45 protein-coding genes, 5 tRNA genes, 3 rRNA genes and 2 riboswitches (2 of these 55 running past the window's edge) are annotated in these 57,671 nt (G+C 51.3%); of the genes, 36 read left to right on the top strand and 17 right to left on the bottom strand.

Going from position 1 to position 57,671, the window contains the following annotated elements; translation table 11 throughout:
- Together cytR and priA are read right to left on the bottom strand one after the other, a co-directional pair.
- A protein-coding gene (gene cytR / locus A8F97_RS17520; RefSeq protein ID WP_012822011.1) for a DNA-binding transcriptional regulator CytR crosses the window boundary here: on the bottom strand, positions 1–130 show its 5' end (the start). 914 nt of this gene lie to the left of the window's left edge; 130 of the gene's 1,044 nt are visible here — the first part of the coding sequence; its start codon is at positions 128–130; its stop codon lies beyond the left edge, outside the window.
- Positions 131–400: 270 nt separating this feature from the next.
- Positions 401–2,599, bottom strand: a complete 2,199-nt coding sequence (gene priA / locus A8F97_RS17515; RefSeq protein ID WP_012822012.1) for a primosomal protein N' — start codon at positions 2,597–2,599, stop codon at positions 401–403.
- Positions 2,600–2,890: 291 nt separating this feature from the next.
- On the opposite strand from priA, the gene rpmE reads away from it, so the two are divergent.
- Positions 2,891–3,106: a 50S ribosomal protein L31 gene (rpmE, locus tag A8F97_RS17510; RefSeq protein WP_005973342.1), complete on the top strand. Its 216-nt coding sequence runs from the start codon at positions 2,891–2,893 to the stop codon at positions 3,104–3,106.
- A gap of 71 nt (positions 3,107–3,177) precedes the next feature.
- Here rpmE and A8F97_RS17505 read toward each other — a convergent pair whose 3' ends face one another.
- From A8F97_RS17505 to metJ, 4 genes are all read right to left on the bottom strand, one after another.
- Positions 3,178–4,191, bottom strand: a complete 1,014-nt coding sequence (locus tag A8F97_RS17505; RefSeq protein WP_033072335.1) for a FecCD family ABC transporter permease — start codon at positions 4,189–4,191, stop codon at positions 3,178–3,180.
- Positions 4,188–5,150, bottom strand: coding sequence for an ABC transporter substrate-binding protein (locus tag A8F97_RS17500; protein ID WP_033072334.1), 963 nt, complete (start codon positions 5,148–5,150; stop codon positions 4,188–4,190). The genes A8F97_RS17505 and A8F97_RS17500 overlap by 4 nt, the downstream gene beginning before the upstream one ends.
- Before the next feature lie 9 nt (positions 5,151–5,159).
- Positions 5,160–5,957: an ABC transporter ATP-binding protein gene (locus tag A8F97_RS17495; RefSeq protein ID WP_012822015.1), complete on the bottom strand. Its 798-nt coding sequence runs from the start codon at positions 5,955–5,957 to the stop codon at positions 5,160–5,162.
- Between the two features lie 216 nt (positions 5,958–6,173).
- Entirely contained in the window at positions 6,174–6,491 is a 318-nt protein-coding gene (gene metJ, locus A8F97_RS17490) for a met regulon transcriptional regulator MetJ (protein ID WP_005973355.1), read from the bottom strand.
- 186 nt (positions 6,492–6,677) lie between these two features.
- Between metJ and metB the strand changes: the two genes are divergently transcribed.
- The 4 genes from metB to oxyR all read left to right on the top strand — a co-directional run bounded on the left by metB (position 6,678) and on the right by oxyR (position 12,917).
- Positions 6,678–7,838, top strand: coding sequence for a cystathionine gamma-synthase (gene metB / locus A8F97_RS17485; RefSeq protein ID WP_014698476.1), 1,161 nt, complete (start codon positions 6,678–6,680; stop codon positions 7,836–7,838).
- 2 nt (positions 7,839–7,840) lie between these two features.
- Positions 7,841–10,276 (top strand): bifunctional aspartate kinase/homoserine dehydrogenase II, encoded by a 2,436-nt coding sequence (locus tag A8F97_RS17480; protein ID WP_014698477.1) that lies wholly within the window; start codon positions 7,841–7,843, stop codon positions 10,274–10,276.
- Positions 10,277–10,623: 347 nt separating this feature from the next.
- Complete coding sequence (gene metF, locus A8F97_RS17475) at positions 10,624–11,520, top strand: methylenetetrahydrofolate reductase (protein WP_012822018.1); 897 nt, start codon at positions 10,624–10,626, stop codon at positions 11,518–11,520.
- Between the two features lie 488 nt (positions 11,521–12,008).
- Positions 12,009–12,917 (top strand): DNA-binding transcriptional regulator OxyR, encoded by a 909-nt coding sequence (oxyR, locus tag A8F97_RS17470; protein WP_005973368.1) that lies wholly within the window; start codon positions 12,009–12,011, stop codon positions 12,915–12,917.
- On the opposite strand, the gene sthA is transcribed toward oxyR, so the two are convergent.
- Positions 12,909–14,315, bottom strand: a complete 1,407-nt coding sequence (gene sthA / locus A8F97_RS17465; RefSeq protein WP_033072333.1) for a Si-specific NAD(P)(+) transhydrogenase — start codon at positions 14,313–14,315, stop codon at positions 12,909–12,911. The genes oxyR and sthA overlap by 9 nt on opposite strands.
- A gap of 211 nt (positions 14,316–14,526) precedes the next feature.
- On the opposite strand from sthA, the gene fabR reads away from it, so the two are divergent.
- Together fabR and A8F97_RS17455 are read left to right on the top strand one after the other, a co-directional pair.
- A complete protein-coding gene (fabR, locus tag A8F97_RS17460) occupies positions 14,527–15,156 on the top strand; it encodes an HTH-type transcriptional repressor FabR (RefSeq protein ID WP_033072332.1) in 630 nt (209 codons plus the stop codon).
- Positions 15,157–15,179: 23 nt separating this feature from the next.
- Positions 15,180–15,566 (top strand): YijD family membrane protein, encoded by a 387-nt coding sequence (locus A8F97_RS17455; RefSeq protein WP_014698479.1) that lies wholly within the window; start codon positions 15,180–15,182, stop codon positions 15,564–15,566.
- A gap of 41 nt (positions 15,567–15,607) precedes the next feature.
- Here the strand turns inward: A8F97_RS17455 and trmA are convergent, their stop codons facing one another.
- Positions 15,608–16,711: a tRNA (uridine(54)-C5)-methyltransferase TrmA gene (gene trmA, locus A8F97_RS17450; protein ID WP_033072331.1), complete on the bottom strand. Its 1,104-nt coding sequence runs from the start codon at positions 16,709–16,711 to the stop codon at positions 15,608–15,610.
- 131 nt (positions 16,712–16,842) lie between these two features.
- Positions 16,843–17,073, top strand: a riboswitch (cobalamin riboswitch).
- Positions 17,074–17,139: 66 nt separating this feature from the next.
- On the opposite strand from trmA, the gene btuB reads away from it, so the two are divergent.
- The 8 genes from btuB (at position 17,140) to birA (ending at position 27,762) form a co-directional block, all read left to right on the top strand.
- The gene (gene btuB, locus A8F97_RS17445) at positions 17,140–18,996 is read left to right on the top strand and encodes a TonB-dependent vitamin B12 receptor BtuB (RefSeq protein WP_033072330.1); all 1,857 of its coding nucleotides are present in this window, start codon (positions 17,140–17,142) and stop codon (positions 18,994–18,996) included.
- Positions 18,941–19,798 carry a glutamate racemase gene (murI, locus tag A8F97_RS17440; protein ID WP_033072329.1) on the top strand — a complete coding sequence of 286 codons (858 nt, stop codon included), beginning with the start codon at positions 18,941–18,943 and terminating at the stop codon, positions 19,796–19,798. Before btuB ends, murI begins: the two co-directional genes overlap by 56 nt.
- A 378-nt stretch (positions 19,799–20,176) precedes the next feature.
- Positions 20,177–21,719 (top strand): 16S ribosomal RNA (locus A8F97_RS17435).
- Between the two features lie 140 nt (positions 21,720–21,859).
- A tRNA-Glu gene (locus tag A8F97_RS17430) sits at positions 21,860–21,935 on the top strand.
- Positions 21,936–22,169: 234 nt separating this feature from the next.
- Positions 22,170–25,077 (top strand): 23S ribosomal RNA (locus A8F97_RS17425).
- 140 nt (positions 25,078–25,217) lie between these two features.
- Positions 25,218–25,333: ribosomal RNA gene (gene rrf / locus A8F97_RS17420) — 5S ribosomal RNA — on the top strand.
- The 16S, 23S and 5S rRNA genes sit together here with 1 tRNA gene alongside, the layout of an rRNA operon.
- Positions 25,334–25,768: 435 nt before the next feature.
- Entirely contained in the window at positions 25,769–26,806 is a 1,038-nt protein-coding gene (murB, locus tag A8F97_RS17415; RefSeq protein WP_033072328.1) for a UDP-N-acetylmuramate dehydrogenase, read from the top strand.
- Positions 26,803–27,762 (top strand): bifunctional biotin--[acetyl-CoA-carboxylase] ligase/biotin operon repressor BirA, encoded by a 960-nt coding sequence (gene birA / locus A8F97_RS17410; protein WP_012822026.1) that lies wholly within the window; start codon positions 26,803–26,805, stop codon positions 27,760–27,762. Before murB ends, birA begins: the two co-directional genes overlap by 4 nt.
- Before the next feature lie 28 nt (positions 27,763–27,790).
- Here birA and coaA read toward each other — a convergent pair whose 3' ends face one another.
- A complete protein-coding gene (coaA, locus tag A8F97_RS17405; protein ID WP_012822027.1) occupies positions 27,791–28,741 on the bottom strand; it encodes a type I pantothenate kinase in 951 nt (316 codons plus the stop codon).
- Positions 28,742–29,390: 649 nt separating this feature from the next.
- Here coaA and A8F97_RS17395 point away from each other — a divergent pair.
- The 14 genes from A8F97_RS17395 to shiA all read left to right on the top strand — a co-directional run bounded on the left by A8F97_RS17395 (position 29,391) and on the right by shiA (position 45,120).
- Positions 29,391–29,466, top strand: a tRNA-Thr gene (locus tag A8F97_RS17395).
- 15 nt (positions 29,467–29,481) lie between these two features.
- Positions 29,482–29,566 (top strand) — tRNA-Tyr (locus A8F97_RS17390).
- A gap of 129 nt (positions 29,567–29,695) precedes the next feature.
- Positions 29,696–29,770: transfer RNA gene (locus A8F97_RS17385), tRNA-Gly, on the top strand.
- Between the two features lie 6 nt (positions 29,771–29,776).
- Positions 29,777–29,852, top strand: a tRNA-Thr gene (locus A8F97_RS17380).
- A gap of 107 nt (positions 29,853–29,959) precedes the next feature.
- Positions 29,960–31,144 carry an elongation factor Tu gene (gene tuf / locus A8F97_RS17375; RefSeq protein ID WP_005969581.1) on the top strand — a complete coding sequence of 395 codons (1,185 nt, stop codon included), beginning with the start codon at positions 29,960–29,962 and terminating at the stop codon, positions 31,142–31,144.
- A 237-nt stretch (positions 31,145–31,381) separates the two neighbouring features.
- On the top strand, positions 31,382–31,765 hold the full coding sequence (secE, locus tag A8F97_RS17370) for a preprotein translocase subunit SecE (protein ID WP_012822028.1): 384 nt from the start codon (positions 31,382–31,384) through the stop codon (positions 31,763–31,765).
- A gap of 1 nt (position 31,766) precedes the next feature.
- Entirely contained in the window at positions 31,767–32,312 is a 546-nt protein-coding gene (gene nusG, locus A8F97_RS17365) for a transcription termination/antitermination protein NusG (RefSeq protein WP_005970339.1), read from the top strand.
- A 162-nt stretch (positions 32,313–32,474) separates the two neighbouring features.
- The gene (gene rplK / locus A8F97_RS17360; RefSeq protein ID WP_005970337.1) at positions 32,475–32,903 is read left to right on the top strand and encodes a 50S ribosomal protein L11; all 429 of its coding nucleotides are present in this window, start codon (positions 32,475–32,477) and stop codon (positions 32,901–32,903) included.
- Between the two features lie 3 nt (positions 32,904–32,906).
- Positions 32,907–33,611 (top strand): 50S ribosomal protein L1, encoded by a 705-nt coding sequence (rplA, locus tag A8F97_RS17355; protein ID WP_012822029.1) that lies wholly within the window; start codon positions 32,907–32,909, stop codon positions 33,609–33,611.
- 317 nt (positions 33,612–33,928) lie between these two features.
- Positions 33,929–34,426 (top strand): 50S ribosomal protein L10, encoded by a 498-nt coding sequence (rplJ, locus tag A8F97_RS17350; RefSeq protein WP_005970333.1) that lies wholly within the window; start codon positions 33,929–33,931, stop codon positions 34,424–34,426.
- A 66-nt stretch (positions 34,427–34,492) separates the two neighbouring features.
- The gene (gene rplL / locus A8F97_RS17345; protein WP_014698481.1) at positions 34,493–34,858 is read left to right on the top strand and encodes a 50S ribosomal protein L7/L12; all 366 of its coding nucleotides are present in this window, start codon (positions 34,493–34,495) and stop codon (positions 34,856–34,858) included.
- Positions 34,859–35,185: 327 nt separating this feature from the next.
- Positions 35,186–39,214, top strand: a complete 4,029-nt coding sequence (gene rpoB / locus A8F97_RS17340) for a DNA-directed RNA polymerase subunit beta (RefSeq protein WP_012822030.1) — start codon at positions 35,186–35,188, stop codon at positions 39,212–39,214.
- A 106-nt stretch (positions 39,215–39,320) separates the two neighbouring features.
- Positions 39,321–43,544, top strand: a complete 4,224-nt coding sequence (rpoC, locus tag A8F97_RS17335) for a DNA-directed RNA polymerase subunit beta' (protein ID WP_012822031.1) — start codon at positions 39,321–39,323, stop codon at positions 43,542–43,544.
- Positions 43,545–43,722: 178 nt separating this feature from the next.
- Positions 43,723–45,120, top strand: coding sequence for a shikimate transporter (gene shiA / locus A8F97_RS17330; protein ID WP_025920386.1), 1,398 nt, complete (start codon positions 43,723–43,725; stop codon positions 45,118–45,120).
- 68 nt (positions 45,121–45,188) lie between these two features.
- Here the strand turns inward: shiA and A8F97_RS17325 are convergent, their stop codons facing one another.
- Positions 45,189–45,380 (bottom strand): DUF1127 domain-containing protein, encoded by a 192-nt coding sequence (locus A8F97_RS17325; protein WP_012822033.1) that lies wholly within the window; start codon positions 45,378–45,380, stop codon positions 45,189–45,191.
- A 173-nt stretch (positions 45,381–45,553) separates the two neighbouring features.
- On the opposite strand from A8F97_RS17325, the gene A8F97_RS17320 reads away from it, so the two are divergent.
- Positions 45,554–46,990, top strand: a complete 1,437-nt coding sequence (locus tag A8F97_RS17320; protein WP_012822034.1) for an aminotransferase-like domain-containing protein — start codon at positions 45,554–45,556, stop codon at positions 46,988–46,990.
- A gap of 383 nt (positions 46,991–47,373) precedes the next feature.
- On the opposite strand, the gene thiH is transcribed toward A8F97_RS17320, so the two are convergent.
- From thiH to A8F97_RS17285, 7 genes are all read right to left on the bottom strand, one after another.
- Positions 47,374–48,495: a 2-iminoacetate synthase ThiH gene (gene thiH / locus A8F97_RS17315; protein WP_025920387.1), complete on the bottom strand. Its 1,122-nt coding sequence runs from the start codon at positions 48,493–48,495 to the stop codon at positions 47,374–47,376.
- On the bottom strand, positions 48,495–49,277 hold the full coding sequence (locus A8F97_RS17310; protein WP_012822036.1) for a thiazole synthase: 783 nt from the start codon (positions 49,275–49,277) through the stop codon (positions 48,495–48,497). Before A8F97_RS17310 ends, thiH begins: the two co-directional genes overlap by 1 nt.
- A 1-nt stretch (position 49,278) precedes the next feature.
- Positions 49,279–49,479 (bottom strand): sulfur carrier protein ThiS, encoded by a 201-nt coding sequence (gene thiS / locus A8F97_RS17305; protein ID WP_014698484.1) that lies wholly within the window; start codon positions 49,477–49,479, stop codon positions 49,279–49,281.
- Positions 49,476–50,255, bottom strand: coding sequence for a HesA/MoeB/ThiF family protein (locus A8F97_RS17300; RefSeq protein WP_033072327.1), 780 nt, complete (start codon positions 50,253–50,255; stop codon positions 49,476–49,478). Before A8F97_RS17300 ends, thiS begins: the two co-directional genes overlap by 4 nt.
- Position 50,256: 1 nt before the next feature.
- Positions 50,257–50,898: a thiamine phosphate synthase gene (thiE, locus tag A8F97_RS17295; protein ID WP_033072326.1), complete on the bottom strand. Its 642-nt coding sequence runs from the start codon at positions 50,896–50,898 to the stop codon at positions 50,257–50,259.
- Entirely contained in the window at positions 50,895–52,835 is a 1,941-nt protein-coding gene (gene thiC, locus A8F97_RS17290) for a phosphomethylpyrimidine synthase ThiC (protein WP_033072325.1), read from the bottom strand. The genes thiE and thiC overlap by 4 nt, the downstream gene beginning before the upstream one ends.
- Positions 52,836–52,948: 113 nt before the next feature.
- Positions 52,949–53,086: riboswitch (TPP riboswitch) on the bottom strand.
- Positions 53,087–53,208: 122 nt separating this feature from the next.
- Positions 53,209–53,670 carry an Rsd/AlgQ family anti-sigma factor gene (locus tag A8F97_RS17285; protein ID WP_012822041.1) on the bottom strand — a complete coding sequence of 154 codons (462 nt, stop codon included), beginning with the start codon at positions 53,668–53,670 and terminating at the stop codon, positions 53,209–53,211.
- Positions 53,671–53,778: 108 nt separating this feature from the next.
- Between A8F97_RS17285 and nudC the strand changes: the two genes are divergently transcribed.
- The 6 genes from nudC to A8F97_RS17255 all read left to right on the top strand — a co-directional run.
- Complete coding sequence (gene nudC / locus A8F97_RS17280; protein WP_014698488.1) at positions 53,779–54,561, top strand: NAD(+) diphosphatase; 783 nt, start codon at positions 53,779–53,781, stop codon at positions 54,559–54,561.
- 116 nt (positions 54,562–54,677) lie between these two features.
- Entirely contained in the window at positions 54,678–55,742 is a 1,065-nt protein-coding gene (hemE, locus tag A8F97_RS17275; protein ID WP_012822043.1) for a uroporphyrinogen decarboxylase, read from the top strand.
- 15 nt (positions 55,743–55,757) lie between these two features.
- Entirely contained in the window at positions 55,758–56,447 is a 690-nt protein-coding gene (nfi, locus tag A8F97_RS17270; protein ID WP_012822044.1) for a deoxyribonuclease V, read from the top strand.
- Between the two features lie 77 nt (positions 56,448–56,524).
- Complete coding sequence (locus A8F97_RS17265; RefSeq protein ID WP_005970303.1) at positions 56,525–57,115, top strand: YjaG family protein; 591 nt, start codon at positions 56,525–56,527, stop codon at positions 57,113–57,115.
- 204 nt (positions 57,116–57,319) lie between these two features.
- On the top strand, positions 57,320–57,592 hold the full coding sequence (gene hupA, locus A8F97_RS17260) for a nucleoid-associated protein HU-alpha (RefSeq protein ID WP_005970302.1): 273 nt from the start codon (positions 57,320–57,322) through the stop codon (positions 57,590–57,592).
- Between the two features lie 4 nt (positions 57,593–57,596).
- Positions 57,597–57,671: the beginning of a DUF1481 domain-containing protein gene (locus A8F97_RS17255; protein WP_014698489.1), read on the top strand. 609 nt of this gene lie beyond the right edge of the window; the window shows 75 of its 684 coding nt (coding positions 1–75); its start codon is at positions 57,597–57,599; its stop codon lies off the right edge, out of view.

Genomic DNA, 57,671 nt, shown 5'->3' with positions numbered 1-57,671 from the left:
CCTTCCTGCGGGTGGTCGCAGAGACTTTATCTGGGTTCATTAACGTTCGGGATACGGTGGCGGTGGAAACGCCGGCCTCATCCGCCACGTCTTTCATCGTCGCCGTGGTAACGACTTTCTTCTGCTTCAACGCTTTTCTCCTTGCGTCAGCGTTAACTGGCGCTGACTGCCAGCAGAACATTCCTGTCTGCTGACGCTCTATGATTACGGGTAACGCTGTTCGGCACGTATGCTAAGGGAATGGTGCTGCGCCTCAGCATACCGCCTGCGCAGACAGTGATAACAGATTGAACGCAGGTTTTGTTGCTTAATTTGCACAGAAAGTGTGATGAATATCGTGTTCTCGACGCTGCTCGCAAAAATGCGGGGCGAGAAACCCGGCATTGTTTAATAGGAAACGCTAACCGTCCGTGGGGTCAACATCCAGCACCCATTTCACCTTACGTGCCTGCGGTAGTGTGCCGATTAGCGCCAACGATGTTCTGACCAGTTTCTGTAGCAATGCTCTGGAAGGGTGCTGTAGCAGGAGCTGCCAGCGGAAGCGCCCTGCACGTTTTGGCTGTAAAGCAGGCACCGGGCCCAGCAGCCAGAGTGATTCATCCCGTAGGGGACTGGCTTCCAGTAAATTGCGCAATTGCTGGAGGAATAAGGCGGCCTGCTGATTATCGTGATCGTCAGCACGGAAGAGGATATGGCTGGTAAACGGCGGCAGAAAAACACTTTTTCGTTCGGTAAGTGCCTGACTGGCAAAGGCGTCGTAGCCCTGATGCAGCAGCGTTTGCAATAGTGGATGGTCTGGGTGGTGAGTTTGCAGCGCCACCTCGCCAGCCTTGCCTGCACGCCCTGCGCGACCCGCCACCTGAGTGTAGAGCTGGGCGAAACGTTCGGCTGCGCGGAAGTCGGCGGAGAACAGTGACCCGTCGACGTCCAGTAAGGCCACCAGCGTTACGTCAGGGAAATGATGCCCTTTCGCCAACATTTGTGTACCGATAAGAAGACGCGCACCTCCCTGCCTGACCTGTGAGAGCTGCTGCTCAAGCGCGCCTTTACGGCTGGTGGTATCACGGTCGATGCGGGTGATCGGAACATCTGGAAAGATCGGGGCAAGGCTTTGCTCCAACTGCTCGGTGCCCAGACCGACGGGCACCATATTGGTCGAGCCGCAGCCGGGGCACTGTTGTGGTACCGGACGCTGGCTGTCGCAGTGGTGGCAGCGCAACATCTTTTGGTGCTGGTGGTAGGTATAATAGTGATCGCAGCGCTGACATTCGGCAATCCAGCCGCACTCATGGCACATGACTACGGGGGCGAATCCGCGCCGATTGAGGAACAAAATAACCTGATTATCGTTCGTTAGATGGTGACGGATACGGGTAATCAGCGGCTGGGATAATCCTGCTGTCAGCGGCAGGCTTTTCAGATCGATAACGTGCTGTTTGGCCAGTGCGGCGTTGCCCGCTCTTTTGGTCAGGTTTAATCGACGGTACTTGCCGTTTTGGACGTTATGGAGTGTTTCCAGGGCGGGCGTCGCCGTTCCCATCACGATCGGAATATCTTCCTCTCTGGCGCGGAAGACGGCCAAATCACGGGCGTGATAGCGCCAACCTTCTTGCTGTTTATAGGAGCTGTCGTGTTCTTCATCGATCACAATCAGCCCCAAACGTGCAAAGGGGGTAAATAGTGCCGAGCGCGTCCCGATGACGATCGCCGCTTCGCCACTGCGGGCGCGCAGCCAAACAGCAAGGCGTTCACTGTCGTTGAGTGCCGAGTGCAGCACATCCACCGGGGCGTTAAAACGTTCGCGGAAGCGGGCGATGGTCTGTGGTGTCAGGCCAATTTCCGGCACTAAGACCAACGCCTGTTTACCCTGTGCAAGCACGTTTTCCAACACGCTGAGATAGACTTCGGTTTTACCTGAGCCAGTGATGCCTGCGAGCAACCAGGCGGCAAAGTGGTTATCTTCGCTGCGGATAGCGCCGACGGCGGTGGCCTGTTCCGTATTCAGGCGCAGGCGCTCGGTGGCCATGCTAAAGCTTTGACGCCAGTCGTGAGGGGTTTGCTCTGCGGCTGTTAACTCGCACAACCCTTTGCTACGCAGCGCCTGTAACGCTGTCTCTGTCAACCCGATTTCGCTCACCTGATGGCGATAAACTGGCGACTGAAGTAAAGCCGCCAGCGCCTGCTGCTGCTTAGCGGCGCGTTTGAGCGTGCTGAGCGGTGTCGCCCGGCCTTGTTCGGTGGCAAACCATTGCCAGAGCGGTGCGCGGTGTGCGGGTTTCCCCTGACGTAGCAAGATCGGCAACGCATGGAACAGCACTTCGCCAATCGGGTAGTGATAGTACTCGACGGCCCACAGCAAAATACGCCACAGGCTGGGGGGAAACAGCGGCTGTTCGTCCAGCACGTCATGCACGGGTTTCAATTGTTCAAGTGGAAGTGCACTGGTGTCGCTTAGTGCGGTAATGATACCGATAGCTTTACGGTTGCCAAAAGAGACGCTGACGCGAGTGCCGACTTGTGGAGTCATTCCTCCTGTGGGTAGCAAATAATCGAATGTACGTGCCAGCGGCACGGGCAAAGCGACCTGAGCGACAGACATAACTTCTCCGTGGTAGTCGACGTGATTTGCGTGGCGATCAATGACATAACTGAGCGGTCTATATCTTGTGCGACGCGGGGTGAAAATAATGCAAGGCGCTAGTGTACATGCTGCGAGGGATAATGTGTGGATACGATTGCATCGGGGTAGCGGATTCTGTATGATCCGCCGCCACTGTGTTGTTCGCGCAAATGACTGTGCCGTTCGCATAATGAACTTACTTACTCAACTTTCGTGTGGTGTCTGGCGGAACAGGGCTGGATAGCGACACGGCCTTAACAGAGGTTTCCCATGAAAAAAGGTATTCACCCGAATTATTCTGAAGTTACTGTAACTTGCTCTTGCGGTAACGTGATCAAAACCCAGTCTACCGTGGGTCGTGACCTGAACCTGGACGTCTGTGGCGAATGCCACCCGTTCTACACCGGTAAGCAACGTGATGTTGCAAGCGGTGGCCGTGTTGACCGCTTCAACAAGCGTTTCTCCGTACCAGGCGCTAAAAAATAAGTTTTACTGGCCAATTGGTACAGTAGCTTTCGACAAAGGCACCGACAGGTGCCTTTGTTGTCTCTGGCGTATTAGTATCCATGCTGACGTTTTACCAACAGCCCCAGAACGAAGATGCCGCCTAATCCTGCCGTAATAATCCCGATGGGTAATTCCTGCGGTGCGAGTAGCTGCCGACTGAGCCAATCGCCACCGCACAGCAGTATCGCACCGAGTACCGCGGTCAGCGGCAGAAGCCTCTTGTGCAATACGCCGCTCAGCGGGCGAGCCAGATGAGGGATCATCAGGCCGATGAAGCCGATCACGCCAGTCAGCGCGACCAGCAGTGAAGTGGCGAACGCACAACAGATGAAGATTTCCACCCGAACGCGAGACAGATTCACTCCCATTGAAGCCGCAGTTTGCCCGCCAGCCAACAGCGCATCGAGCGCTCGCCAGCGCAGGGCGGTGAGGCCAAATAGCAGCAGGATGCTGAACACCGCGAAAGGTAAGGTATCCCAACGGGCAAGACCCAGTCCGCCCAGTGACCAAAAAAGAATCGAGCTGGCAGCGCGTTGATCGCCGGAAAATACCAGATAGTTTGTCAATGCACCGAAGAGAAAAGAGATAGCTAATCCGCAGATGATCAAGCGTTCTGCACCGCGTGCCTGTTGCAGCAGAAACAGTACGGTTACGGCGACGGCCGATAAGAGTCCGCCACAGAAGGCCGCTACCGGCAGTGCCCAGTCACCGAGTTGTTCACCAAAACGAGTGATGACCGCTACGGCACCCGCTGAGGCTCCGGCAGACAGGCCGAACAGAAAAGGGTCAGCCAGATCGTTGCGAGTTGCCGTTTGCAAAAAGGCACCGACCATCGCTAAACCTGCACCGCACAACGCTGCCAGCAGGCTGCGGGGGATGCGTAGTTCCAGAATAATGCGTGAGGTCATCGGCGAGACGTCTGCTGACGATAACCCCAATACGCTGGCGACCTGCGTAAGAGGGATCGTCGTGCTGCCTGTGGCAATATTTACCAGCATCAGCCCAACCAGTATCAGCAGCGCAATAATGAAGGTCGCAACATAGCGTGAAGACGTTGGGCTCACTTAACGGCATCCGGGTAAAGGGCGTGTGCCAGTTTATCAATGGCCGTGATGTTGGCAGGCCCCGGTGTGAGCTCTGCATATTGCAGCTTCAGATAACGATGCTGCTGTACGGCTGGGGTGAATTTCATCAGCGGGTGTGATTCCAAAAATTCCCTTAACGCTTCTGCGCCATTGCCCGTTTGATAATCCAGCAAAATGATAAAGTCCGGTTCGCGTGCCGCCACGCTTTCCCACGATGTGGAGGCCCAGCTCGTTGCCATATCGTCCATGACGTTCTTGCCGCCCGCGGCCTCAATGATGGCTGTTGGCATGGCGAATTTCCCGCTGGTAAAAGGCTTATCTTCGCCCGAGTCATACAGGAAAATCTTCTTCTTTGGCCGATTGCCGATACGGGTTTGAAGTTCGGCAAGGTGCTGTTTCCAGCCGTCGATCTGTTCCTGGGCCTGTTCCTGCTTACCGAAGATTTTTCCCAGTTTTAGCAGGTCGCCGTAGAGCAGATCCATGCTAGCTTGCGGACGCTGCTGTTGCCGCTCGGTGAACACACAGCTTTCGCTGAGTACCAGCGTTTGAATGCCATACTTTTTCAGCGATTGCGGTGTGACTTCTCCGCCGACTTTCATGCCGTAGTTCCACCCGGCAAAGAAGAAATCTGGGTGTACGGCCAGCAGGTTTTCCAACGTTGGGTATTTTGCTGCCAGTTCAGGGATCGTGCCCTGCTGTTTGATAAAATCTGGGGGCGCCTTATACCAGCCTGTGATCCCAGTTAGCCCAACGATATTTTTTTGTAAGCCCAGAGCAAACGCCATTTCTGTCATATTCAGGTCATGGATCACGGCGCGTTGCGGCGGCTGGGTAAAGGTTAGCGGTTGCCCACAACTGTCGACCGTGACCGGAAAACCCGAGGCATGCGCCCAGCATGACGTCAATGCCAGCAGTCCAGACAGAAGCGTTATTTTCATCAGGGTTCCTTAGTGCAGTTCAGGGGCTTCAAAGATGCGAATGGGTGAGCCGTTTAGCGGATGCGGCACCGTAAAGCTCTCCATCCCAAATACCGATTTCACACAATCAGGGTGCAGCGCATGCGTAGGCGTTCCCCAGCGGAGCAGCGTGCCCTGCTGCAAAACGGCAACGCGGTCGGCAAAGGGCGTAATCAGTGGCAGATCGTGCAGCACTGCCAGCGTTGAAATACCGCGTTTTCGCACCAGAGACAGTAGCTGTGCGCGTGCTAACGGATCGAGGTGGTTGGTCGGTTCATCCAGCAGCAGGAGCTGTGGCGTTTGCACAAAAGCGCGCGCCAGCGCGGCGCGCTGACGTTCTCCGCCAGAGAGCGTACCCAGCAGGCGGTGGCGCAGCGGTAATAATCCGGTATCGTCCAGCGCTTCTTCGATGAGTTGGCGATCGTGCGCTGGTGTGCTGAACCCATGGTGTGGAATGCGCCCTAAGGCGACGAATTCCGCCACCCGCAGGCGCAGGTCTGGGGCATCGTTTTGTGCCAAAATCGCGATACGCTTTGCCCGCTCATGGCGGCTGAGTGTATTCAGCGGTTGGCCGTTCAAATGGACATACCCTGCTGTTGCGTTAAGTTCGCTGGTCAGCACGCGTAACAGTGTGGATTTGCCGCTGCCGTTGGGGCCAACCAGTGCCAAACGTTCACCTGCGCGCATGGAAAGCGAAATATCACTGAGCCTCGGAGCCCGATTAGCGTCGGCAACGGAAACATGGTGAAGCTGTAGCAGTACGGGGCTGTTGGAGAGTGGCTCTGTCATGATGCGGCATATCATCGTTATAGGTTAATGTGATATGTTATAACATAACAAATTAAATGCAATCCCGATTCACAACAATGAGCGGAAAAGGCAACGGCTGAAAGAAGATAAGGTGGCGGGCGTGAAAGACGCGATGGGAGGAACGAGGGTTTTCTACATAGCAAAACCCCGCCGGGGAAGGCGGGGTTAGCGAGGAAATAGACAGCGCAAGCGCGATCAGTATTCCCACGTATCCGGGTCGATGCCCATTTCACGCATGATGATTTTCGCCGCTTCAGGAATTTCATCGCTGCGTTCTTTACGCAGATCTTCATCATTCGGTAACGGTTGGCCTGTGAACGCATGCAGAAATGCTTCGCACAACAGCTCGCTGTTGGTGGCATGGCGCAGGTTATTCACCTGGCGACGTGTACGTTCGTCGGTCAGTATCTTCAGTACTTTCAATGGGATAGATACTGTTATCTTCTTGACTTGCTCGCTTTTTTTACCGTGTTCAGCGTAAGGGCTGACATACTCGCCGTTCCACTCAGCCATGGGATACCTTAAAAATTAATCTAATGAAGACAGCATCTGTCATGAAATGCCACAATTCTAACGGTTATTATGCTTATGCTCAATCTATACGCAAAGAAGTTTAGATGTCTAGATGTGTTGACGTCCATTAAAACTGCGTTTACTCTTAAGTTCCTATTTTTCAGCCTCCAGCCAGGAAAAGAGCCGATGACGCGTAAACAGGCAACGATCGCAGTCCGCAGTGGGTTAAATAATGACGAGCAGTATGGCTGCGTTGTCCCCCCCATTCACCTTTCCAGCACGTATAACTTTACCGGATTCAACCAGCCACGCGCCCACGACTATTCGCGTCGCGGTAACCCCACGCGCGATGTGGTGCAGCGTGCGCTTGCCGAATTGGAAGGCGGTGCGGGTGCGGTAATGACGAGCAGCGGGATGTCGGCGATTATGTTGGTTTGCACGGTGTTCCTGCGCCCCGGCGATCTGCTGGTGGCTCCCCATGACTGCTACGGTGGCAGCTATCGTTTGTTTGACAGCCTGAGCAAGCGCGGCGCATTTCGCGTTAAATTTGTCGATCAAGGTGATACCGATGCACTCAATGCCGCATTGGCAGAAAAACCGAAGCTGGTGTTGGTGGAAAGCCCAAGCAATCCGCTGCTGCGTGTCGTGGATATTGCCGCGATTTGTCAGGCTGCACGGGAAGTGGGGGCGGTCAGCGTGGTGGATAATACTTTCCTGAGCCCGGCGTTGCAGAAACCGCTGGAACTGGGGGCTGATCTGGTGGTGCATTCGTGCACTAAATACCTGAATGGTCACTCTGATGTGGTCGCGGGCGCCGTGATCGCCAAAGATGCCGACACCATTACTGAACTGGCCTGGTGGGCGAACAATATCGGTGTAACGGGGGCGGCGTTCGATAGCTATTTGCTGCTCCGTGGCCTGCGTACCTTATCGCCGCGTATGGCGGCCGCGCAGCGTAATGCGCAACAGGTGGTTGAATTCTTACAGACGCAGCCGCTAGTGAAGGCGCTGTATCATCCTTCACTGCCGAACAATCCCGGCCATGATATTGCCCGTCGTCAACAATCTGGCTTTGGCGCTATGCTAAGTTTTGAGCTGGATGGAGATGAAGACACTCTGCGGCGTTTTCTGGCCTCGTTGGAGCTGTTTACGTTGGCGGAATCGCTGGGCGGAGTCGAGAGCCTTATCTCTCATGCGGCAACGATGACGCATGCGGGGATGGCACCAGAGGCGCGTGCCGCAGCGGGTATCTCTGAAACATTACTGCGTATTTCTACCGGTATTGAAGACGGCGATGATCTGGTTGCCGATCTGGATCGTGCGTTTCAAGCCGCAGCCAAGAGGTAAGAATGAGTGCATTAGGAGTAGCGCCATCGGTAACAGGCCGACAACTGCATAAGTTTGGCGGTAGCAGTCTGGCCGATGTGAAGTGTTACCTGCGTGTAGCCGGTATTATGGCGGAATATAGCCACCCCGGAGATTTGATGGTGGTGTCTGCCGCTGGCAGTACCACAAACCAACTGATTAGCTGGTTGAAACTGAGTCAGAGCGATCGCCTGTCGGCGCATCAGGTTCAGCAGGCATTACGCCGTTATCACAGCGAATTGATTGCCGGGCTTCTGCCTGCACAAGATGCAGAGGCGCTGACGGCCCAGTTTATTCGCGATCTGGAGCGTTTGGCTGCGCTGCTGGATGGCAAGATTACGGATGCCGTCTACGCCGAAGTGGTTGGGCACGGTGAAATCTGGTCGGCGCGTTTGATGTCCGCCGTGCTGAATCATCGAGATATGAATGCAGCCTGGCTGGATGCGCGTGATTTTCTCTGTGCGGAACGTGCTGCGCAGCCGCAGGTTGATGAGGGCCGTTCCTGGCCGCTGTTGCAGCAGTATCTGACGCAACATTCCGGGCAGCGTTTAGTGGTAACGGGTTTTATCTGTCGTAATGACGCGGGTGAAACGGTACTGCTGGGGCGCAACGGGAGTGATTACTCTGCGACGCAAATTGGTGCGCTGGCCGGTGTTGAGCGCGTGACCATCTGGAGCGACGTTGCTGGCGTTTATAGCGCTGACCCGCGCAAAGTGAAAGATGCCTGCCTGCTGCCACTGCTGCGGTTGGATGAAGCCAGCGAACTGGCACGCCTGGCAGCTCCAGTGCTGCATACGCGTACTTTGCAGCCCGTTTCTGGCAGCGATATCGATTTGCAACTGCGTTGCAGCTATCAGCCTGAACAGGGTTCGACGCGTATCGAACGCGTGCTGGCCTCGGGTACGGGTGCCAAAATTGTTACCAGCCATGATGATGTGTGCCTGATTGAAGTTCAGGTTCCTTCCGAACACAATTTCGTACTGCTGCAAAAAGAAGTCGCACAGCTTTTGAACCGTGCGCAACTGAAACCGTTGGCGATTGGCGTTCATCAGGATCGCAGCCTGCTGCAACTGTGTTACACCTCTGAAGTGGTGGAAAGTGCGTTGCAGTTGCTGACGCAGGCCGCGTTACCCGTTGAGCTCAGCGAGCGTGATGGGCTAGCGATGGTGGCGATGGTGGGGGCAGGGGTGGGTAAAAACCCGCTGCATAGCCACCGTTTCTATCAGCAGTTGAAAGATCAGCCGATTGAATTTGTCTGCCAGGCCGATGATGGCATCAGTCTGGTGGCTGTTCTGCGTGTTGGCCCTACGGAGCATGTGATTCGCGGCCTGCACCATTCGCTGTTCCGCGCGGAAAAGCGCATCGGTCTGGTGCTGTTCGGTAAGGGAAATATTGGTTCACGCTGGCTGGAACTGTTTGCGCGTGAGCAAAGTAACCTGTCTGCCCGCACGGGCTTTGAGTTTGTACTGGCTGGCGTGGTGGACAGTACGCGCAGTCTGCTTAATTATGATGGGTTGGATGCCAGCCGTGCGCTGGCCTTCTTCGAAAGTGAAGCACAAGAGCGGGATGGTGAAGATCTGTTCCTGTGGATGCGTGCACACCCCTTTGATGATTTGGTGGTGCTGGATGTTACCGCTAGCGAGTCGGTTGCCGATCTGTATCTGGATTTTGCCAGCTACGGTTTCCACGTCATCAGCGCCAACAAACTAGCGGGGGCATCCGGCGGCAATAATTATCGCCAGATCCGTGATGCGTTTGCCAAGACGGATCGCCACTGGTTGTATAACGCGACCGTCGGCGCAGGTTTACCGGTCAACTTTGCCGTGCGCGATTTGCGGGAAAGTGGTGACAGTATTCTGTCGATTAGCGGGATTTTTTCCGGCACGCTCTCCTGGCTGTTTTTGCAGTTTGATGGCACCGTGCCGTTCACCGAACTGGTTGATCAAGCGTGCCAGCAGGGGTTAACGGAGCCGGATCCGCGCGTTGACCTTTCCGGTCAAGACGTCATGCGCAAGCTGGTGATTCTGGCGCGTGAGGCGGGGTATGATATTGAACCTAGCCAGGTTCGGGTTGAGTCGCTGGTACCGCCGGGCTGTGAAGAGGGGTCTGTCGATTATTTCTTCGAGAACGGTGATTCGCTGAACGAACAGATGCTGCAACGTCTGGAAGCTGCACAGGAAATGGGCTTGGTTCTGCGTCATGTCGCACGCTTCGATAGCAACGGTAAAGCACGAGTTGGCGTTGAAGCCGTTCGTCCCGAGCATCCTCTGGCCTCGCTATTGCCGGGTGACAACGTGTTTGCGATTGAAAGCCGCTGGTATCGAGATAATCCGCTGGTTATCCGTGGGCCGGGTGCGGGGCGCGATGTCACTGCGGGGGCGCTTCAATCTGACCTAAGCCGTTTAGCGCAGTTGTTGTAATCGTAAAATCTGCTGTAATCGTCACATCATCGTTGACCGTCTCCGCGCATTAGGGAGATGGTCAACCGCAATACCTCTCTGAAATATCAAAAATCAGGATTCGTTTTATACCCGTTACGACAGATAACGGCAAAACCCACGATACCTCTGCCTCTGGGTTCGCGTATAAAAGTCACCACTCCGGATCCATCATGAATTTTTTTCATTTACCCTGAGTAATCATCACCTCCTGCCATGCTGAAAAGCGTTGACTCTTTAAGCGGATTCCGTCATTTTCTATATAGACGTCTAAACGTATAGACGTGTAGCGAATGATAATAACAGTCACGGTCAACGGGGTAGCAGGTATGAGCTTTTTTCACGCAAACCAGCGGGAAGCGCTGAATCAAAGTCTGGCGGAATTGCAGGGAAGAATTAATGTGTCATTCGAGTTTTTCCCGCCACGTACCAGCGATATGGAAGAAACCCTGTGGAACTCGATTGATCGACTGAGCAGCCTGAAGCCCAAGTTTGTTTCTGTGACCTACGGGGCGAATTCTGGCGAGCGTGACCGCACTCACAGCATTATCAAAACCATTAAAGAGCGTACCGGTTTGGAAGCTGCACCGCACCTGACCTGTATTGACGCTTCGCGTGAACAACTGCGAGAAATCGCTCAGGACTACTGGCAGAGCGGTATCCGCCATATTGTCGCGCTGCGCGGCGATTTGCCCCCAGAAGGCGGCAAACCGGAAATGTATGCGGCGGATCTGGTTTCCCTGCTGAAGGAGGTTGGCGATTTCGATATTTCGGTTGCTGCCTATCCTGAAGTGCATCCTGAAGCCAAAAGTGCGCAAGCTGACCTGATTAACCTGAAACACAAAATTGATGCGGGTGCGAATCGTGCGATCACACAGTTCTTTTTCGACGTAGAAAGCTATCTGCGGTTCCGTGACCGTTGCGTGGCAACGGGTATCGACGTAGAAATCGTACCGGGCATCTTGCCGGTATCAAACTTCAAGCAGTTGCAAAAATTTGCCACGATGACCAACGTGCGCGTGCCGAACTGGATGACAAGCGTGTTTGATGGTCTGGATAACGACCCGGAAACTCGCAAAATGGTCGGCGCCTCTATCGCGATGGACATGGTGAAAATCCTAAGCCGCGAAGGGGTAAAAGATTTCCACTTCTATACGTTAAACCGTGCAGAGTTGAGCTACGCCATTTGCCATACGCTGGGTGTTCGCCCTGAAGTCGCATGCTAAGGTAACGGGCAAGATTTCAGGAAGAAAGAAGGCTGTCACGCCGTTGCGGTAGGTGCAGGAATTGGAATACCTAAATCTACCGCTTGTGGGAGCCTGAAAAAGGAGGAGTCTCAGGGATGAGATTCCTATTCGTATGTTTCTACTGTAACGGACTGAATAATTTTTCTATTACCTCTTTGACTACTCTTAGCAAGCTCTTGCTAACCATTCTCCCCTGTTTCCTCTGTCGTTATTTCACGTTGTTCATCGATTGGCCTGCGTGCCGTATTCCTCAGACTCCACCATGCTTCTTTGTTTGACCGAAGAACACAAAATGCTGTCATCGTCAAATCACTTGAATACATTAGCCTGCTCGTTATAGCGTGACGGAGGTTGCAATAAGCAGGCACGCTTTTAGGGATATATTATTCATTTTGGATGTTGATAGGGAATATCGTTCGTTGGTATCCTATCTATCGCTGTTAGCTATCATGATAAGGAGAATTATAATGAACATTCGGGATTTAGAGTATCTTGTCGCGTTGGCAGAACATCGTCACTTTCGGCGTGCCGCAGATTCTTGCCATGTCAGTCAACCCACGCTCAGTGGACAGATTCGCAAGCTGGAAGATGAGTTAGGCGTGATGCTGTTGGAGCGGACCAGTCGCAAGGTCTTGTTTACGCAAGCTGGGTTGCTGTTGGTCGAGCAGGCACGCACGGTGTTACGTGAGGTTAAGGTATTAAAAGAGATGGCGAGCCAGCAAGGGGAAAGTATGTCGGGGCCGTTGCATATTGGCCTGATCCCTACTGTGGGGCCTTATCTGTTGCCGCAAATTATTCCGATGCTGCATCGCACATTCCCCAAACTCGAAATGTACTTGCACGAAGCGCAAACCCATCAACTGTTGGCCCAACTGGATAGCGGTAAGTTGGACTGCGCTATTCTGGCGATGGTGAAAGAGTCTGAAGCCTTTATTGAAGTTCCCCTTTTCGACGAACCGATGAAGCTGGCGATTTATCAGGATCACCCCTGGGCGAACCGCGAACGTGTGGCAATGTCCGATCTCGCGGGTGAAAAATTATTGATGCTGGAAGATGGCCACTGTCTGCGCGATCAGGCGATGGGCTTCTGTTTTCAGGCTGGAGCGGATGAAGATACGCATTTCCGGGCAACGAGTCTGGAGACATTGCGCAACATGGTCGCGGCCGGAAGCGGTATTACTCTACTGCCGTCGCTATCGGTTCCGCGTGAACGCGAACGCGATGGCGTCTGTTATTTGCCGTGTTATAAGCCGGAGCCTAAGCGCACTATCGCGCTGGTTTATCGCCCCGGTTCCCCGCTACGCGGACGCTACGAGCAGCTTGCTGATACCATCCGCGAGCACATGCAGGGCTATATGGAAAACCTGTCAAAATAAGCGATTAAGCCCGTTCAGAGCTGCCACGCGGTAGGCCTCTGCCATGGTTGGATAGTTGAAGGTGGTATTAACGAAATATTCGATAGTATTACCTTCACCTTTCTGTTCCATGATGGCCTGTCCGATGTGGATAATCTCAGCGGCGCGTTCACCAAAGCAGTGAATACCCAGAATCTGTTTGGTTTCACGGTGAAACAGAATCTTCAAACTCCCCACATTCATCCCAACAATCTGCGCCCGTGCCAGATGTTTGAACTGTGCCCTCCCGACTTCATAAGGCACTTTCATCGCGGTAAGTTCTTGCTCGGTTTTCCCCACAGAGCTGATTTCCGGGATGGTATAAATGCCGGTCGGAATATCTTCGATCAGATGCGCGCTGGCGTCGCCTTTAATGATTGCCTGCGCGGCGAGCCGACCCTGATCGTATGCCGCAGATGCCAGGCTGGGATAACCGATGACATCACCGATGGCATAAATATGTGCCAGCGCGGTCTGGTACATGCTGTTGACCTTGAGCTGGCCGCGACTGTCGGTGCTCAGGCCGATATTTTCCAGCCCCAGCGTTTCCGTGTTCCCCGTGCGTCCGTTGGCATAGAGCAGGCAGTCCGCCTTCATCTTTTTGCCTGATTTCAGGTTGACGATGACGCAGTCAGACAGCCCTTCAATACTTTCGAACTCTTCGTTGTGGCGGATAACCACGCCGTTGTTCCAGAAATGGTAGGACAGCGCATCCGACATTTCCTGATCGAGAAAGGCCAGTAGCCTATCGCGAGTATTGATTAAATCGACCTTAACGCTCAGGCCGCGAAAGATAGAGGCATATTCGCAGCCGATCACGCCTGCGCCGTAAATGATAACGTGCTGAGGCTCGTGATCGAGTTGCAGAATGGAGTCGCTGTCGTAAATGCGTGGGTGGTTGAAGTCGACTTCTGCAGGATGGTACGGACGTGAACCCGTCGCGATAATGATATGAGCAGCAGTTAGCGTTTCATGGGTATTGTCTGGGTAGTGAACGGCGATCGTATGGGCGTCGATGAAGCTGGCTTCACCGGAGAATAACTCGCACTGGTTACGCTCATAAAACCCTTGTCGCATACGGGTTTGCTGACCAATGACGCTGTCGGCATGGCGTAGGATGTCGGAAAATGAGGAGCGAATAATGCGGGAGTTGTCACTGTAGAGGGGGTTTTGATTGAACTCGATAATACGGCTGACGGCGTGGCGGAGGGCTTTGGAAGGAATCGTCCCCCAGTGGGTACAGCCGCCACCGACATTGTAGTGGCGTTCAATCACTGCAATTTTGGCTCCATGCTTGGCCAATCCCATTGCTGCACCTTCACCGCCGGGACCGGAACCAATAACGATGGCATCATAATCGAATTGATGTTCTAGAGTCATGGTAGGTTAAACCTGTTTTTATACAAATTAATAACGCGACTGTAACATTGTGCGATTGTAGCATCGACTGCGGCAGAACCCAATCATCCCTGCCTTTGCTATGGAAATAGATTCTCACATTCTTAATATGGCAAACTTTGTCTCATTCTGCGGACAATAAAGTTTGCTATAGTGCCCCTCTGGAAAGGGGAGAGATCATTTGGGCAGCATAATGGGTGTCAGAGCACAACAAAAAGAACGGACTCGTCGTTCCCTTATCGAAGCTGCATTTAGCCAGTTAAGCGCTGAACGCAGCTTTACCAGCCTGAGCCTGCGTGAAGTCGCTCGCGAAGCGGGTATTGCGCCGACATCGTTCTATCGTCATTTTCGTGACGTGGATGAACTGGGGCTGACAATGGTCGATGAAAGCGGGCTGATGTTGCGCCAGTTAATGCGTCAGGCTCGGCAGCGTATCGCCAGAACGGGCAGCATTATCAGAACGTCAGTTTCTACCTTCATGGAATTTATCGGCAATAACCCTAATGCGTTCCGGCTATTACTGCGTGAGCGTTCGGGGACGTCGGCGGCTTTTCGTGCGGCAGTAGCGCGAGAGATTCAGCATTTTATCGCTGAGCTGGCGGATTATCTTGAGGTAGAAAATCACATTCCCCGCAGCTTCGCGGAAGCGCAGTCGGAAGCGATGGTGACCATTGTTTTCAGTGCGGGAGCGGAAGCCTTAGATGTTTCCCTGGAACAGCGCAAGCAGTTGGAAGAGCGGCTGGTGCTGCAACTGCGGATGATCGCCAAAGGGGCTTATTACTGGTACAGAAAAGAGCACGACAGTAGCTTTACTGTGCCATAAATCAACATGAGAAGGGAGAAACCATGACAGAAAAACCTCATCAAGAAAAAGGTACACTGGTATTGGCGCTGATTGCGGGCCTTTCCGTCAACGGCGCATTCGCCGCCTTGTTCAGCAGTATTGTTCCGTTCTCGATTTTTCCTCTGATTGCGCTGGTATTGTCCATTTACTGCCTGCATCAACGTTATTTGCACCACAGTATGCCGGAAGGCATTCCGATGCTGGCGGCGGCTAGCTTTCTGCTGGGCTTATTGATTTACAGTGCCATTGTGCGCGTTGAATATCCCGCCATTGGATCGAACTTTATTCCTTCAATTCTGAGCGTCGCATTGGTTTTCTGGATTGGTTTGAGACTGCGTCGTAGAAAAGCCACGGAGTCAGTATCAGCAGAAGAGAGTGAAACACTGTAGCAGGCGCATTCTGGCGGGGTCGCCCGCCAGAATAGGTGCGGTTACTGACGTTTCTCCAACAGCACGCCACACTCCATATGATGGGTGTAAGGGAATTGATCGAACAGCGCCAGACGGCGAATGTCGTGAGTTTCCGATAGCGTTTGCAGGTTATTGCTCAACGTTTCCGGGTTGCAGGAAATATAAAGAATACGCGGATACGCCTGCACCAGTTTCACCGTTTCGTCATCCAGTCCGCTGCGCGGCGGGTCAACAAAAATGGTCTCGCACTGGTAGCTTGTCAGGTCGATACCCTGTAAGCGCTTAAACTGACGTACACCCTGCATGGCCTGCGTAAATTCTTCTGCCGCCATGCGGATAATCTGCACGTTCTCTATCTGATTCGCGGTGATGTTATATTGCGCAGCGGCGACGGATGGCTTGGCGATTTCCGTCGCCAGCACGCGCTCGAAGTTTCTTGCCAGCGCGAGTGAAAAATTGCCATTACCGCAATATAGCTCCAGTAAATCCCCCTTCGAGCTTGCTGTTGCATCCAGCGCCCATTCCAGCATCTTAATATTTACTGCGGCATTCGGCTGCGTGAAGCTGTTTTCTACCTGTCGATAAATCATATTCCGACCAGCAACTGGCAGGCATTCATCGACATAATCGCGATCGAGGCAGATTTTGGTTTTCGTCGCGCGACCAATCAACTGTAGGTTGAACCCTTGCGCCGTCAGGCTATCGCGCAGTGCACAGGCGTGCTCCTGCCATTCCTCGTTCAGTGCGCGATGATACAACAGCGAAACGATCACTTCGCCGCTTAGGGTCGACAGATAGTCTATCTGGAACAGTTTGCGGCGTAGAACGGAATCGGGCTGGATGGCGGCAAGCAGTTTCGGCATCAGACGATTTATCAGCTCGCTAGCAGCAGGGAACTTATCCACCCGGATGCGTTGTTTGGTCTGCTGGTCAAACATGATGTGGTAAAGCTCGTCACCATCGTGCCAGATACGGAATTCGGCGCGCATCCGATAGTGGCTGACGGGAGAACGGAAGACGACAGGCTCCGGCGCGTTGAAAGGCGCCATCATTCCACGCAGACGCTCCGTTTTCTCTGCAAGCTGGTCGTCATAGTCTTCAATGGGCAGGATTTCTGGCGTCATGGTTTTCTCGTCAACAGCGTCTAAAAGGGTGTTATTGGCCGGGAATTGTAGGGAATCCGGCCAGGAAGTCCAGTTTTGTTACGTGATTATCCTGTAGTGATATAGAAGTCTAGACTTCCACAATTCGCGACTGTAGGATGAGCGTCCGGCCTTGTACCACAAGTTAAAAGGGAATCCAGTGTAAATCTGGAGCTGACGCGCAGCGGTAAGGAATGCCCCGGCGATAGCATTATTATGCAGACACTGTCTTCAACTTTTGAGGATGGGAAGTCATCGCTTTCGTTGTATCCTCTACCGTCGTTGACGGTTTGTGGTAACAACGGCATCCAAGCCCGAAGACCTGCCGGAATACGTCGCAATTGGTTCTGCATATCGCGTGCTATTAACAGAGCCTGCGGCATCCTTATTATTTCTCGGATGCTTTAACAATGATTAAAAAAATTTCGCTGCTGACGGCGCTTTCCGTCACGGCATTTTCTGGCTGGGCACAGGAAAACAGTTCATCTCCAAATTCGTCATCGGAAAAAAATGCCGATGACATGGTAGTCACAGCAAATCGTTTCGCACAGCCGGTTTCTTCGGTGTTGGCTCCTACGACTGTAGTGACAAGAGAAGATATAGACCGTTGGCAGGCAAAAAGTCTGACTGATGTTATGCGCCGTTTGCCGGGTGTGGATATTGGGCAGAATGGTGGATTAGGGCAAAAAAGCTCGTTGTTTATTCGTGGGACTAACTCTAGCCACGTTCTGGTGCTTATCGATGGTATTCGGTTGAATCAGGCGGGTATTAGCGGTTCATCTGATCTTAGCCAAATTCCCCTCTCACTGGTGCAGAAAGTTGAATATATTCGAGGCTCACGATCTGCGGTTTATGGTTCTGACGCGATTGGCGGTGTAGTGAATATCATCACTACCAGAGAGAAGAATGGTACGACGGTTTCCGCTGGTATCGGCTCTAATGGATACCAATCTTATGACGGTGCGACGCAGCAAGCGTTAGGTAATAGTACAACAGCGACATTGGCTGGTAATTATACATATACCAAAGGATTTGACGTTGCCGCTTCAGATGCACCGCGTCAGCCAGATCGTGACGGATTTATGAGTAAATTACTCTATGGCGCGGTCAGTCAACAGTTTAGTGATGAGTTTAGCGGCTTTTTGCGTGGCTATGGCTATGACAACCGTACTGATTATGACGGTTTTGGGGGGCAGGACACACGCCAGCTCTATGGTCAAACTTGGGATTCTGGCTTGCGTTATCAAAGCGGACTTTATTCCACACAACTTATCGGAAGCTATAGCTATAGCAAGGATTATGACTACGATTCGCAAAAAGGCCCATATGAGCGCGGTGCGACGTTAGTTGATTCTCAACAATACAACGTGCAGTGGGGCAATACGCTGCAAGTCGGTACGGGTACTGTGAGTGCTGGCGTTGACTGGCAAAACCAGATCATAAAGCCAGATTCAACCAACGTTAACCGGGAAGAACGCCAGCACAACACGGGTATTTACCTGACTAGTCAGCAGCGCTTTGCTTCTATAGTGCTTGAAGGCTCTGTACGTGGTGACGATCAATCTGAATTCGGTTGGCATAACACTTGGCAAACTGGGGCATCCTGGGAGTTTATTGATGGCTATCGTTTAATTGCTTCTTACGGCACTGCGTTTAAAGCGCCAAATATGGGGCAGTTGTATGGCAGATCAGGGAGTAATCGAGAACTTCAACCTGAAGAGAGTAAACAGTGGGAGGGGGGAGTTGAAGGCCTTAGTGGGCCAGTCACATGGCGCGTTTCTGGATATCGTAATGATATTGATAATCTAATCACTTCAACGAGTGGGACCAACTGGGTTTTTCAAAATATAGATAAAGCTGAAATTAAGGGGATTGAAGCAACAGCCACTTTTGATACCGGACCCGTGAGCCATCATGTTAGCTATGATTATGTTGATTCACGTAACGCTATCACTGATGAGGCTTTGATTCGCCGTGCTAAACAGCAAGTTAAATATCAGTTGGATTGGCAGTTCTACGAGTTCGATTGGAGCGTGGCATACCATTACCTCGGTCAGCGCTATGATAAAGATTTCAGCACATTTCCTGAACGCTCTGTCAAACTTGGCGGCGTAAGCCTCTGGGATCTCGCCGCCTCATATCCAGTCACCTCACATCTGACAGTTCGTGGTAGAATCGCCAACCTGTTTGATAAAGATTATGAGACGGCATATGGCTACCGCACGGCAGGGCGAGAATACTATCTCACTGGAAGCTATACCTTCTAACCTGCCATCCCGACCTACGGTTCTGGTGTTTGATTCCGGCGTAGGCGGGCTGTCTGTTTATAATGAGATCCGGCAACTCCTGCCGGATCTTCACTATATATACGCCTTCGATAATGAAGCGTTTCCTTATGGTGAGAAATCACAGCAGTTTATTATCGAGCGCGTGGTTGAGATTGTTAGCGCAGTCCAGCAACGTCATCAGCTCGCATTGGTTGTGATTGCTTGCAATACGGCGAGTACGATTTCCCTTCCTGCTTTACGTGAACGTTTTACTTTCCCTGTCGTGGGCGTCGTCCCAGCCGTTAAACCTGCGGCTAAGTTGACGCGCAACGGCGTTGTTGGCCTATTGGCGACGCGTGCAACCGTTCAACGCCCCTATACACACGAGTTGATTGCCCGTTTTGCGACGGATTGCCAGATTTTGTCGCTGGGTTCGTCAGAGCTGGTTGAATTGGCAGAGGCTAAATTGCAGGGGGAGACAATCTCAATTTCTGAACTGCAAAAAATTCTGCGTCCTTGGTTACGTCTGCCTGAGCCACCAGATACGGTTGTGCTCGGGTGTACGCATTTCCCATTGTTAGCAGAAGAGCTGAAAATGGCATTGCCAGAAGGGACGCGTCTTGTTGATTCTGGCGCGGCTATAGCCAAAAGAACGGCATGGCTGATTGCTAATCTGGATAATCCTCCACTTTCTACCGATAAAAATCTGGTTTATTGCCTGACGATTACGCCTAAAGTAGCCACGCTGTGGCCGATATTGCAGCGCTATGGCTTCGATTCGCTGGAAAAACTGCCACTTTAATCGTTTTATGGGTGAATAGTAGACAAACGGAAATTATTTTGCATTTAGCGCTTGTCAGCCGCCGAGAAGTCCCTATAATGCGCCTCCACTGACACGGCAACAGCGACACGCCGTTGTGGTGACAGGAAAAAGATTTACTAAAGGCGGTCAGTAATGACTTGACTTTAAAGCGGATTAGCATAGTATATGCAGCCCGCGCCACCGAAGAAGTGGCACTGCTCTTTAACAATATAATCAGACAATCTGTGTGGGCACTCACAAGACCGTATCTTAACGATATAAAAAGTCTTGAAGAGTGAACAACAGTAAATTCATTACGAATAAACAGTTTTAATTCTTTGAGCATCGCTGACGAGTTCAGCAAATCAAACAAATCTTAAATTGAAGAGTTTGATCATGGCTCAGATTGAACGCTGGCGGCAGGCCTAACACATGCAAGTCGAGCGGTAGCACAGAAGAGCTTGCTCTTCGGGTGACGAGCGGCGGACGGGTGAGTAATGTCTGGGAAACTGCCTGATGGAGGGGGATAACTACTGGAAACGGTAGCTAATACCGCATAACGTCTTCGGACCAAAGAGGGGGACCTTCGGGCCTCTTGCCATCGGATGTGCCCAGATGGGATTAGCTAGTAGGTGAGGTAATGGCTCACCTAGGCGACGATCCCTAGCTGGTCTGAGAGGATGACCAGCCACACTGGAACTGAGACACGGTCCAGACTCCTACGGGAGGCAGCAGTGGGGAATATTGCACAATGGGCGCAAGCCTGATGCAGCCATGCCGCGTGTGTGAAGAAGGCCTTCGGGTTGTAAAGCACTTTCAGCGGGGAGGAAGGCGATAAGGTTAATAACCTTGTCGATTGACGTTACCCGCAGAAGAAGCACCGGCTAACTCCGTGCCAGCAGCCGCGGTAATACGGAGGGTGCAAGCGTTAATCGGAATGACTGGGCGTAAAGCGCACGCAGGCGGTCTGTTAAGTTGGATGTGAAATCCCCGGGCTTAACCTGGGAACTGCATTCAAAACTGACAGGCTAGAGTCTTGTAGAGGGGGGTAGAATTCCAGGTGTAGCGGTGAAATGCGTAGAGATCTGGAGGAATACCGGTGGCGAAGGCGGCCCCCTGGACAAAGACTGACGCTCAGGTGCGAAAGCGTGGGGAGCAAACAGGATTAGATACCCTGGTAGTCCACGCTGTAAACGATGTCGACTTGGAGGTTGTGCCCTTGAGGCGTGGCTTCCGGAGCTAACGCGTTAAGTCGACCGCCTGGGGAGTACGGCCGCAAGGTTAAAACTCAAATGAATTGACGGGGGCCCGCACAAGCGGTGGAGCATGTGGTTTAATTCGATGCAACGCGAAGAACCTTACCTACTCTTGACATCCACAGAATTCGGTAGAGATACCTTAGTGCCTTCGGGAACTGTGAGACAGGTGCTGCATGGCTGTCGTCAGCTCGTGTTGTGAAATGTTGGGTTAAGTCCCGCAACGAGCGCAACCCTTATCCTTTGTTGCCAGCACGTAATGGTGGGAACTCAAAGGAGACTGCCGGTGATAAACCGGAGGAAGGTGGGGATGACGTCAAGTCATCATGGCCCTTACGAGTAGGGCTACACACGTGCTACAATGGCGTATACAAAGAGAAGCGACCTCGCGAGAGCAAGCGGACCTCATAAAGTACGTCGTAGTCCGGATTGGAGTCTGCAACTCGACTCCATGAAGTCGGAATCGCTAGTAATCGTAGATCAGAATGCTACGGTGAATACGTTCCCGGGCCTTGTACACACCGCCCGTCACACCATGGGAGTGGGTTGCAAAAGAAGTAGGTAGCTTAACCTTCGGGAGGGCGCTTACCACTTTGTGATTCATGACTGGGGTGAAGTCGTAACAAGGTAACCGTAGGGGAACCTGCGGTTGGATCACCTCCTTACCAAAAAGATGTGTGTTAAGTGAAGTGCTCACACAGATTGTCTGATGAAAATACTGAGCAAGCGCACCTGTTGATGTCATGAGTGTAGACTCATGCTGACGCGATAGTGCCGAATTTCTGATTCGGTACGGATTTTTCGTGTCCCCATCGTCTAGAGGCCTAGGACACTGCCCTTTCACGGCTGTAACAGGGGTTCGAATCCCCTTGGGGACGCCAATCCGATAATGAGTGAAAGACATTATCACCGAATATCTTAAAGATGATTCTTTGGAGTCATGTTTACGATATTGCTCTTTAACAATCTGGAACAAGCTGAAAATTGAAACATGACGGCTGAGAAAACACGATGACCTTCGGGTGCGTCGTGATGCATCAGTCTGTCAATGAGTCTCTCAAATAATCGCAGCGCGAACGTGACCTTGATTTATTCAAGACACCTTCGGGTTGTGAGGTTAAGCGACTAAGCGTACACGGTGGATGCCTAGGCAGTCAGAGGCGATGAAGGGCGTGCTAATCTGCGATAAGCGTCGGTAAGCTGATATGAAGCGTTATACCCGACGATACCCGAATGGGGAAACCCAGTGTGTTTCGACACACTATCATTACGTGAATACATAGCGTAATGAGGCGAACCGGGGGAACTGAAACATCTCAGTACCCCGAGGAAAAGAAATCAACCGAGATTCCCCTAGTAGCGGCGAGCGAACGGGGAGGAGCCCAGAACCTGAATCAGTTTGTGTGTTAGTGGAAGCGTCTGGAAAGTCGCACAGTAAAGGGTGATAGTCCCGTACACAAAAATGCACAAGTTGTGAGTTCGATGAGTAGGGCGGGACACGTGACATCCTGTCTGAATATGGGGGGACCATCCTCCAAGGCTAAATACTCCTGACTGACCGATAGTGAACCAGTACCGTGAGGGAAAGGCGAAAAGAACCCCGGCGAGGGGAGTGAAATAGAACCTGAAACCGTGTACGTACAAGCAGTGGGAGCCTACTTGTTAGGTGACTGCGTACCTTTTGTATAATGGGTCAGCGACTTATATTCTGTAGCAAGGTTAACCGAATAGGGGAGCCGCAGGGAAACCGAGTCTTAACTGGGCGTTAAGTTGCAGGGTATAGACCCGAAACCCGGTGATCTAGCCATGGGCAGGTTGAAGGTTGGGTAACACTAACTGGAGGACCGAACCGACTAATGTTGAAAAATTAGCGGATGACTTGTGGCTGGGGGTGAAAGGCCAATCAAACCGGGAGATAGCTGGTTCTCCCCGAAAGCTATTTAGGTAGCGCCTCGTGAACTCATCTTCGGGGGTAGAGCACTGTTTCGGCTAGGGGGTCATCCCGACTTACCAACCCGATGCAAACTACGAATACCGAAGAATGTTATCACGGGAGACACACGGCGGGTGCTAACGTTCGTCGTGAAGAGGGAAACAACCCAGACCGCCAGCTAAGGTCCCAAAGTCATGGTTAAGTGGGAAACGATGTGGGAAGGCACAGACAGCCAGGATGTTGGCTTAGAAGCAGCCATCATTTAAAGAAAGCGTAATAGCTCACTGGTCGAGTCGGCCTGCGCGGAAGATGTAACGGGGCTAAACCATGCACCGAAGCTGCGGCAGCGACGCTTAGGCGTTGTTGGGTAGGGGAGCGTTCTGTAAGCCGTTGAAGGTGGCCTGTGAGGGTTGCTGGAGGTATCAGAAGTGCGAATGCTGACATAAGTAACGATAATGCGGGTGAAAAACCCGCACGCCGGAAGACCAAGGGTTCCTGTCCAACGTTAATCGGGGCAGGGTGAGTCGACCCCTAAGGCGAGGCTGAAAAGCGTAGTCGATGGGAAACAGGTTAATATTCCTGTACTCGGTGTTACTGCGAAGGGGGGACGGAGAAAGCTAGGTTATCCGGGCGACGGTTGTCCCGGTTTAAGCGTGAAGGTGGGTGACTTAGGTAAATCCGGGTCATCGTTAACACTGAGGCGTGATGACGAGTCACTACGGTGATGAAGTAACCAATGCTACGCTTCCAGGAAAAGCCTCTAAGCTCCAGGTAACATCAAATCGTACCCCAAACCGACACAGGTGGTCAGGTAGAGAATACTCAGGCGCTTGAGAGAACTCGGGTGAAGGAACTAGGCAAAATGGTGCCGTAACTTCGGGAGAAGGCACGCTGGCGCGTAGGTGAAGTCCCTTGCGGATGGAGCTGAAGCCAGTCGCAGATACCAGCTGGCTGCAACTGTTTAATAAAAACACAGCACTGTGCAAACACGAAAGTGGACGTATACGGTGTGACGCCTGCCCGGTGCCGGAAGGTTAATTGATGGGGTCAGCCGCAAGGCGAAGCTCTTGATCGAAGCCCCGGTAAACGGCGGCCGTAACTATAACGGTCCTAAGGTAGCGAAATTCCTTGTCGGGTAAGTTCCGACCTGCACGAATGGCGTAATGATGGCCAGGCTGTCTCCACCCGAGACTCAGTGAAATTGAACTCGCTGTGAAGATGCAGTGTACCCGCGGCAAGACGGAAAGACCCCGTGAACCTTTACTATAGCTTGACACTGAACCTTGAGCCTTGATGTGTAGGATAGGTGGGAGGCTTTGAAGTGTGGACGCCAGTCTGCATGGAGCCAACCTTGAAATACCACCCTTTAATGTTTGATGTTCTAACGTAGGCCCGTGATCCGGGTTGCGGACAGTGTCTGGTGGGTAGTTTGACTGGGGCGGTCTCCTCCCAAAGCGTAACGGAGGAGCACGAAGGTTAGCTAATCCTGGTCGGACATCAGGAGGTTAGTGCAAAGGCATAAGCTAGCTTGACTGCGAGAGTGACAGCTCGAGCAGGTGCGAAAGCAGGTCTTAGTGATCCGGTGGTTCTGAATGGAAGGGCCATCGCTCAACGGATAAAAGGTACTCCGGGGATAACAGGCTGATACCGCCCAAGAGTTCATATCGACGGCGGTGTTTGGCACCTCGATGTCGGCTCATCACATCCTGGGGCTGAAGTAGGTCCCAAGGGTATGGCTGTTCGCCATTTAAAGTGGTACGCGAGCTGGGTTTAGAACGTCGTGAGACAGTTCGGTCCCTATCTGCCGTGGGCGTTGGAAGATTGAGAGGGGTTGCTCCTAGTACGAGAGGACCGGAGTGAACGCACCACTGGTGTACGGGTTGTGATGCCAATTGCATTGCCCGGTAGCTAAGTGCGGAAGAGATAACCGCTGAAAGCATCTAAGCGGGAAACTTGCCTCGAGATGAGTCTTCCCTGGACACTTGATGTCCCTGAAGGGCCGTTGAAGACGACGACGTAGATAGGCTGGGTGTGTAAGCGTAGCGATACGTTGAGCTAACCAGTACTAATGACCCGAGAGGCTTAACCTTACAACACCGAAGGTGTTTTGTGGGTGATGAAAGACTCATAGATTTTGATGTTCAGCTTGTTCAGAGATTGGTTCTGGTGGTTACGGAGATGACAAAGAAAAAAGTCATGTAAAGTAACGGTTGGAATGAAACAGAATTTGCCTGGCGGCGATAGCGCGGTGGTCCCACCTGACCCCATGCCGAACTCAGAAGTGAAACGCCGTAGCGCCGATGGTAGTGTGGGGCTTCCCCATGTGAGAGTAGGGAACTGCCAGGCATCAAATAAGTGAAAGACCCCTGTCGAAAGACAGGGGTCTTTTGCTATGGGAAATTTTTTTGCCCGGAAGACCATGAGGTTAGTATAAATAACAGCCTTCGCTGCACTTATAGACGGCTAGTTTGAAGCCATTGGTGGATAAAATTAGCCACTTGCTCTGGCTTATTGATATCAAGCACTGGCAGTATGGTATCTGTCTCGGAGTTCTGGGGCGGATTTGCACGTTGCGAAGCAACGGCCAGAAGGGGGCAGACAGGACGCCCGCCATAAACTGCCAGGCATCAAATTAAGTGGAAAGCCCCTGTCGAAAGACAGGGGCTTTTTGCGTTAACGTTTATTTACTGCGAGTATTCTATGGCAAAAGACCGTCGGCATCTTGCGTAGATCAGGTAGACTATGTGCATCTGAATATCCGAATTAATAGGTATTTCTATCATGGTGCCGAGAGTTATTTCATTGAAGTCTCATAATTCTTTCTCATTATCTGTTTCTGCATCTCGCATTACGATTGCGGATACTCAGGAGAAGTTGATCGAAGGATGGCGCCTCGCTAGTGCATCGCAAGAGCCTGTTTTATTGCTAGGAGAAGGAAGTAATGTTCTTTTTCTGGAAGATTTTTTAGGTACTATTCTGCTAAATCGGCTCAAAGGTATAAATATTCGCGAAGAAAGCAATGGTTGGTATCTTCATGTTGGTGCGGGTGAAAGTTGGCATCAATTAGTTGAATATACGCTTAAATGTGGCATTGCCGGATTAGAGAATCTGGCGTTAATTCCTGGATGTGTAGGGTCTGCACCGATACAGAACATTGGAGCATACGGTATCGAATTACAACATGTCTGTGATTACGTGGAATTGTTGGATCTGACTAAAGGTAAAACCATGCGTCTTACCGCTGAGGAATGTCAGTTCGGTTACCGTGAAAGTATATTTAAGCATCAATACCGCTCTGGGTTTGCGATTACCGCAGTAGGGCTTTTTTTAAAGAAAGAGTGGAACCCAATACTGAATTATGGTGATTTGGCAAAACTGAATCCTGAGACTGTTACGCCACAGCAGGTTTTTGATTCTGTATGCAATATGCGTCGAAGCAAACTCCCTGATCCAATAGTGACAGGTAATGCAGGTAGCTTCTTCAAAAACCCTATTGTTACACAACAGCATGCTAAAGATATCTTACGAGAATATCCAAATGCGCCTCAGTATTTACAAGCTGATGGCAACGTTAAATTGGCGGCTGGATGGTTAATCGATCAGTGCAAGCTTAAAGGGTTTCAACTCGGTGGTGCCGCTGTTCACGAGCAACAGGCATTAGTTCTGATCAATAAAGGGGACGCAAAAAGCTCAGATATTGTCGAGCTAGCTCGTTATGTCCGTAATCAAGTCGATGCAAAATTCTCTATACGGCTGGAACCTGAGGTCCGCTTTATTGCTGCGTATGGCGAGGTTAATGCCATCGAGGTATTATCATGAAAGATATTACAGTTCCTCTTAAATTAATTAAGATTCTCTCTGATGGTGAATTTTACTCCGGTGAAGTACTGGGTGAAATGATGGGGATGAGTAGAGCTGCTATTAATAAACATATTCAAACTATACGTGACTGGGGAGTCGATGTTTTTACTGTAACAGGTAAAGGTTATTCTTTACCGGTACCTATGCAGCTATTAGATAAAGAAGCCATCCTCAAAAATCTACCAGAGGGGGGAGTAACAGTCCTCTCTGTCGTTGATTCTACTAACCAGTATATTTTAGAACGATTGGACACATTACTCTCCGGTGACGCGTGCCTTGCTGAATATCAGCAATCTGGTCGTGGTCGTCGGGGTCGGCAATGGTTTTCACCCTTTGGGGCGAATTTATATCTGTCCTTATATTGGCGCCTAGAGCAGGGACCTGCCGCCGCTGTTGGGGTTAGCCTGGTTATCGGTATCGTCATGGCTGAAGTGCTACATAAGCTTGGTGCTGATGGTGTGCGGGTTAAATGGCCCAATGATTTATATCTAAAGGATCGAAAATTAGCTGGCATTCTTGTTGAATTGACTGGAAAAACGGGCGATGCAGCTAATTTGGTGATTGGTGCAGGCATTAATTTGCAAATGAGAGAACCGGCTCCAGATACCATTAATCAAGGCTGGATAAATTTACAAGAAGCAGGCATAGACATTAATCGTAATACACTTGCTTCAACTCTCATTTCTGAGTTGAGAGGGGCTTTGGCTATCTTTGAACTACAAGGTCTTGAGCCATTTATTTCTAGATGGGAAGAATTGGATAACTATTTTAATCGTCCAATTCGTTTGATTATCGGTAATCGAGAAATATACGGAATTGATCGTGGAATAGATCGTCAAGGCGCATTGTTGTTAGAACGTGATGGCCTAGTCACGTCATATATTGGCGGTGAAATTTCGCTGCGTGGTGCATGAAAAAAGGGGAGACCCCCTTTTTTCATATCTATTTTCTTAACCGAACACACTCAACGGCGTGGTTAGCGCTCTTGGTCATGATGAGGCTTGCTCTTTCCCGAGTAGGTAGGATATTTTCTTTTAAATTAAGGCCGTTGATTTCTTTCCATAATTGAGAAGCAATGCCAACAGCTTCTTCTTCTGCCAGTTTTGCATAATTATGGAAATATGAGTTTGGATTTGAGAATGCGCCCTGCCTGAATTTCAGAAAACGATTTATATACCATGTTTGAAGCAGCGCTTCTGGTGCATCGACATAAATAGAAAAATCCACAAAGTCGGAAACAAAAACTCTATGTGGATCATGTGGATAGTCCATTCCGCTTTGTAAGACGTTTAAGCCTTCCAATATTAAAATATCAGGTTGTTCCAACAGTTTATTATTATTGGGAACAATATCATATGCTAGATGAGAATATGTTGGGGCCGTGACTTGATGCGCTCCTGATTTTATATCAGAAACAAACTTCACCAGACTATGCATATCATATGATTGTGGAAAGCCTTTTTTCTTCATCAAATTACGTTCTTTGAGCACTTTATTTGGATGAAGAAATCCATCTGTTGTAATTAATTCTACACTGCGATGTTCTGGCCAGCGACTTAATAGTGCTTGGAGTACACGGGCAGTGGTACTTTTTCCGACTGCAACACTGCCTGCAATGCCGATTATATAAGGTATTTTTTGGCCATCAGTCCCTAAGAACTGCTCAAGTACAGCCTGACGACGTAAGTTAGAGCTGATATAAAAATTGAGTAGGCGAGATAGCGGCAGATAAATTTCTGCGACTTCATCTAATGAAAGATCTTCATTAATTCCTTTTAGCTTAATGATCTCCTCTTCTGTCAGCGTTAACGGGACAGAATCGCGCAAGGCGGCCCATTGGCTGCGATTAAACTGTAGGTATGGCGTGGCCAAAGATTGCTCTCTATTGCTCATAAGTCGTGTTCTGCCTGCTTAACAGGTAAGAAAAGGAACTCTTAGCCTAGCGAAGAAAGCGGGCTGCTAGCTTAGCCAACGCAATGATCGCTGCACCTTCTCTTGTGTAATAAATTTTTTGATAATGGGCAGGTTAACACTTTGCTGATAGAAATAAGAAGAGAAAATCGGTTCTGTCGCGGATGCTTCTGTATTTGCACAGTCAGGGCCGCTAGCTGACAGTTATTTTTACCTAAACCATTCACAACAAAGATACGTTGATAATGGATGGATGTCGGGTGGCAATGGCCAAGGCTTCCGCAAGGAAGCTTACTTGAGTATCTAAATTGGATAGCTTCCTAAATTTATCTCTAACCAAACAACATGTATTCCAAATCTATTCGCTTCAGAAAGCGAACAAAATAGCATCTGTCAATGCAGAGTTTGCTCTCCTAAAGGGAAAAAATGTATTTTTGGTGCGGAAGAATAGAGGAAAGTTTGATGATGACAGCCTCATTTTGCTGGGTGGGTTTGGTGGTTCTTTGTGCAAATTACTACTGTTACTCTAGATTTATAGCTTGATTTGGATAAAATCTAAGCGATAGCGCATTTTACGCAATTTTTTTGTTGCATCGAGCGTTCTGTCTACCTAGAATGCGCAGCACTTGAAGCCGGCTTAGCTCAGTAGGTAGAGCAACTGACTTGTAATCAGTAGGTCACCAGTTCGATTCCGGTAGCCGGCACCATCAAGTACACAATCAGGTGGGGTTCCCGAGCGGCCAAAGGGAGCAGACTGTAAATCTGCCGTCACAGACTTCGAAGGTTCGAATCCTTCCCCCACCACCAAATTCAATCCTGATAACAGGATATTCGATACGGTAGTCAGACTAGACCGGATCGACGAAGGCGGGGTCTATAATTTCTATTCCCCAATTTCAAAATCTACAGAAAAATTAGGTAGCCGAGTTCCAGGATGCGGGCATCGTATAATGGCTATTACCTCAGCCTTCCAAGCTGATGATGTGGGTTCGATTCCCACTGCCCGCTCCAAGATGTGCTGATATAGCTCAGTTGGTAGAGCGCACCCTTGGTAAGGGTGAGGTCGGCAGTTCGAATCTGCCTATCAGCACCACTTCCTTTTCCTCCTCCTGATTTTCTTTCTGTGAATAAATTCAGCAAGCTATCGCTTGGTTGATGTGGTGATACCACCGATTTATCCGTGTCTTAGAGGGACAATCGATGTCTAAAGAAAAATTTGAACGTACAAAACCGCACGTTAACGTCGGTACTATCGGCCACGTTGACCATGGTAAAACAACGCTGACCGCTGCAATCACTACCGTTCTGGCTAAAACCTACGGTGGTAACGCACGTGCATTCGACCAGATCGATAACGCACCAGAAGAAAAAGCACGTGGTATCACCATCAACACGTCTCACGTTGAATACGATACCCCGTCTCGCCACTACGCGCACGTTGACTGCCCAGGACACGCCGACTATGTGAAAAACATGATCACCGGTGCTGCCCAGATGGATGGCGCGATCCTGGTTGTTGCTGCAACCGACGGCCCAATGCCTCAGACTCGTGAGCACATCCTGCTGGGTCGTCAGGTTGGCGTTCCTTTCATCATCGTGTTCCTGAACAAATGTGACATGGTTGATGACGAAGAACTGCTGGAACTGGTTGAGATGGAAGTGCGTGAGCTGCTGTCTCAGTACGACTTCCCAGGCGACGACACGCCGGTAATTCGTGGTTCAGCGCTGAAAGCGCTGGAAGGCGAAGCTGAGTGGGAAGCTAAAATCGTCGAACTGGCAGGCTACCTGGATTCTTATATTCCAGAACCAGAGCGTGCAATTGACAAGCCGTTCCTGCTGCCAATCGAAGACGTATTCTCCATCTCCGGTCGTGGTACTGTTGTTACCGGTCGTGTAGAGCGCGGTATTGTTAAAGTCGGTGAAGAAGTTGAAATCGTTGGTATCAAAGATACGGCGAAATCGACCTGTACTGGCGTAGAAATGTTCCGCAAATTGCTGGACGAAGGTCGTGCAGGGGAGAACGTTGGTGTTCTGCTGCGTGGTATCAAGCGTGAAGAAATCGAGCGTGGCCAGGTACTGGCTAAGCCGGGTTCAATCAAGCCGCACACCCAGTTTGAATCAGAAGTGTATATCCTGAGCAAAGATGAAGGCGGTCGTCATACTCCGTTCTTCAAAGGCTACCGTCCTCAGTTCTACTTCCGTACCACTGACGTAACGGGTACCATCGAACTGCCAGAAGGCGTAGAGATGGTCATGCCGGGCGACAACATCAAAATGGTTGTTACCCTGATCCACCCAATCGCGATGGATGACGGTTTGCGTTTCGCAATCCGTGAAGGCGGCCGTACTGTAGGCGCGGGCGTTGTTGCTAAAGTTATCGCTTAATCGCTGATAACGTTTGACGCGACACGCGATAAAAGGGCATCATTTGATGCCCTTTTTCTACGCTGTCATGGTAGAACCTATCTCATCAGCGATTGTGCGGTATAATCATTGGTGAGATAGGCTCTGTAGATACGGCGTAAATACCGAATTATTCGTTCTACAGAACATCTTTCGGTTTGGTTGCTCCGTGGTTGCGGGGCAAAGTTATTTGTCTGAATCATTGTGACAGGTTGGTTTATGAGTGCGAATACCGAAGCTCAGAATAGTGGGCGTGGCCTGGAAGTGATTAAATGGCTAGTAGTCGGTGCCTTGCTGGTTGTTGCGATTGGCGGCAATTCTTATTACCGCGAATTTAGTCTTCCTCTGCGTGCATTGGCCGTTGTTATCCTGATCTGCGCGGCCGGTGGCGTGGCGCTTCTGACCACGAAAGGCAAAGCAACCGTAGCGTTTGCTCGCGAAGCACGTACTGAAGTGCGCAAAGTAATTTGGCCGACTCGTCAGGAAACGTTACACACCACGTTAATCGTTGCCGCGGTGACTGCCGTGATGTCACTGATTTTGTGGGGGCTGGATGGTATTCTGGTCCGTTTGGTATCGTTTATCACTGGCCTGAGGTTCTAAGATGTCTGAAGCTCCAAAAAAACGTTGGTACGTCGTTCAGGCGTTTTCTGGTTTTGAAGGCCGCGTAGCGCAATCGCTGCGTGAGCACATCAAACTCCATAACATGGAAGAACTGTTTGGCGAAGTCATGGTCCCCACTGAAGAAGTTGTTGAGATCCGTGGTGGTCAGCGTCGCAAGAGCGAGCGCAAATTTTTCCCTGGCTATGTTTTGGTACAGATGGTGATGGAAGATGCGAGTTGGCATCTTGTACGTAGTGTGCCTCGTGTTATGGGGTTCATTGGTGGTACATCCGACCGTCCTGCGCCAATTAGTGACAAAGAAGTTGATGCGATTATGAATCGCCTCCAGCAAGTTGGTGACAAACCTCGTCCGAAAACGCTGTTTGAACCAGGTGAAATGGTCCGCGTTAACGATGGCCCATTTGCTGACTTTAACGGTGTTGTTGAAGAAGTGGACTATGAGAAGAGCCGCCTGAAGGTGTCTGTTTCTATATTTGGTCGTGCAACGCCTGTTGAGCTGGACTTTGCCCAAGTTGAAAAAGGCTAATAGCCTGACAAAATTTGCTGAAGATAGCGACTTGCCTATGGCGCGAAATTAACCTATAATTTCGCGCCTTTTGTTTTTCAGTTGCCCTAACGGCGGCTGATACGTAATACAAACCACGGGGAGCCTTTTACTAGGCGCTATTACCCAATCGAGGAAAGCTAAATGGCCAAGAAAGTACAAGCCTATGTCAAGCTGCAAGTTGCGGCTGGTATGGCTAACCCGAGCCCACCAGTAGGTCCGGCTCTGGGTCAACAAGGTGTTAACATCATGGAATTCTGTAAGGCGTTCAACGCTAAAACGGAAAGCCTTGAGAAGGGTCTACCGACTCCAGTTGTTATTACCGTTTATTCTGACCGTTCTTTCACCTTCGTTACCAAAACGCCTCCAGCAGCAGTTCTGCTGAAGAAAGCGGCTGGTATCAAGTCTGGTTCCGGCAAGCCGAACAAAGACAAAGTAGGTAAAGTAACGAGCGCTCAGGTTCGTGAAATCGCAGAAACTAAAGCTGCGGACATGACTGGTTCTGATGTAGACGCCATGGCGCGCTCTATCGCAGGTACTGCTCGTTCCATGGGCCTGGTAGTGGAGGATTAATAAATGGCTAAGCTGACCAAGCGCATGCGCGTGATCCGTGACAAAGTTGATGTAACTAAACAGTATGACATCAACGAAGCTGTTGCTCTGCTCAAAGAGCTGGCCACTGCTAAGTTCGTAGAAAGTGTAGACGTAGCCGTTAACCTCGGTATCGATGCACGTAAATCTGACCAAAACGTTCGTGGTGCAACCGTTCTACCTCATGGTACCGGTCGTTCTGTTCGCGTTGCTGTCTTCACCCAAGGTGCAAACGCTGAAGCTGCTAAAGCTGCTGGCGCTGAATTTGTGGGCATGGAAGATCTGGCTGATCAGATCAAAAAAGGCGAAATGGGCTTTGACGTTGTTATTGCATCTCCAGATGCAATGCGCGTTGTTGGCCAATTGGGCCAGGTTCTGGGTCCACGCGGCCTGATGCCAAACCCGAAAGTGGGTACTGTAACCCCTAACGTTGCTGAAGCAGTTAATAATGCTAAAGCTGGTCAGGTTCGTTACCGTAACGACAAGAACGGTATCATCCATACCACTATTGGTAAGGTTGATTTCGATTCTGGCAAATTGAAAGAAAACCTGGAATCTTTGCTGGTTGCGCTGAAAAAAGCAAAACCATCTCAGGCGAAAGGCGTGTACATCAAGAAAGTTAGCCTGTCTACCACTATGGGCGCTGGCGTTGCTATCGACCAGAGCGGTTTGAACGCTGTGGCTAACTAATAGCTTTTGTTCCGCTTTACTCGGGTGTGGGATTTGCCTATAATTTTACGCCCGTTGTTCCTTAAGTGGATCGACGCAAGAATTTTTCGGTTGGAGCCTGGCCTATCCAGGCCTCCGTCCAAGACCGCAGGTGTTTCGTAAGAAACTTAATTCTCCTGCGTAGACGGTGACAGAGCCTAAATAACGTTTTTCTTTTTTATAAAGAATAATTTTTTACTGGATTCTGCTCACCGTGTTTCAACGCTTATCTCTAATTTTGGCGATAGGTGAAGTGAGTTCCGGAGAGTTTCTCCGGCTAAATCCAGGAGCAAAAGCTAATGGCATTAAATCTTCAAGACAAACAAGCAATTGTTGCTGAAGTCAGCGAAGTAGCCAAAGGTGCGCTGTCTGCGGTTGTTGCGGATTCTCGCGGCGTTACCGTTGATAAAATGACCGAACTGCGTAAAGCAGGTCGTGAAGCTGGCGTTTACATGCGTGTTGTTCGTAACACCCTGCTGCGCCGCGTCGTTGAAGGTACTCAATTTGAGTGCCTGAAAGACACGTTTGTTGGTCCGACCCTGATTGCATATTCTTTGGAACACCCGGGCGCTGCTGCTCGTCTGTTCAAAGAATTCGCGAAAGCGAATGCAAAATTTGAGGTCAAAGCTGCAGCCTTTGAAGGTGAGCTGATCCCGGCGGCTCAAATTGACCGTCTGGCAACGCTGCCGACTTACGAAGAAGCACTGGCACGTCTGATGTCGACCATGAAAGAAGCCGCTGCTGGCAAACTGGTCCGTACTCTGGCTGCTGTTCGCGATGCAAAAGAAGCGGCGTAATAGCACTTTCTTTTCTAACGCACTTGCTAACGTATAAACTATTTCTGATTCTTAGGAACTATTGTTATGTCTATCACTAAAGATCAAATTCTGGAAGCAGTAGCAGCTATGTCTGTAATGGATGTTGTTGAACTGGTTTCCGCTATGGAAGAAAAATTCGGTGTTTCTGCTGCTGCTGCTGTAGCTGTTTCTGCTGGCCCGGCTGAAGTTGCAGAAGAAAAAACTGAGTTCGACGTTGTGCTGAAAGCTATCGGCGCTAACAAAGTTGCTGTAATCAAAGCTGTTCGCGGCGCAACTGGTCTGGGCCTGAAAGAAGCCAAAGATCTGGTTGAATCTGCTCCAGCAGTTATGAAAGAAGGCGTGAGCAAAGATGACGCTGAAGCACTGAAGAAATCTCTGGAAGAAGCTGGCGCAGAAGTTGAAGTTAAATAAGCCAACCTTTCAGGTTGCAGCCTAATTTATTAGGCTGATGGCTGGTGACTTTTTAGTCACCAGCCTTTTTGCGCTGTAGGGCATCAATGGGATTTCACACTGTTTAGCCATTGATTTCTCCCAATATTTTTTTCTATTGACGACTTAATATACTGCTTTCCAGCATAGGCTCCTTGCCTAAGCAAGAGCAACGAAATGGTTTAAGAGTAATAGAAAGACGTATTACGGAAAGTTCTCTATTTTCCGACCAACGTAAATAGTGTTGCATGAACTGTCCTTGTTAGGACAGACAGAGTGGTTCGACTTGTCAGCTAGCTGAGGAACCCTATGGTTTACTCCTATACCGAGAAAAAACGTATTCGTAAGGATTTTGGTAAACGTCCACAAGTTTTGGACATACCTTATCTCCTTTCTATCCAACTTGACTCGTTCCAGAAGTTTATCGAGCAAGACCCGGAAGGCCAGCACGGTTTGGAAGCTGCATTCCGTTCTGTTTTCCCCATAAAAAGCTATAGCGGTAATTCAGAGCTGCAATACGTTAGCTATCGCTTAGGCGAGCCAGTATTTGACGTTAAAGAATGTCAGATCCGCGGTGTGACGTTCTCTGCGCCGCTACGCGTTAAACTGCGCCTGGTGATCTACGAGCGCGAAGCGCCTGAAGGCACCGTTAAAGACATCAAAGAACAAGAAGTTTACATGGGCGAAATTCCGCTCATGACTGATAACGGTACCTTCGTGATCAACGGTACTGAGCGCGTAATCGTGTCTCAGTTGCACCGTAGTCCAGGTGTGTTCTTCGATAGCGACAAAGGTAAAACCCACTCTTCAGGTAAGGTGCTGTATAACGCACGTATTATTCCTTACCGTGGTTCCTGGCTGGATTTCGAATTTGATCCGAAGGATAACCTATTTGTCCGTATCGACCGTCGCCGCAAATTGCCTGCGACTATTATCCTGCGCGCGCTGGGTTACTCTACCGAACAGATTCTCGATCTTTTCTTCGATAAAATTGTCTATGAAATCAATGGCAATAAATTGCAGATGGATCTGGTTCCTGAGCGCCTGCGTGGTGAAACTGCATCGTTTGATATCGAAGCGAACGGTAAAGTTTATATCGAAAAAGGTCGCCGCATCACTGCACGTCATATCCGTCAGCTAGAGAAAGACGATATTGAGCGCATTGAAGTGCCTGTTGAATATATTGCTGGCAAAGTACTGTCCAAAGATTATATCGACGAGAGCACTGGTGAACTGATCGGCGCAGCCAACATGGAGCTGTCGCTGGATCTGCTGGCTAAACTGAGCCAGTCTGGTCACAAGCGTATTGAGACCCTGTTCACCAACGATCTTGATCATGGTGCATACATGTCTGAAACCGTGCGCGTCGATCCGTCAAGCGATCGTCTGAGCGCGCTGGTTGAAATCTATCGCATGATGCGTCCTGGTGAGCCACCAACGCGTGAAGCAGCAGAAACGCTGTTCGAGAACCTGTTCTTCTCTGAAGACCGCTACGATCTGTCTGCGGTTGGCCGTATGAAGTTCAACCGTTCTTTGTTGCGTGACGAGATCGAAGGTTCCGGTATCCTGAGCAAAGATGACATCATCGAAGTGATGAAGAAGCTCATTGATATCCGTAACGGCAAAGGCGAAGTGGATGATATCGACCACCTCGGCAACCGTCGTATTCGTTCCGTTGGCGAAATGGCAGAAAACCAATTCCGCGTTGGTCTGGTGCGTGTAGAACGTGCTGTAAAAGAGCGTCTGTCTCTGGGCGACCTCGATACGCTGATGCCACAAGACATGATTAACGCCAAGCCGATTTCGGCTGCCGTGAAAGAGTTTTTCGGTTCTAGCCAACTGTCACAGTTTATGGACCAGAACAACCCACTGTCTGAGATTACGCACAAACGTCGTATCTCTGCATTGGGCCCAGGTGGTCTGACGCGCGAACGTGCTGGCTTTGAAGTTCGTGACGTACACCCGACGCACTATGGTCGTGTTTGTCCTATCGAAACGCCGGAAGGTCCGAACATCGGTCTGATCAACTCCCTGTCCGTTTATGCACAAACCAACGAATACGGTTTCCTTGAAACCCCATATCGTCGCGTGCGTGAAAACGTGGTTACGGATGAGATCCATTACCTGTCTGCGATTGAAGAAGGTAACTTCGTTATCGCCCAGGCAAACACCAATTTGGACGAAGAAGGCCGCTTCATCGACGAACTGGTTACCTGCCGTAACAAAGGTGAGTCCAGCTTGTTCAGCCGCGATCAGGTTGAATACATGGACGTTTCCACACAGCAGGTGGTTTCCGTCGGTGCATCCTTGATTCCGTTCTTGGAACACGATGACGCCAACCGTGCCCTGATGGGTGCGAACATGCAACGTCAGGCTGTTCCAACTTTGCGCGCTGATAAGCCGCTGGTTGGTACGGGTATGGAACGTGCTGTTGCGGTTGACTCCGGTGTAACTGCCGTAGCCAAACGTGGTGGTACAGTACAGTACGTGGATGCATCTCGTATTGTAATCCGTGTTAATGACGATGAAATGTATCCGGGCGAAGCCGGGATCGACATCTATAACCTGACCAAATATACCCGTTCTAACCAGAACACCTGCATCAGCCAGATGCCGTGTGTGTCTTTGGGTGAGCCGGTAGAACGTGGTGACGTTCTGGCAGATGGTCCGTCCACCGATCTGGGTGAGCTGGCGCTGGGTCAGAACATGCGCGTGGCATTCATGCCATGGAATGGTTACAACTTCGAAGACTCCATCCTCGTTTCCGAGCGTGTGGTTCAGGAAGATCGCTTTACGACCATCCACATTCAGGAACTGGCCTGTGTGTCTCGTGACACCAAGTTAGGGCCTGAGGAAATTACTGCGGACATCCCTAACGTGGGTGAAGCAGCACTTTCCAAACTGGATGAGTCTGGCATCGTTTATATCGGTGCAGAAGTCACCGGCGGTGACATTCTGGTTGGTAAGGTAACGCCGAAAGGTGAAACCCAACTGACACCAGAGGAAAAACTGCTGCGTGCGATCTTCGGTGAGAAAGCGTCTGACGTTAAAGACTCTTCTCTGCGTGTACCAAACGGTGTTTCCGGTACGATTATCGACGTACAGGTCTTTACCCGCGATGGCGTGGAAAAAGACAAACGTGCGTTGGAAATCGAAGAAATGCAACTGAAGCAGGCGAAGAAAGACCTGACTGAAGAGTTGCAGATTCTGGAAGCGGGTCTGTTTGGACGTATCCACGCAGTGCTGGTTTCTGGCGGCGTAGAAGCTGACAAACTGGACAAACTGCCGCGTGAGCGCTGGTTGGAACTGGGTCTGACTGATGAAGAGAAACAGAATCAGTTGGAACAGCTTGCAGAACAGTATGATGAGCTGAAGCACGAGTTTGAGAAAAAACTCGAAGCGAAGCGCCGTAAAATCACCCAAGGCGATGATCTGGCACCGGGCGTGCTGAAAATCGTTAAGGTTTATCTGGCTGTTAAGCGTCAGATTCAACCGGGTGACAAGATGGCAGGTCGTCACGGGAACAAAGGTGTTATCTCCAAGATCAACCCGATCGAAGATATGCCTTACGATGAGAACGGTACGCCGGTCGATATCGTACTGAACCCGCTGGGCGTACCTTCACGTATGAACATTGGTCAGATTCTGGAAACCCACTTGGGTATGGCTGCAAAAGGTATCGGCGAGAAAATCAACGCCATGCTCAAACAGCACGAAGAAGTGACTAAGCTGCGTGAATTTATCCAGAGAGCCTACGATCTGGGCGACGATGTGCGTCAAAAAGTCGACCTGAGTACTTTCTCCGACGAAGAAGTTATGCGTCTGGCTGAAAACCTGAAGAAAGGTATGCCAATTGCAACGCCAGTATTCGACGGTGCAAAAGAGAAAGAAATCAAGGAACTGTTGCAGATGGGCGGTATCCCTACCTCCGGTCAGATTACTCTGTACGATGGACGTACTGGTGAGCAATTTGAGCGTCAGGTTACAGTGGGCTACATGTACATGCTGAAACTGAACCACTTGGTTGACGATAAGATGCATGCCCGTTCCACCGGTTCTTATAGCCTGGTTACTCAGCAGCCGCTGGGTGGTAAGGCGCAGTTCGGTGGTCAACGCTTCGGTGAGATGGAAGTGTGGGCGCTGGAAGCTTATGGTGCAGCTTATACCCTGCAAGAAATGTTGACCGTTAAGTCTGATGACGTGAACGGCCGTACCAAGATGTATAAGAACATCGTGGATGGCAATCATCAGATGGAGCCAGGCATGCCGGAATCCTTCAACGTATTGTTGAAAGAAATCCGCTCGCTGGGTATCAACATCGAGCTGGAAGAAAAGTAATCCCAGCTCGTTGTATCGCTGGCATTCGTCATAGGGACACCTGAACGTTGTTTTTAACGGCATGGTTCAGGTGTCTATCAGGTCTAACTCCGACAGGAGCCAATCCGTGAAAGACTTATTAAAGTTTCTGAAAGCGCAAACTAAAACCGAAGAGTTTGATGCGATCAAAATTGCTCTGGCTTCGCCAGACATGATCCGTTCGTGGTCTTTTGGTGAAGTTAAAAAGCCAGAAACCATCAACTACCGTACGTTCAAGCCTGAACGTGACGGCCTTTTCTGCGCCCGTATCTTTGGGCCAGTAAAAGATTATGAGTGCTTGTGCGGTAAGTATAAGCGCCTGAAACACCGTGGTGTTATTTGTGAGAAGTGCGGCGTTGAAGTAACCCAAACTAAAGTACGTCGTGAGCGTATGGGTCACATCGAGCTGGCTTCTCCGACTGCGCACATTTGGTTCCTGAAGTCACTGCCTTCCCGTATCGGTTTGCTGTTAGATATGCCGCTGCGTGATATTGAGCGTGTGCTTTATTTTGAATCTTATGTCGTTGTTGAAGGTGGCATGACCAACCTTGAGCGCCGTCAGATCCTGACTGAAGAGCAGTATCTGGATGCGCTGGAAGAGTTCGGTGATGAATTCGACGCGAAAATGGGTGCCGAAGCGATCCAGGCTCTGCTGAAGAACATGGATCTGGAGCAGGAATGCGAGCAACTGCGTGAAGAGCTGACCGAAACCAACTCCGAAACCAAACGTAAAAAGTTGACCAAACGCATTAAGCTGCTGGAAGCGTTCGTACAGTCTGGTAACAAGCCAGAGTGGATGATCCTGACCGTTCTGCCGGTACTGCCGCCAGATCTGCGTCCGTTGGTTCCGCTGGATGGTGGTCGTTTTGCGACTTCCGACCTGAACGATCTGTATCGTCGCGTGATCAACCGTAACAACCGTCTGAAACGCCTGCTGGATCTGGCTGCGCCAGACATCATCGTACGTAACGAAAAACGTATGTTGCAGGAAGCGGTTGATGCGCTGTTGGATAACGGCCGTCGCGGTCGTGCGATCACCGGTTCTAACAAACGCCCTCTGAAATCTTTGGCCGATATGATCAAAGGTAAACAGGGTCGTTTCCGTCAGAACCTGCTCGGTAAGCGTGTTGACTACTCCGGTCGTTCCGTAATCACCGTTGGTCCATACCTGCGTCTGCACCAGTGTGGTCTGCCGAAGAAAATGGCACTGGAACTGTTCAAACCGTTCATCTACGGCAAGCTGGAACTGCGTGGTCTTGCTACCACCATTAAAGCTGCCAAGAAAATGGTTGAGCGTGAAGAAGCCGTCGTATGGGATATCCTGGACGAAGTTATCCGCGAACACCCAGTACTGCTGAACCGTGCACCAACACTGCACCGTTTGGGTATCCAGGCATTTGAACCGGTACTGATCGAAGGTAAAGCGATCCAGTTGCACCCACTGGTTTGTGCGGCATATAACGCCGACTTCGATGGTGACCAGATGGCTGTACACGTACCGTTGACGCTGGAAGCCCAGTTAGAAGCGCGTGCGTTGATGATGTCGACCAACAACATCTTGTCCCCTGCGAATGGTGAGCCAATCATCGTTCCTTCTCAGGACGTGGTATTGGGTCTGTATTACATGACGCGTGACTGTGTTAACGCCAAAGGCGAAGGCATGGTGCTCACGGGTCCTAAAGAAGCTGAACGCGTTTATCGTGCCGGCCTGGCCTCTCTGCATGCGCGCGTTAAAGTGCGTATCACGGAAGAGATCAAGAGCATCGAAGGCGATGTTACGCATCAGACGTCGATTATCGATACGACTATCGGCCGTGCCATCCTGTGGATGATCGTGCCGAAAGGTCTGCCGTACTCGATCGTTAACCAGCCTCTGGGCAAGAAAGCGATCTCCAAAATGCTGAACACCTGTTACCGCATTTTGGGTCTGAAGCCGACGGTTATCTTTGCTGACCAGACTATGTACACCGGTTTTGCTTACGCGGCGCGCTCTGGTGCTTCCGTAGGTATCGATGACATGGTGATCCCGGAGAAAAAAGCCGAGATTATCGAAGAAGCAGAAACCGAAGTTGCCGAGATTCAGGAGCAGTTCCAATCTGGTCTGGTTACCGCGGGCGAACGCTATAACAAAGTGATCGATATCTGGGCTGCGGCGAACGAGCGTGTTGCGAAAGCGATGATGGAAAACCTGTCCGTTGAGGATGTGGTTAACCGTGATGGCGTAGTTGAGCAGCAGGTTTCTTTCAACAGCATCTTTATGATGGCCGACTCCGGTGCGCGTGGTTCTGCGGCACAGATTCGTCAGTTGGCGGGTATGCGTGGTCTGATGGCGAAACCAGATGGTTCCATCATCGAAACGCCGATCACCGCAAACTTCCGTGAAGGTTTGAACGTACTCCAGTACTTCATCTCAACGCACGGTGCACGTAAAGGTCTGGCGGATACCGCACTGAAAACGGCAAACTCCGGTTACTTGACGCGTCGTCTGGTTGACGTTGCGCAGGATCTGGTTGTGACCGAAGACGATTGTGGTACCCATGAAGGTATCATGATGACGCCGGTTATCGAGGGTGGTGATGTTAAAGAGCCACTGCGTGAGCGCGTACTGGGTCGTGTAACGGCTGAAGACGTGATCAAACCGGGCACCGCGGATATTCTGGTTCCACGTAACACGCTGCTGAACGAGCAGTGGTGTGACATGTTGGAAGAGAACTCCGTTGACGCCGTTAAAGTACGTTCAGTGGTAAGTTGCGAAACCGACTTTGGCGTGTGTGCCAATTGCTACGGTCGCGATCTGGCTCGTGGTCATATCATCAACAAAGGTGAGGCTATCGGGGTTATCGCGGCACAGTCCATCGGTGAGCCAGGTACACAGTTAACCATGCGTACGTTCCACATCGGTGGTGCGGCATCGCGTGCGGCTGCTGAGTCCAGCATTCAGGTGAAAAACAAAGGTAGCCTGAAACTGAGCAACGCGAAGTTCGTAATGAACAGCAACGGTAAATTGGTTATTACTTCACGTAATACTGAACTGAAGCTGATCGACGAATTCGGACGTACTAAAGAAAGCTATAAAGTGCCTTACGGTGCGGTGATGGCGAAGGGTGACGGCTCAGAAGTTAGCGGTGGCGAAACCGTCGCAAACTGGGATCCGCATACCATGCCAGTGGTGACCGAAGTGAGCGGTTTCATCCGCTTTGCTGACATGATTGACGGTCAGACCATTACTCGCCAGACCGACGAACTGACTGGTTTGTCTTCTATCGTCGTTCTGGATAGCGCAGAGCGTACTGGTAGCGGTAAAGACTTGCGTCCAGCACTGAAAATCGTTGACGGTAAAGGTGAAGATGTACTGATCCCAGGTACTGATATGCCTGCTCAATACTTCCTGCCAGGTAAAACGATTGTTCAGTTGGAAGATGGAGTGCAGATTGGTGCCGGTGATACATTGGCGCGTCTCCCTCAGGAATCCAGTGGTACCAAGGATATTACCGGTGGTCTGCCACGCGTAGCCGACCTGTTTGAAGCACGCCGTCCGAAAGAGCCGGCAATTCTGGCAGAGATCAGCGGCATCATTTCCTTCGGTAAAGAAACCAAAGGCAAGCGCCGTTTGGTAATTTCTCCGTTGGATGGTAGTGATGCTTACGAAGAGATGATTCCGAAATGGCGTCAGCTCAACGTGTTCGAAGGTGAAGTTGTTGAGCGTGGTGACGTTGTTTCCGACGGCCCAGAGTCTCCGCACGATATCCTGCGTCTGCGTGGCGTACATGCAGTAACGCGTTATATCACCAACGAAGTTCAGGAAGTTTACCGTCTGCAAGGCGTTAAGATTAACGATAAACACATCGAAGTTATCGTTCGTCAGATGTTGCGTAAAGGCACCATCGTTAGCGCGGGTAGCACGGAGTTCCTGGAAGGCGAACAGGCAGAAGTGTCTCGTATCAAGATTGCCAACCGTCAGTTGGAAGCGGATGGCAAGATCACGGCAACGTACAGCCGCGATCTGCTGGGTATCACCAAAGCATCTCTGGCGACCGAGTCCTTCATTTCTGCGGCATCGTTCCAGGAAACCACTCGCGTACTTACCGAAGCCGCTGTTGCGGGTAAACGTGATGAACTGCGTGGCCTGAAAGAGAACGTTATCGTAGGTCGTCTGATCCCAGCGGGTACGGGTTATGCGTACCATCAGGATCGTATGCGCCGCCGTCAGGCAGGCGAAGCGCCTGTCGTGCCTCAAGTGAGTGCCGATGAAGCTTCTGCTAACTTGGCCGAACTGCTGAATGCAGGCTTTGGTAGCAGCGACGACGAGTAAGTCTCTTTACGCTGCACTATCATGCGGTAAATAATAAAAACCCCGGCTATCATGGTCGGGGTTTTTTTATAGCGCACATCCCTGTGCGCTACCTAAAGGCCGTCGCAAGCGACGTTAAAAATTTCTTCCTGAAATTTTTTGTTGTACAGTAGTGTAAAGTAAATAGAACGGAACCGACATGGACACCTCAACTACGCCAACTCTCTCACAACCTGGCGGCTCTTTACCCCATCAGGATGACTCTCTTCCCTCTGATAAAACCCTACAAACACAGTTAGAAAGCCATTCTCAACATCGAGCGAAACGCGCAGCATGGGGCAGTTTTGTGGGTGCGGTTGTTGATTGGTACGATTTCTTGCTGTACGGAATTGTTGCCGCTCTGGTATTTAATACCGAATTTTTTCCGCAGGTCAGCCCGACGATGGGGACGTTGGCGGCATTTGGTACGTTCGGTGTGGGTTTCCTGTTTCGCCCGTTAGGCGGTATGGTATTCGGTCACTTTGGTGACAAGCTGGGCCGTAAACGGATGTTGATGATTACGGTCTGGATGATGGGTATTTCCACTGCATTGATTGGACTGTTGCCGTCGTTTGATTCCATTGGTTGGTGGGCGCCGGTGCTGTTGGTTATGCTGAGAGCCATTCAGGGTTTTGCGGTCGGTGGCGAATGGGGCGGGGCGGCACTGTTGGCGGTAGAGAGCGCACCGAAGAAAAAGAAAGCTTTTTACAGCAGTGGCGTACAGGTTGGTTTTGGTGTGGGCCTGTTACTGGCAACCGGTTCGGTCTCGGTGGTGAGCAATTTGACCACCAATGAAGAATTTACCACTTGGGGATGGCGTCTGCCGTTCTTATTCAGCCTGATTTTGGTTGCTATCGCCTGGTGGGTACGTAACGGGATGGATGAGTCTCAGGAATTTGAGGCGAATAAAACTCTGGGTGATAGAGCAAAAAAACTGCGTTCGTTCCCGATTATGGACGCACTGCGTCAGCATCCGAAAGCCTTTCTGCTGATTATTGCGTTACGGCTTGGTGAACTGTTGACGATGTATATCGTCACCGCATTTGCACTCAATTACTCGACCACCCATCTTGGCTTATCGCGGGATATCTTTCTGAATATTGGACTGCTGGTGGGGGCGATCAGTTGCGTGTCCATCCCTTTCTTTGCTTATCTGGCGGATAGCTTTGGCCGCCGTCGCATCTATGTGACTGGTGCGTTGATTGGAGCGGTGAGTGCCGTGCCATTCTTTATGGCGTTGGAAAGCCATAACACGCTGATGATTCTGTTCTTTGCCATCATGCTGGCGAATGCTGCTCACGATATGATCGTTAGCGTACAGCAACCGATGTTTACCGAGCTATTTGGTACGGCGTATCGCTATAGCGGGGCTGGCGTGGGTTATCAGGTTGCCAGCGTGGTCGGCGGCGGGTTTACGCCTTTTATCGCTGTTCTGCTGGTGGAGTTCATGGATGGCTCATGGCACGCGGTGGCGGCCTACCTTGCCATCGGCTGCTTACTGTCTGCGATTGTCGGGATGCAGATGAAAGCAAAATCGGCGGATGACTTACCTCGTTGATCTTTTTATCTTGCCGATACAAGCGCAATGCCTGTATCGGTGATATTTCTCATGTTTTTAGCGCTGTGCTATCTGAATCGATCAAGATCGCTTCGCTTCAGTCCGATATCCTTAAGCCCGTTATCACTCATATTCTGTAGTATCTTCAGCGTCTGTGCCCTTACCCGCCAGGCTTTCCACAAGCGGTACGGCAAAATCAACATTAGCCAGAACGGTGACTCGCGGAACGGTTTTTGTGATCGATTTTCATGAAATTCCATATTTTCCCCCTCGCCAGTGAATGATCGCTATGATGAGGTGAAAGGTATTTTCAATACAGACGCAAAAAATCCATTTTTTTAGCATACAGATTGTGTGATATTGCATCTGAATGGTAATTTTTATTTTAATCTGTACTGGTTATTGCTGTGAATAATGATAGGGAATGATACTGATGACACGTTATCAACACCTTGCTGGGTTGTTAGAGCAGCGGATCGAACAAGGGTTATATCAAAGTGGGGAACGTCTGCCTTCCGTTCGGGCACTCAGTACAGAACATGGTGTGAGCATCAGTACCGTCCAGCAAGCCTATCATCTGCTGGAAACCCGACAGTTGATTATGCCGCAGCCGCGTTCGGGATATTTTGTTACACCGCGCAAGGCAACGCCGCCTGTACCGGCGCTGACGCGTCCCGCTCAACGTCCGGTTGAAATCACTCAGTGGGAATCGGTGCTGGAGTTGGTGAACGTGCGTCTGGAGACTAACGTGCTGAAGTTTGGTAGCGGAATGCCAGATGTGAGCCAGCCGACTATAAAGCCGCTGTGGAAAGAGATGAGTCGTCTCTGCCAGTACCAGGATCCCCGGATCTTACAATATGACAGCGTATATGGCGTACCCGCGCTGCGTGAACAGATTGCCCGCCTTACCGTCGACTGCGGCTGCCAACTGACGCAAGATGATATTGTGATCACTACCGGATGTCAGGAAGCCTTATTTGTTGCGGTCCGTGCCGTTTGTCAGCCCGGCGACATCGTTGCTGTCGAGTCACCTGCTTTTCCGGGCACGATGCAGATCCTTCGTGGGCTGGATATCAAAGCGATCGAGATCCCAACCGATTCAGTGACGGGGATCAGCCTCGAAGCATTGAGGCTGGCGCTGGATCAATGGCCGATCAAAGCCGTACTTCTGGTTCCTAGCTGTAACAACCCGCTTGGCTTTATCATGCCTGATGCCCGCAAGAAATCACTGGTGACACTGGCACAGCACTTTGATATCGCGATTATCGAAGATGATGCCTATGGCGAGTTGGCCTATGAGTATCCGCGCCCCCGCGCCATAAAATCGTTTGATGAAGATGGACGCGTACTGTTGTGCAGTTCGTTTTCGAAGAATTTAGCGCCTGGTTTGCGCGTGGGTTGGATCGCCCCTGGGCGCTATCTGGAGCGTGTGATCCATACAAAATACATCAGTACGGGATCGACGGTGGTTCATCCTCAGCTAGCCGTGGCAGAATTTATTCGTCAGGGACACTATCAGCCTCACTTACGGCGCATGCGTGCCCAGTACAAAGCCAATCTGAGCACGTTTACCTGCTGGGTGCGTGAGTATTTTCCGTCCAATATTTGCGTCAGCCGCCCGCAAGGGGGGTTTTTGATGTGGATTGAACTGCCTGAATATTTTGATTCGCTTAAGCTCGCCCGTGAGGTCAGAAAAGCGGGTATACAGATAGCTGCGGGATCGCTATTTTCCGCTTCGGGGAAATACCGTAATTGTATTCGACTCAATTATGCCAATCGCTTTACGGAAGAGATGAGGGAAGGGCTGCGTATCGTGGGTAGTGAAGTCGCGAAGATGATGCATGCGCTTCCTGACCAGAACGCCCCTTGATGAATTTTAAGGAAGGGCCGATACGGGTAAGGATAAGCCCCGTATCGGCGGGTTGATGTGCAGAGCCGATAAGTGGCAATGGCTCCGGTCAACAGGCTCAGTCACACTCAGGCTTGCCAACGACACTACAGTATTCTTCGTCGAAGGCCGTGACGATAGGCCGAATGTCATATTGCATGGCGCTATCCTGAGAATATTGCTTTCTGTGTAATTCTCATTCCTGCCTGCGGGCGGTGTCCCAAATTATGCGTATCGCTCACACCGATCGCTTAACATCCGAGACACGAGGGCTACTACGGTGCGAGGTATCCCTGTGAGAACCTCATCCCCGTGTTTCCCTCTCACTTCTCGCTTAACTGACCACTATCTGGCGCATCGTCGCGCTACCTGCCTAAATAACCATCCCAGTCTTTCCACACTGGCTGGAGACCAGCACGCACGATGGCCTGCGCAACGTCTTCAGGACGTCGTGAATCATGCGGCGAGAACTGTTCCAGCTCGGGGTGGTTGTCGGCATATCCGCCCGGCTGGGTTTTGGAAAATGCACTGACGTTGTTAATCGCAATAGGAATGGCATGATCGCGAAAGAAAGGCGATTCACGCGTGGAGAGCGATAACTCAATATCTGGTGACAACAACCGGAATGCGCAAATCACCTGCATGAGTTGTGCTTCATCCATTAGAGATGCTGGTTCAATGCCGCCCGCACAGGGACGCAGGCGGGGGAATGAGATAGAATAACGGCTCTGCCAGTAGCTTTGCTGTAAGTGCAGCAGATGTTCCGCCACCATGTAGCAGTCGGTACGCCAGCTATTGGACAGGCCGATTAACGCGCCAAGCCCGATCTTATCGATCCCCGCGCGACCAAGCCGATCCGGCGTGGCGAGTCGCCAGTGGAAATCCTGCTTTTGTCCTTTTAGATGGTGCAACTGGTAAGTCGCAGGATGGTAGGTTTCCTGATAGACCATCACGCCATCCAGCCCCAGCGTTTTTAACTCAGCGTATTCATCCTGCGACAGCGGCTGGACTTCGATCATCAGTGAACTGAAGAGCGGTCGAATCAGCGGAAAGACGCGACGAAAATAATCCATTCCCACTTTGCGCTGATGCTCCCCGGTTACGAGCAGTAGGTGCGCAAACCCGAGTTCCTTGATAGCGGCGCATTCGCGTAGGATTTCCGCGTCATCCAGCGTTTTTCGCTTGATGTGATTGCTCATCGAAAAGCCGCAGTAGGTGCAGTCGTTGGAGCACAAGTTGGACAGATATAGCGGAACATAGAAGCTCACCGTATTACCAAAACGCTGGCGGGTGAGTTGCTGTGCCCGCTGGGCTAGCGGTTCCAGATAGGCGCTTGCGGCCGGTGAAATGAGCGCCATGAAGTCGTCGCGCGTCAGGTGTGGTGCAGTAAGCGCCAGTTCAACATCATGGGCTGTTTTACTGTTGATGCACAGCGTCAGGTCATCCCAGTCGAGCTGTTCCCAGACGGTTTGAAAATCGACGCTCATCACTCCGCTCCTTCCATTTGTCGATTTAGAAAACCGGTGAGTGGGCTGGTGGCGCTGGCGACAGATTGCTTATTTCCCAGCCCAGCCTGGCGAGCAAGCCCACCGGCATCGACGGCCAGCCGGAATGCGTGCGCCATCGCTACAGGGTCGCGAGCAACGGCAATTGCTGTATTGACCAGCACGGCATCGGCTCCCATTTCCAACGCGTCGGCCGCATGGCTTGGGGCACCAATGCCCGCGTCGACAATCACCGGAATGCGCGCTTGTTCGATGATGATGCGGAGAAAATCACGCGTTTGTAGCCCCTGATTGGAGCCAATTGGTGCACCGAGTGGCATCACCGCTGCGCAGCCGACTTCTTCCAGCCGTTTGCACAACACCGGGTCGGCACTGCAATAGGGCAGTACCGTGAAGCCCTCTTTTACCAGTTGTTCAGCGGCCTTTAGCGTTTCGATGGGATCGGGCAACAGGTATTTCACATCGGGGTGAATTTCCAGCTTCAGCCAGCGGGTACCCAATGCTTCACGCGCCAGTCGGGCCGCAAAAATAGCTTCGTCTGCGGTTTTGGCACCTGACGTATTCGGCAGCAGTTTAATACCAAGCTGGCGTAGCGGGGCGAGAATAGCATCGTTTCCACCATTCAGATCAACGCGCTTCATCGCCATAGTCACTAACTGTGAGCCGGAAGCCTTAAGTGCCGCCAGCATCAGTTCTGGCGTAGCGAATTTGCCGGTGCCGGTTAGCAGTCGTGACGTTAATATTGTATCGGCAATGTGCAGCATGTCATCCTCCCGCGATTGCCTGAAAAAGCAAAATATCATCACCGTTTTGTACCTGATGCAGTGACCAGGTGGCGCGCGGGATAATGGTCTGGTTGATGGCTAACGCCGTACCGGGCTGAAATCGATTTATCTGGTTCAGCAGCGTCTCAACCGTAATAGCCTCTGGACATTCAAAGGGCTCATCATTCAGCGTGATTTTCATGCTACGCCCCCGCATACCGGGCAATGAGGTGAACGCGTCAGTTGGAGTGTGTTCCAGCTCTGCTGTTTGCCATTGAACATTCTCAGCTTTCCGTCCAGCGCGGACGGCATCCCCGCCAGCAGTTTGATTGCCTCCAACGCCTGAAGTGTGCCAATCACGCCGACTATTGGGCCAAGCACGCCCGCAGTACGACAGTTGCGCTGCGGTTCGGCGGTATCCGGATACAGGCAGGCGTAGCAGCCAGACTGATAAGGCGGCATGAAGACTGCAAGCTGGCCGCTGAAACCGACGGCGCTACCGCTGATCAACGGTTTGCCGGCACCTACGCAGGCGGCGTTAACCGCATGACGGGTTGTCATGTTGTCGCTGCAATCCAGTACCAGATCGACGCGGCTGACGGCGTGGTGTAACGCGTCACCGCTTAGCCTTTCGGTGAGTGCTATTGCTTCTGAGTACGGATTTAATGCCTGTAGCTGACGCTGTGCCAACACCGCTTTGGGCTTGTCAGTGTCGCTGGTGCGATACAGAATCTGGCGTTGCAGGTTGCTGATATGCAGCGAGTCATCGTCAGCAAGTAGCAGCGTGCCGACCCCTGCTGCGGCCAGATAGAGCGACGCGGGGGAACCCAGTCCACCGAGCCCTACCAGCAGAACGCGGGCGGCTTTGAGTTTCTCCTGACCTTCCGGGCCAATATCTTCCAGCATCAGTTGGCGGCTGTAGCGCATGAACTCGCTATCGCTCAGTCCCGCAGGCGTTGGATGGGGATTCGTTACCATGTCATGCCTCCCGTCCTTCAACTATCCTGAGCAGCGTCGCGGTTGCTTGCCGCCAGTCTGCTGCCTGCGTAATGGCGCTGACGACGGCAATGCTGCCGACGCCCGTCGCCAGCACAGCAGGCACTTTGTCGATGCTGATACCGCCAATCGCCACGGTGGGAAAACGGTCTTGTAGATCGGAGATGTGTCGGGTCAGTTCGGCTAACCCTTGCGGTGCGGAAGGCATGTCTTTGGTTTGCGTGGGGAAAATATGCCCCAGTGCGATGTAGGACGGATTTATCGCCACCGCACGTGCCAGTTCACGATCGTCGTGTGTGGAGACGCCTAAGCGCAGGCCTGCTTGTTTAATCGCAGCCAGATCGGCGGTATCCAGATCTTCCTGGCCCAGATGTACGCCGTACGCCTGATGTTTTACGGCCAATTTCCAATAGTCATTAATGAAGAGCTGCGCCTGATAACGCCGACCCAAGGCGATCGCTTGGATCACATCGGCTTCGGCTTGTTCATCTGACCGATCTTTGATTCTTAGCTGGATCGTTTTAACCCCGACACCAAGCAGACGTTCGACCCACTCCACGCTATCGACAACGGGATAGAGCCCCAGCCGTTGTGCCGTCGGGGCAAAAGGCATTAAATCCGTCATTGGTTTTCCTCGGCTGGCAGGCTGGTGGCGCTGTGATAAAGCTCGCTGCCGCGAGAGCGGAATTCCTGTGACATCTGTGCCATTCCGACTTCAATCGGTTTGGCTTCCGCTTCCTGTTTCGCGGCGTAATCGCGTACTTCCTGTGAGATTTTCATCGAGCAGAATTTAGGGCCGCACATGGAACAGAAATGGGCGACTTTGCCAGATTCCTGCGGCAGCGTTTCATCGTGGTAGGCCCGTGCCGTTTGGGGATCGAGCGCCAGATTAAACTGATCTTCCCAGCGGAATTCGAAGCGGGCTTTCGACATAGCGTTATCACGGATTTGCGCCCCGGGATGACCTTTCGCCAAGTCGGCGGCGTGGGCGGCGATCTTGTAGGTAATCAGTCCCTGTTTGACATCTTCTTTGTTCGGCAAACCGAGATGCTCTTTCGGCGTCACGTAGCAGAGCATTGCACAGCCGAACCAGCCGATCATGGCGGCACCGATACCAGAGGTAAAGTGATCGTAACCCGGTGCGATATCGGTGGTCAGCGGGCCGAGCGTATAGAATGGTGCTTCGTGGCAGTGCTCCAACTCTTCGGTCATGTTGCGGCGGATCATCTGCATCGGAACGTGGCCGGGGCCTTCGATCATCACCTGTACGTCGTATTCCCAGGCGATTTTGGTTAGCTCTCCCAGCGTATGCAGCTCGGCGAACTGAGCTTCGTCGTTGGCATCCTGAATGGAGCCTGGGCGTAACCCGTCACCCAGCGACAGCGCGACGTCATAAGCGGCGCAGATTTCACAAATTTCACGGAAGTGTTCGTACAGGAAGCTCTCTTTGTGATGCGACAGACACCACTTCGCCATGATGGAACCCCCGCGTGAGACGATGCCAGTCAGGCGTTTGGCCGTCAGCGGTACGTAGCGCAGCAGTACGCCCGCGTGGATAGTGAAATAGTCCACTCCTTGCTCAGCCTGCTCCAGCAGCGTATCGCGGAACATTTCCCAGTTCAGGTTTTCTGCCATGCCATTCACTTTTTCCAGTGCCTGATAGATCGGCACCGTCCCAATGGGCACCGGGCTGTTGCGCAGGATCCACTCGCGGGTTTCGTGAATATAGCGGCCAGTTGAGAGGTCCATCACTGTATCCGCACCCCAGCGGGTAGACCAGACCAGCTTTTCCACCTCTTCTTCGATGGAGGATGTCACCGCGGAATTACCGATATTGGCGTTCACCTTCACCAGAAAATTGCGCCCGATAATCATCGGCTCCGACTCGGGGTGGTTGATGTTTGAAGGAATAATGGCGCGCCCGGCGGCCACTTCCTGACGGACAAACTCCGGCGTGATGTTTTCCGGCAGGAGGGCACCGAAACTTTGCCCAGGATGCTGCTGGCGCAGCACTTCACCGCGAATGCGTTCGCGTCCCATATTTTCGCGAATGGCGATAAATTCCATTTCCGGGGTAATTATCCCCTGCCGTGCATAGTGAAGCTGGGTGACGCGTTTGCCCGCTTTGGCACGTAAAGGCCGTGGCAAATGCTCGAAGCGCAGATGATCCAGACCCGCATCTGCCAGACGTTGCTGGGTAAAATCGGAGCTAACGCCGGATAACGCTTCGGTGTCGTGACGCTCTGCAATCCAGTTGGCGCGTAGCTTCGCTAACCCAACGCGGACATCGGGTTGGGCTGCGGGATCGCCATACGGCCCTGACGTATCGTAAACCGGGATCGGCTCATTAGGTTCGTATTGGGGATTGTCTTTGCCGCCGCCGAGTAGCGTCGGGCTGAGCTGAATTTCACGCATCGGTACGGCGATGTCGTCGCGCGAGCCTGCAAGGTAAATGCGTTGGGAATTGGGAAAGGCGGTTCCCTGTAAGGTTTCAATAAACTGTTGGGCGGCGGCGCGTTGCTCACGGCGGCCTGATTTGGACAGCACTGGTTCTGTAGACATAGCAAGTTCCTGTAAGACGTAAAGGGAAGATTGCTTGTCTGGAGCCGGAGGGAGTAATAATGATATTGAGCATCAGAGCAGGTATATAGAAATACGCAGCCGTGAGCTTAATGAAGTGCATTACTCTTGTTCCCTTCGCAGGTATTAACCCGATCAGGTTCCGCGGATCCCGAATTAACGGTCTCAGCCTGTGCACTTATAGGTTCCGTAAAAACGAAACACAAGCACGCTAGGCACTCCGACAAGATTTGCCCGTCTGTTAGACGGGTCAATAAAACCCCTACACTGTATGACGGCAAAACGCGGATGTCAAAGCGTGCCGCTTTTGCCTGTACAGCGTGTGATGATGTTCTTAAATAACGACAAATGACGACTAGTTATCGTAAACCTGCGTAATCATGTTGTCTTCTAACGTAAAACGCTCTTCTAATGCTTCGCCGACGCTGGAAAGTGCCTGCTGGAATTCAAGACAGTTATCATCATCGATAGCGGCTGCCAGATGGCTATCGTAAAACGTCATGATTTGCTGTGTATTGTTTTGCAGGGCGAGGTCGAGTTGTGTGGAAAGCGCTAATACTTGTTCGCTGTGGGTCGCTGCTTCATGCAGCATCTTTTCGTATAAATGAAAGTGGCCGGTAGAAAGATAGTCCACCAGATTCTGGCAAAAATGATCCAATGCTTCTTCATCCAAAAGAGAAAGCGCTTCCTTGTTCGGCTTGATGCCAACCAGATGATAGTAAGCCACCAGAAGCTGCTTACGCGCTTGTAGCCATTGGTCGATTAACGCATTATTGCCACCAACGTATTCAGTCAGACTTTGTAGCTGGTTTAGCATTGTTGACTCCGTGAACGGTAAGAAATAACTGAAATCCCAGTTATAAAACTTATGTAATCACTCTGAATGTAAAATGCCAGTGAAGTGGCAATGGAGCAATAAAAAGATATGGAACAGACGCTAAAAGGTGATGAAACCGGCTGGTGGATAGTTAGCGATGCGATACAAATTTGGCTTCCCCAAGGGGAATTGCCACGCGGAACGGCTATAGAGTGGTCGTTGCAAGGGAAAGTGGCTCGCCAGATTGGCGAATGGCAAGGGCAGCCTGCCTGGCTGGTGTGCCAGGGGCGGGATACGGGTATGGCGTCCGTTCGCCAATTGCTCGATCAAGACGTGGGCTTATTCCAACTGGCGGGGCGAGGCGTGCAGTTGGCTGAATTCTATCGCTCCCATCGTTTTTGCGGTTACTGTGGCCATGAAATGGTGCAGAGCAAAACGGAGTTGGCGTGCTTATGCGGCCACTGCAAAGAACGTTATTATCCGCAGATCGCCCCCTGCATCATTGTCGCGATTCGCCGTGGCAAGGAGATTTTGCTGGCGCAGCACAATCGGCATCGCGGAAACATGTACACCGTGCTGGCTGGATTTGTAGAAGTGGGCGAAACGCTAGAACAGACGGTCGTGCGTGAGGTGATGGAAGAGAGCCAAATTCAGATAAAAAACCTGCGTTATGTAAGTTCGCAGCCTTGGCCATTCCCTCATTCACTGATGATGGCGTTTGTGGCGGATTATGCGGGGGGAGAAATCAAGCACGATCCGAAAGAGCTGCGTGACGCGGGTTGGTTCCGCTATGACCAACTCCCACAGTTGCCTCCGCTGGGCACCGTGGCCCGTCGACTTATCGAGGATACCGTGGTGTTGTGCCGCGCTTATCACGAGAACGAAGGCTGACGTGGTACTATTTGCGCCATTAATGTATTGGTTTCATAACACGTTCGTTTTATAACGCATCCGCTTCATCACATCTATCTGGTGTAGAACCGCCGTGAGGCTGAAAGGAAGAGAACATGACCGACCTGAAAAACGATCGCTATTTGCGGGCGTTATTGCGCCAACCTGTTGATGTCACCCCTGTGTGGATGATGCGTCAGGCGGGGCGTTATCTACCGGAATATAAGGCAACGCGTGCGCAGGCGGGTGATTTTATGTCACTGTGCAAAAATGCAGAGTTGGCATGTGAAGTCACGCTACAACCTTTACGGCGTTATGCGCTGGATGCGGCGATCCTGTTTTCCGACATTCTCACTATCCCTGATGCCATGGGCTTAGGGCTCTACTTTGAAGCGGGGGAAGGTCCGCGCTTTCACTCTCCCATCACCTCTCATGCTGATGTCGTTAAACTGCCTGTTCCCGATCCAGAACAGGAACTCGGTTATGTGATGAACGCAGTGCGGACGATCCGCAAAAACCTTGCTGGTGAAGTGCCGCTTATCGGCTTCTCGGGCAGTCCGTGGACGCTGGCGACCTATATGGTGGAGGGCGGTAGCAGCAAAGCGTTTACCGTCATCAAGAAAATGATGTTCGCTGAACCTAAAACGCTGCACCTGTTGTTGGATAAGCTGGCTGATAGCGTCATTCTTTATCTTAATGCGCAAATTCGCGCGGGTGCGCAGGCCGTGATGGTATTCGATACCTGGGGTGGTGCGCTGAGCGGACGCGACTACAAAGAGTTCTCCCTGCGTTACATGCATAAAATTGTTGATGGTTTGCAGCGTGAGAATGAAGGCCGCCGTGTGCCCGTAACGCTCTTCACCAAAGGCGGAGGCCAGTGGCTGGAGGCAATGGCGGAAACAGGCTGCGACGCGCTGGGGCTGGACTGGACGAGTGATATCGCCGACGCACGCCGCCGCGTAGGCGATAAAGTGGCGCTACAGGGAAATATGGATCCCTCAATGCTGTATGCCGATCCAGCGCGGATCGAACAGGAAGTGGCATCGATCCTCGCTGAATTTGGACAAGGTGACGGCCATGTTTTCAATCTGGGCCACGGCATTCATCAAGACGTGCCACCGGAACATGCAGGCGTTTTTGTTGAGGCGGTGCATCGGTTATCCCGCCCTTATCACGCATGATTCACAGGAGGTGATGTGATTGATACACAACGGCTGCGAGCTGAGCAGTTGGCTCGTGCTTCTGATGTGATTCGGCACGATGATTTACCTTTTGAGCAGCCTGCATTTATCGCGGGTGCGGATGTTGGCTTTGAGCAAGAAGGCTCGGTAACGCGCGCCGCGATTGCGGTAATGCGCTATCCTTCGTTGGAACTGGTAGAATACAAGATTGCGCGCATCAGCACGACGATGCCTTATATCCCCGGTTTTCTTTCGTTTCGCGAATGCCCCGGGCTGTTAGCTGCGTGGGCGTTGCTTGAACAGAAACCGGATCTGCTGTTTGTCGATGGGCATGGGATTTCCCACCCACGTCGTCTCGGCGTTGCCAGCCATTTTGGTCTGCTCGTTGACGTTCCCACGATTGGCGTGGCGAAAAGTCGGCTTTGTGGCCGGTTTGAGCCGTTGGCGGAGAGTGTTGGCAGTCGGCAGCCGTTGTTGGATAAGGGCGAGCAAATTGGTTGGGTATGGCGCAGCAAAGCACGCTGTAACCCGCTATTTGTAGCGACGGGGCATCGTGTCAGTCAGGATAGCGCATTGCACTGGGTACAATGTTGCATGCGTGGTTACCGTTTACCGGAACCGACCCGCTGGGCTGATGCTGTCGCATCGAATCGTCCCGCATTTGTGCGTTGGCAGCGGCTGCAAGCGGCTAGCGTATTGTCGTAAAACTTTAGGAATTCAGGCATAGGGCGTCACTGTGATTTCAGGTACACTGCCGTCCGTCGCCGTTAATGAGCATAAAAATGTTACGTAACCCCATTCATTTACGTCTGGAAAAGCTGGCGAGCTGGCAACATGTCACTTTCATGGCATGTCTTTGTGAACGTATGTATCCAAACTACCACGAGTTTTGTCGTCAAACAGAATTCGGAGACGCGATGGTTTACCGCCGTATTCTCGATTTGGTATGGGAAACATTGGTTGTTAAAGATGCGAAAGTCAATTTCGACAACCAGTTGGAAAAGCTGGAAGAAGCGGTTCCCGCTGCTGAAGATTACGATCTTTACGGGGTCTATCCAGCTATTGATGCCTGCATCGCACTGGGCGAGCTGATTCATTCGCGTTTAAGCGGTGAAACACTGGAACATGCGATAGCCATCAGCGAAGCGTCTATCCGTACAGTTGCTATGTTGGAAATGACGCAGGCTGGCAAAGAAATGACCGACGACGAGCTAAAGGTTTTGCCTGCGATTGAAGAAGAATGGGACATTCAATGGGAGATTTTTCGCCTGTTGGCGGCCTGTGAAGAACGCGACATTGAGCTGATCAAAGGGCTCCGTTCCGATCTGCGCGAGGCCGGAAGTAGTAACATCGGGATAAATTTGCATCAATAACGCGATAAAACGTGATTTAAGGCCTGAAATGGCCTGTCTTTAGGCTTCACATTCGCACCCTGTCTGGTCTACATTTGGGGGGCGTAAAAAAAGTGGCTGTCGGTGCGTGTATGCAGGAGAGTGCTACTACACCCAAAAACGGGAAAGGGCATATCCGTCGCACTCGATGCTTAGCAAGCGATAAACACACTGTAAGGATAACTTATGAATAAGACTCAACTGATTGATGTAATTGCGGACAAAGCTGATCTGTCAAAGGCACAGGCTAAAGCAGCTCTGGAATCAACTCTGGCGGCAATTACCGAGTCTCTGAAAGAAGGTGATGCAGTACAATTAGTTGGTTTTGGTACGTTTAAAGTCAACCATCGTAATGAGCGCACTGGCCGCAACCCACAAACCGGTAAAGAAATCAAAATTGCTGCTGCCAACGTGCCAGCGTTTGTTTCTGGTAAGGCTCTGAAAGACGCTGTTAAATAAGCCCATGCCGGTTAAAGGTTTAAGCAGAGGGGCGTTTTCGCCCCTTTTGCTTTTACGACGTTTATGTGGCGCAGGCCTC

Source organism: Pectobacterium parmentieri (assembly GCF_001742145.1).
Classification (GTDB): Bacteria; Pseudomonadota; Gammaproteobacteria; order Enterobacterales; family Enterobacteriaceae; genus Pectobacterium; species Pectobacterium parmentieri.
The sequence above is the reverse complement of the archived record's forward strand: the minus strand, read 5'-3'. Positions and strand labels throughout refer to the sequence as shown.

Excerpts from the sequence above, each read along its gene's own strand:
- priA (WP_012822012.1), bottom strand. The coding sequence starts at position 2,599 with ATGTCTGTCGCTCAGGTCGCTTTGCCCGTGCCGCTGGCACGTACATTC.
- rpmE (WP_005973342.1), top strand. The coding sequence starts at position 2,891 with ATGAAAAAAGGTATTCACCCGAATTATTCTGAAGTTACTGTAACTTGC.
- A8F97_RS17500 (WP_033072334.1), bottom strand. The coding sequence starts at position 5,150 with ATGAAAATAACGCTTCTGTCTGGACTGCTGGCATTGACGTCATGCTGG.
- A8F97_RS17495 (WP_012822015.1), bottom strand. The coding sequence starts at position 5,957 with ATGACAGAGCCACTCTCCAACAGCCCCGTACTGCTACAGCTTCACCAT.
- metJ (WP_005973355.1), bottom strand. The coding sequence starts at position 6,491 with ATGGCTGAGTGGAACGGCGAGTATGTCAGCCCTTACGCTGAACACGGT.
- metB (WP_014698476.1), top strand. The coding sequence starts at position 6,678 with ATGACGCGTAAACAGGCAACGATCGCAGTCCGCAGTGGGTTAAATAAT.
- A8F97_RS17480 (WP_014698477.1), top strand. The coding sequence starts at position 7,841 with ATGAGTGCATTAGGAGTAGCGCCATCGGTAACAGGCCGACAACTGCAT.
- metF (WP_012822018.1), top strand. The coding sequence starts at position 10,624 with ATGAGCTTTTTTCACGCAAACCAGCGGGAAGCGCTGAATCAAAGTCTG.
- oxyR (WP_005973368.1), top strand. The coding sequence starts at position 12,009 with ATGAACATTCGGGATTTAGAGTATCTTGTCGCGTTGGCAGAACATCGT.
- sthA (WP_033072333.1), bottom strand. The coding sequence starts at position 14,315 with ATGACTCTAGAACATCAATTCGATTATGATGCCATCGTTATTGGTTCC.
- fabR (WP_033072332.1), top strand. The coding sequence starts at position 14,527 with ATGGGTGTCAGAGCACAACAAAAAGAACGGACTCGTCGTTCCCTTATC.
- A8F97_RS17455 (WP_014698479.1), top strand. The coding sequence starts at position 15,180 with ATGACAGAAAAACCTCATCAAGAAAAAGGTACACTGGTATTGGCGCTG.
- trmA (WP_033072331.1), bottom strand. The coding sequence starts at position 16,711 with ATGACGCCAGAAATCCTGCCCATTGAAGACTATGACGACCAGCTTGCA.
- btuB (WP_033072330.1), top strand. The coding sequence starts at position 17,140 with ATGATTAAAAAAATTTCGCTGCTGACGGCGCTTTCCGTCACGGCATTT.
- murI (WP_033072329.1), top strand. The coding sequence starts at position 18,941 with ATGGCTACCGCACGGCAGGGCGAGAATACTATCTCACTGGAAGCTATA.
- murB (WP_033072328.1), top strand. The coding sequence starts at position 25,769 with ATGGTGCCGAGAGTTATTTCATTGAAGTCTCATAATTCTTTCTCATTA.
- birA (WP_012822026.1), top strand. The coding sequence starts at position 26,803 with ATGAAAGATATTACAGTTCCTCTTAAATTAATTAAGATTCTCTCTGAT.
- coaA (WP_012822027.1), bottom strand. The coding sequence starts at position 28,741 with ATGAGCAATAGAGAGCAATCTTTGGCCACGCCATACCTACAGTTTAAT.
- tuf (WP_005969581.1), top strand. The coding sequence starts at position 29,960 with ATGTCTAAAGAAAAATTTGAACGTACAAAACCGCACGTTAACGTCGGT.
- secE (WP_012822028.1), top strand. The coding sequence starts at position 31,382 with ATGAGTGCGAATACCGAAGCTCAGAATAGTGGGCGTGGCCTGGAAGTG.
- nusG (WP_005970339.1), top strand. The coding sequence starts at position 31,767 with ATGTCTGAAGCTCCAAAAAAACGTTGGTACGTCGTTCAGGCGTTTTCT.
- rplK (WP_005970337.1), top strand. The coding sequence starts at position 32,475 with ATGGCCAAGAAAGTACAAGCCTATGTCAAGCTGCAAGTTGCGGCTGGT.
- rplA (WP_012822029.1), top strand. The coding sequence starts at position 32,907 with ATGGCTAAGCTGACCAAGCGCATGCGCGTGATCCGTGACAAAGTTGAT.
- rplJ (WP_005970333.1), top strand. The coding sequence starts at position 33,929 with ATGGCATTAAATCTTCAAGACAAACAAGCAATTGTTGCTGAAGTCAGC.
- rplL (WP_014698481.1), top strand. The coding sequence starts at position 34,493 with ATGTCTATCACTAAAGATCAAATTCTGGAAGCAGTAGCAGCTATGTCT.
- rpoB (WP_012822030.1), top strand. The coding sequence starts at position 35,186 with ATGGTTTACTCCTATACCGAGAAAAAACGTATTCGTAAGGATTTTGGT.
- shiA (WP_025920386.1), top strand. The coding sequence starts at position 43,723 with ATGGACACCTCAACTACGCCAACTCTCTCACAACCTGGCGGCTCTTTA.
- A8F97_RS17325 (WP_012822033.1), bottom strand. The coding sequence starts at position 45,380 with ATGGAATTTCATGAAAATCGATCACAAAAACCGTTCCGCGAGTCACCG.
- A8F97_RS17320 (WP_012822034.1), top strand. The coding sequence starts at position 45,554 with ATGACACGTTATCAACACCTTGCTGGGTTGTTAGAGCAGCGGATCGAA.
- thiH (WP_025920387.1), bottom strand. The coding sequence starts at position 48,495 with ATGAGCGTCGATTTTCAAACCGTCTGGGAACAGCTCGACTGGGATGAC.
- A8F97_RS17310 (WP_012822036.1), bottom strand. The coding sequence starts at position 49,277 with ATGCTGCACATTGCCGATACAATATTAACGTCACGACTGCTAACCGGC.
- thiS (WP_014698484.1), bottom strand. The coding sequence starts at position 49,479 with ATGAAAATCACGCTGAATGATGAGCCCTTTGAATGTCCAGAGGCTATT.
- A8F97_RS17300 (WP_033072327.1), bottom strand. The coding sequence starts at position 50,255 with ATGGTAACGAATCCCCATCCAACGCCTGCGGGACTGAGCGATAGCGAG.
- thiE (WP_033072326.1), bottom strand. The coding sequence starts at position 50,898 with ATGACGGATTTAATGCCTTTTGCCCCGACGGCACAACGGCTGGGGCTC.
- thiC (WP_033072325.1), bottom strand. The coding sequence starts at position 52,835 with ATGTCTACAGAACCAGTGCTGTCCAAATCAGGCCGCCGTGAGCAACGC.
- A8F97_RS17285 (WP_012822041.1), bottom strand. The coding sequence starts at position 53,670 with ATGCTAAACCAGCTACAAAGTCTGACTGAATACGTTGGTGGCAATAAT.
- nudC (WP_014698488.1), top strand. The coding sequence starts at position 53,779 with ATGGAACAGACGCTAAAAGGTGATGAAACCGGCTGGTGGATAGTTAGC.
- hemE (WP_012822043.1), top strand. The coding sequence starts at position 54,678 with ATGACCGACCTGAAAAACGATCGCTATTTGCGGGCGTTATTGCGCCAA.
- A8F97_RS17265 (WP_005970303.1), top strand. The coding sequence starts at position 56,525 with ATGTTACGTAACCCCATTCATTTACGTCTGGAAAAGCTGGCGAGCTGG.
- hupA (WP_005970302.1), top strand. The coding sequence starts at position 57,320 with ATGAATAAGACTCAACTGATTGATGTAATTGCGGACAAAGCTGATCTG.